Below are 57,671 nucleotides of genomic sequence, written 5' to 3'. Positions count from 1 at the left end.
GGCTCCTTATGCCTTTGAGGCCAAGGGTGACATCACCCTGCCCCAGCTCATCAAGCTGAACACATTACTGGTTAGTCTCGGCGCGCCTCAGATCAAGTCCGGCAGCCTTTTCAGCCATCTCGATGCACAGGGTGAGCTGAAACCCTGGAGATGCGAGGGCAGCGCCACCCTCACCGCCACCAAGGTGCATCCTGCTTCCCTGCCCCAGCCAGCGGACGTGACGCTGGAGGCTAGTTTTGCGGGCAAGCGCGCGGATTTAAAGTCACTGGAAGCCAAACTCGGCCTCTGGAAGCTCGCTGTGAAAGGTGTGGTGGATGACAAATCCGCCGCGCTCACCCAACTGAAAGTGTGGCAGAAAGACACGCTGCTCGTGGAAGGTCAGGCCAGCGCTCCCTTTGACATCACCCAGCCCGGCAGCGCCGAAAGCCTGCCTGCGGACGTGATGCTCAAAGCCAAGGACCTGCGTGTGAATGAAGTGCTGGCCGCCGCTGGCATTCAAAACATCCCGGAGGGCATTCTGAATGCAGACATCTCCTTGAAGGGCAGATTGAAGACTCTTGTCGGCAATGTGAAAGTGAATCTGCGCGAGGTCAAAGCTCCGAAGGCACCCAAGGCCTTCACACCGGCCACGGTCGATCTCACGGCCACCTTGAATGGCAACCAGGTGAAGGCGAACCTGAAAGCGGTGCAGCCGCCGCTGCAGCCACTGACCGTGGAGGCGCAACTGCCTCTCGATGTGAGCGCGGTGATCGCGAAGCCTTCCCTGGCCAGCAGCACACCGGTCAAGGTGACCGTGCGCATGGAGGAGAGTGATCTCAGCTTCATCCGCGACTACGCCCCGGACACCATCCGCAGCATTCCTGCGAAGCTGAAGATCAACGCGGATGTCAGCGGCACGGTCAGCAAGCCGCTGATCAATGCCAATGTGGACCTGCATGTGCAGGAAGTGTCCTGGGCCAAGGCCAACATGCCTTCCGTGCGTGATGTGAAGGTCCATGTGAGTGCCAGGGACCGCATCCTGACCATTGATGACATCTCAGCAGTCGTGGCGGGTGGTCATGTGAAGCTCGGCGGCCGCGTGGATGCCACGGACATGGCCAACCCCGCGCTGAACGTGAGCATCAAGGCTGGTGAAGCGCTTGTGTTTCGTGATCCCACCAGTTCGCTGCGGGCCAATGCGGACCTCAGCTGTGTGGGCACTCTGAAGCAGGCGCGCGTGGCTGGCTCGGTCCAGACAGTGCGCGGTCGTATCTTCAAGGAGATCGATCTTCTGCCCTTGCTGAAATTGCCCGCTGACGTGCCTCCGATTCCTGAGAACACACAACGCAGCACAGCCAAGCTCGAGCTGCCACCGCTGCTCAAAGACTGGACCTTTGATGTGCGGGTGACCTCTCGTGATCCGGTGCTCATCTCGGGCAATCTCGCCAATGGCGCGGTCTCTGTGGATGCCTCGCTCCGCGGCACGGGAGCGGCCCCGCTGCTGAATGGTGGAGCGAATATTGACCGCCTGATTTTGAAGCTGCCTTTCAGCATCGTCAGAATCACCCGCGGTGTGGTGACGCTGAATCCGCAGAAGCCTTTCGACCCCGAGCTGGACATCCGTGGCGAGTCACGCGTCGGCAGCAATGAGATCACGCTCTACATCTACGGCGACTCCACCAATCCGAAGACCCGCTTCACCAGCACGCCGCCCATGAGCGAGCCGGACATCGTGACTCTGCTCAGCACTGGCACGACTTTGAACGGTGACGCCAGCGAGCTCGCCGCTGAAGCCGCCAGCCGCGCGGCCTTCCTCTTCATCAGCGAGGTGTATCGCAAAGCCTTCAAGAAGAAGAAAGTCATCCGTGAAGATCCTCCGAAGCTGCACGTGACCTTCAATCCTTCCGGCGCTGACCGCAGCAATGACAGCGTGCAAGCCGCCTATGACCTCACGGATCACTGGCGCCTGAGCGCACGCTTCACGCAGACCGGCCGCATGAAGGCGCTGCTCGGTTATGTGCTGCGTTTCGGCAAGGCTGCGCAGGCCACGGACGAGCCTGTCCGTGAGACCGTGAAGCCCGTAGGTCAGACGGTGGAGAGCCTCCAGCCGCCCCGCATGGCGCGGTGATTCATCAGCGCGTTGGCCTCCGCATCTGAACCAAAGTTCTCCGCTGCTGGATCCCAGGTGAGCTTGCGCTTCGCCTTCAGACAAGCCGCCGCGAGCTGTGGCAGCGCATCACTGCGTACGGCGGTCTCGATGTCACAAACCGTCTTCGCCTTGCCCTGGATCGCATCGATGAAGTTGCGCGTATGCTCCAGGCTTTCGTGAAGCTTGATCGGCATGGTGCCGACCTTGTTCTGCGGGTCACGCAGAATGGCATCATCGCTCGCGCTGATCTTGCCGCGCAGCACGTGCACCCAACCCTTCTCGCCGATGAAGCGCGCACCATGACCGATCTCATCACCTTGATTGGCAAAGACGATCGGCGCGGCATTCGCATACTCAAAGCGCAGCTTCCAGCTCTCCACCGCATCACAGCCGCCGTCCTTCGGATACTCGCCGTGGCCTTCCACGCTCACCGGGCCCGTGGCATCCGTGCCATTGCCCCACTGGGCGATATCGAGATGATGAATGCCCCAGCAGGAGATCATGCCTAACGAGAAGTTGGTGATGTTCTCATGGTTGTCACGCTTCAGCTTCTCCTCGTTGAAGGGTGTCATCGGTGCCGGGCCGACCCAGCGGTCCCAGTCCACATCCGCAGGCACGGGTTGCTCGGCGAAGGCTGGCATCGTCTTGCCTCCCGGCACGCCCACCTGGATCTCCTTCAGTTTCCCGAGCCTGCCATTCTGGGCCAGCTCCGCCGCCCAGCGGAATTTCATGTCCGAGCGCTGCTGCGTGCCGAACTGAAACACCACACCCTTTTTCCTCACGGCTTCGCGGACCACTTTTGCTTCCTGGATGGACATGGCCATCGGCTTCTCATGGTAGATGTGCTTGCCATTCAGCACCGCATCCTCGGAGGGAATGCTATGCCAGTGCACCGGCAGCGCCATGAGCACCGCATCAATGCCGGCATCACGATTCAGTTCGCGGAAATCACTGTGCACTTTCACATCCGCACTGCCATAGGCTTCCTTGATGTGGAACTTGGCTGCATCGATACGACGGCGGTTCACATCACAGATCGACACCACACGCACGTCATCGTGATTCAGGAACGCGCGCATGTCGACCACGCCCTGTGATCCGCAGCCGATCACGCCGAGGGTGATCTTGTTCGACGGCGCTGTCTGCGAACGCAGCAGGCGGGCAGGCACAAACAGGGGCGCGATACCCGTGGCTAGAATGGTCTTGAGCGAGGAGCGGCGGTTCATGGTGGTGGTGTCCATACAACACGCCTAACGCAGATTTCGTTCGGACATGTTTTAGGACGAATCCGCCACGCCTGACGCTACTTCGTCTGGAAGGTGTCGCTCAGCACGATGTCTGTCACCAGGCTGCGCAGGCCCAGCTTTGCATTCTTCTTCATGATCCCGGCGATGGCCTGACGATCCGCATAGGTCGGAGCGGCGCCGGTGCCATAAGTCAGCAGCTTCTCCGTGAGGCAGCGGTGCAGCGCCTCGGGATGTTCCATGAGATGCTTCTTGAACTCATGAATGTCCTTGAAGGCCGTGCCATCCGCAAACTGACCTGTCGGATCCACCGGCAGTGAGAGCTTGTACTGCCAGATGCCGCGGTTCTCAAACTTCACGCCCGCCGCATGATCACCCTTCTCCTTGTTGCGGTAGCGATCACGGAAGCCGCCGATGACATCAAAGCTTTCCAGGGCGAAGCCCGGCGGATCGATCTTTGCATGACAACCCGCGCAGGTCTCCGAGTCACGGTGCTTTGCCAGCAGTTCACGAATGGTGCTGGCACCACGCGTGTCAGGCTCCACGCCAGAAATGCCTGGAGGCGGAGGTGGCGGAGGTTCGCCGAGCAAACGCTTCATGACCCAGGCGCCGCGCAGCACGGGCGAGGAGGTGGTGCCATTCGCGGTGACTTTCAGAATGCTGGCCTGCGTAAGCACTCCACCACGCACACTGCCCGCAGGCAGGCTCACGCGAACAAATTGTTCGTCCTTGGCCACATCCTGCCCGATTCCGTAATGCTGGGAGATGCGGTTGTTCAACGTTAGGAAGTCTGACTGGATGAAGTTCGTCACCGGCAGGTCGTTCTGCAGCATCTCGCGAAAGAAACTCTCTGTTTCACCCACCATCGCCATCTTCAGCATCTCATCGAACTCCGGATACAGGCTGGGGTCGGGCGAGGTGGAATCGATCGAGCGCAGGTCCAGCCACTGGCCGGTGAAATTCTTCACGAGTCCGGTGCTGCGCTTGTCCGCGATCATGCGCTGCACCTGGGCATGCAGGACCTTCGGATCATGCAGCTTCTTCTCCGCCGCCAGACGCATGAGTTCCTCATCAGGCATGGTGGACCACAGGAAATAAGAGAGTCTCGAGGCCAGCGCATGATCACTGAGCTTCGCTCCTGGCGCTTCATCAAAGAGCAGGAACTGCGGTGAGGTGAGCACTCCTCGCAGGCCGATCTTCACCGCGGCGAGGAAGTCCGCTCCGCCTTTCAAGGCATCCAGGCTCAGTTGCGCGTAGCGTTCCGCCTCACCGGCTTCCAGCGGACGGCGGAAGGCCCGCGCCGCAAAACTCTCCACGACCCGCTTCGCATCCGCCGCCGGATCCGCTGGCTTCAATTCATAGCCGATGAGCCGTTCCGCATCCCATGGGTTCTTGGCCTGCTTGCCCGGAATCTCCTGCACGGGCACTCCAGGGAAAAGCTGTGTCAATGAGGCCGCTGGCCAGTGATTGGCCTCAAGAGGTCCCTCAATCTCCACCCATTGCACGGCGAGTCCGCGCCCTTTGAAATCCTTCGTCGTGTCCGCATCATTGAGACGCTTGCCCTCCGCGTCATAACCAATTTTGAAAGGAAGCACCATCAGGTGCTCACCACGGTTGATCGGCGCCACAACCTCGACCTCACGCGCCTTGTCCGCAGGCATGTCCCACGCGCCGAGGTAACGTTTGCCGATCTGGTAGTTGTTCGCGTAGAGGCGCAGCGTCACGGTCTCGCCATTGCTCTGATAGCCGCTGGCCGAGATGCGGATGCGATAGGTGCCGCTGCGATGCATCTTGAACTGGTCCAGACCGAGCAGGTAGTCCGCGTCCGTGAACATCACGAGCGAGTCCGGCAGCATGCGGAACATCTGGCGCTGACGGCTGTACTTCTTCTTCGGATCCGTCGGCGGATCATCTGGCAGCTGCAGGTTTTTCAGGATGTTCTTCTCCTCACGGTAGCTGTAGCGTGCCTTGCTGAGCTGCGGCTTCACCCGCAGGTCGGCAGCAGCATTCAGCGCCTCGTCAGCCGCCTCGAGATACTTCTCGATCTGAAGCTGCGAGAAGCGCAGCCCCTCTGCCACGGTGTCAAAGCCATGCATCGGTGTGTCTTCCGGCAGCAGCGCCGCGAGCGGAATGTCCATTCCCAGCAAGTCATGCAGAGTGTTCTCGTATTCGATGCGGTTCAGACGGCGCGCCAAGGTGCGCCCCTGCTTCTGCTGCAGAGCCGCGCTGGCGGCATGCAGCGGCTCATTCAAGCTGAGAAGAGCCTTCCCGAGTTCCGCCTTGTCAGGGCGCGGCTTCTTCGCAGGCGGCATCTCGCCTTTCTGCATGCGATCATGCACATTCACCCAGAGGTCAAAGATCGCCCGATCATCGAGCTGCCACTTGGCCTCCGTGAGATCGAGCCCTGCCTTTTTGACATCCGAGTCATGGCACTCCGTGCAGTGCTTGTCCAAAAACGTCGTCAGCGCGGCAGGCACCGCGGCGAAGGATGGAGCGGTGAGAAAAAGAGAAGCAAAGAGAACGCGCATGAAGGAGGTGGCCCGGGCCGCAGATCATCCTCACAGAAGCCCGGCTGTCGAGCGGTGACTGCTCAAACGGCGGGCAATTTGACAGTGAAAGTGCTACCCCGCCCCACCGTGCTCTCCACCTCCACCATGCCGCCATGCGCCTCCACCAGGGCCTTCACGATGGACAAGCCCAGACCGCTGCCGCCATGGGAGCGAGAACGTGCCTTGTCCACCCGGTAAAAGCGCTCAAAGAGATGCCCGAGATGCTCCGGTGCAATGCCGCCGCCGGTGTCACTCACCTGGATCTCAATCCACGGCGGTGTCTTGGCGACCACGACCGTCACGTGCTCTCCCACCGGGGAGTAGCGCAGCGCATTCTCCACCAGATTGAAAATGACACGATCAAGCGCCACGGGGTCTCCACTCACACTCAGCGGCTCTGTCGTTGCATCCGCATGCTGAAGAGTGATCTGGCGCTCGGCCGCAAGCGATTGCAGCCGCGAGGTCACGCCCGCACACAGCTCGCTCACATTCACCAGCTCACGCTGGGTGACGGCATCTCCCACATCCACATGCGCCAGTGCGAGCATGTTTTCGGTTAGGCGGGAGAGGCGCTCAATCTCCTCCTTGTTGCTCACCAGCACCTCACGATACTCCTCTGCTGTTCTCGGCTTGCGCAGAGCCACCTCGATCTCCCCACGCAACACGGTGAGAGGTGTGCGCAGCTCATGTGAGGCATCAGCCGTGAAGCGCTGCTGCGTGGTGTGCGCTGACTCAAGACGGTCCAGAAGATGATTGAAGGACGCTGCGAGAGCGGCCAGCTCCGCATCATCCGAAGGCACAAACAGGCGTCGCTTGCCGAGCTCGGAATTGCTGAGGCCGCGCGCCGCCTCCTCCAGCGTGGAGACCGAGCGCAGCCAGAGCTTGCTCAAGACTGCCGCTGAAACCGCGCCTGCCAGGAGCATGACCACGCCACCTGCGATCAACCAACCTAACAAACGATTTTCCCGCGTTGCAAAGGCATCCAGAGGCATCGCCGCCTGGGCATAGAACACGACGGGCTCGCCCCAGCGCTCGCGCCGGGGGTGCGTGGCGATCCGCCACTCACGGCCATTCAGCGTGATCGTTTCCAGCTCCACACCACCGGCAGGATGCTCGGAGTGCCTGCCTTTCTCTGTCAGCGGGATGTCACTCCGCAGGTTGCTAGATCTTCCACCGAAGGTGCCGCTGGCGGTGAACATCTGCACGACCACCGCATTCTCCTGAAGCTGCAATTCCTGCTCCATCCACGGCTCGATGATGAGACGGCTCGCAGGCAGCGGCACAGGTGGGACCAGACGGCCCAGCAGAAGTGCTTTCCCACGCAGAAAGTCATCCATGTCACGGCTCATCGTATCGCGCGCCACCAGCCACACGATCACCGCAAACACCATCAGCGCCGCCGCCAGCAGCGCGGTGAAGCCAATCAATAGGCGTGAGCGGAGAGACTTCATGGCTTTTGCATCAAGTAACCTGAGCCTCGCACGGTCTGGATCAAGGCAGGTGCGAAGCCACGGTCAATCTTCTCACGCAGATGATACACCGTGACTTCGATAACATTGCTGGGTGTGTTTTGCAGATCCTCCCACACCTGCTCTGCCAGCTCGCTCCTTGAGACGACATGACCCGCGCGCCGCAGCAGGTAGGCCAGCACTCCAAACTCTTTCGCCGAAAGCGTAACCAACTGTCCGCTGCGCGTCACGCGCCGTCCACGCAGATCCACCTGCAGATCCGCGACATGCAGCAACCCGGGTTCTTCCGAAACTCCGCGCCTCAACAGCGCACGCACGCGCGCCAGCAGCTCCGCAAAAGCAAAGGGCTTCACCAGATAATCATCCGCGCCTAGGTCCAGCCCATGCACACGATCTCCCACGCCATCACGTGCTGTCAGCATGAGCACGCGTGAGGTCACCCCAGCGCCGCGCAATTCGCGCAGCACGGAGAAGCCATCCTTCACTGGCAGCATCACATCCAGGATCAGCAGATCAAACGCACCCGACAAAGCCTTCGTCAGCCCCGCGCCGCCATCCAGTGCCGTCTCGACCGTGAAGCCCTCCTCACGCAGCCCCTGCTCAATGAAGCGGGCCACCTTGATTTCGTCTTCGATCACGAGGATACGCATAGTGTCAGCGTTGGGTGGTTCTCTTCCGCTTGGCGAGCGCCGTCTTGACGGCGGATACCAGTGGACTGGAGGTCACACTTTCAACTCTGCCAGTCCACAAGATATGCCCTACCGATTCAACACCCATTGGGTGTTGAATCATTAAAAGATCAGCCAACTGAAAATCGAAGTCTGTCATGTTCTAGGATGAGTTGACAGCATCGCTGTTCTAGATCTCTACATCCCAACCCAATGTGTTAACGAAAAGGTCAACCGGTGGTTGACCTTTTGAGCCGAGATCCCCAATCGCGGGCGGCGATTCCTTCGCGTGTTGCCAATGATGAACGGCGCTTGTTGGATTTCATGGTCGCGGCATCTTCCGCAGCGGTGGGAACAATGGCAAGCGCCGGCTATTTCTTCTCCAGCACCATGAGGAACTGGCCTGCCTGGGTGTTGGTTTCCAGTTTGCTGGGACGGCTGGAGTTGGGGTTGTCATTCGCGGAGCACCAGCGCAGCGTCTTGCCATCGAGCTCGAAGATGCCTTCATACTTCTTGCCAGCAAACTGCCCGTCGGTGCCGGTGGCATCGATCCTGCGGCCGGTGAGCTTGTAGGTGCCGGAGCCCATCTCGCGGTTTCCTTGAGGATTGGAAGCGGTGATTTTTTCTTCGGTGATCTCGAGGCGGATGTCACCGTGACGTGAGCCATCACTATCCGCCATGTAGCCGTCCCAGGTGCCGAGCAGTTGCTTCTTCACGTCATCCTTCTCGCCGCTCTTCGGCGCTTCCCTGGCCACGGGCTTGGTCTCGGTTTGAGTTTTGACAAAGGCTTGGTCAGCCTCAGTGAGGCGCGCGAGCGGAAGCTGCAGGGTGGAGCCATTGGCGAGTCGCACGACCACGGCTTCGCCCATCATCTTCACATACTCACCCTCCAACTTGCGGCCGGAGGAGGCCTCGGTCCAGGTGCGGCCATGCAGCGCGCCCAAGGTCAGAACAAGGAAACCGACGGACCAGAACAGGTTGAAGGTCGTTTTCATAGGGTTGGTTAAACTACTTGGTTAGGCTTGAGTTGCTCAGAGTTCTTCAAACCGCACGCGGAAGAAGCGTTCGGGACTGCTCAGAGGCGCGGTGACAGTGCGTGGCGTGTTCACGGCTGGATAGGCAGGCTGGTTGCCGGGCACGTTCCAGGTGTGCCAGGTGCTCAGATCACTGCTGACCTCGATGATGGCCGCGCGATTGGCTGGATGCGTGAACTGAAACTGCGCCACGCCGCCGCTCGATTGCATGGCGCCGTAGGTCCAGCCGCTGGAGGCGGCGTTTGGATTCGTGCCGGTGAGATACTCCAGCTCATTGCTACGACCATCGCCATCCGGGTCATCGCCTGCGGCGCCCACTGCTGGAACCTGCGCGGACAGCCATTGCGTGAGGTTTTGCCGTGAAGCCAGAGAGGCAATCCAATCACTCACAAGCTGCTCATTGACCAGGTCACGCTCCAGCGTGCCGAGCGGCGGCATGCGCTGGACGCCGTTTCCCTGCTGGCGCCTCAGCAGCATGGAGTGCAGTGCATCTCCAGGCACGACGAAGCGATTGTCAGAGTCGCCTGCATTATTCACCAGCAGGCCATGAATGAGGTTCGCCACATCGGTCTTGGTCGTGCTGCGCGCATCCCACAGGCCCTGGGCCGCGCCGCCGGGTTGGTGGCATTGGATGCAATTCACCGCCAGATAGGAGCGCACCCGCCACTCGAGCGATTGAGCGGTGTCCGTCGCCGCCGCGAAGGCGGGCAGACCATGCGTGCCAGTCACGGGAGAACTAAAGTAACCGGCATCACTCAGCGCCTGGATCTGATTCTGCGCGCCAGCACCGTAGTCACGCGAACGGTTAAGCTGAGGCGTGTTGAAGCTCAGCGCATGACCACCGACCTGGGTGTGGCAGGTGACGCATTCACCTCGGCTAGGATAACGCCACGTCTGCACGGGCGAGCTCCCTGAAATGGATTCGGTTAGGCCGGACTCGGCCACGAGATCCGCGTTCGTCTGATCTGCCCGCCATTTGTAGCTCAGGCCATAGACATCCGTGGCTGTCTTGACCAGGAAGCGTGTCTCCAGTTTGCGCCGGGTGGCGGGAACTCCGCGGGTGGTCTCGATGTCAAAGTGCTTGATCCAGACGGTGCCGGAGGGAAACGACCAGTTACCGCTGCTGCTGAAGGTCATGGTGTTGACCATGTTGGGGATCGAGAACCAGCGGGACTTGATGGCGTAGTCACTCCAGAAGTTCACATTCGGATCATAGGCCACAATGCCTGCATTCGGCGTGAGGGACGTGAGATTTGAAAAGGCGCCTGTCGCCGAGAGTGTGGAAGGCGGCGCTGTGCCGGTGGTGCCGCTGCGCTGGAGACGGAAGATGGTGCCATTCAGGCTGCACAGCAGGGGCTCGCCATTGCGCGGATCAATGCCGAAGTCGACAACCTGCGGCCGGGTGGCGAGCGCCTGCGCCGCCCACAATCCGGGGCTTGTTTCTGTGAGCGCTGCGATGATGCCGCCGCCACCGAAGAGATCCCCGAAGATGTATTTGCCCTGCAGCTCGGTGAGCTGGTTGCCACGATACACCATGCCACCACAGACGGAGGCACCGTAGATGATGCCGCCAGCGGCGTTGTCGCTGACATACTCATAGATAGGCTCGATGGGGCTGAAGGCGACAGGAGGAACGTTGGTGTTGCCCGCGGAGTTGTCAGGGAAGCGCGGAGGCACGGTGGCGGACTGAGAGAAGGCATGCTTCCCTTCCCGCCAGCTCCAGCCGTAGTCACCACCCTTCACCACGATGTCCACTTCCTCCCAGTCCTGCTGGCCGACATCGCCCAGGAAGATGCGGCCGGTGGGCGCATCGATGGTGAAGCGCCATGGATTGCGGAAGCCCGTGGCATAGATCTCTGTGCGAACAGTCGTCGCGGCAAAGTTGATGCCGTGCCAGGTGGTGGCACCGATGAAGGGATTGTCCGCAGGCACCTTGTAGGTTCCTGCATGAACGGCGGAGGACAGAGGGCCGGGTTGCGAATGTGGATTGGGCGCGAGGTTTTCCGGCTTGTTATCCACATCGATGCGGATCATCTGGCCCCAGAAGTCTTTGTTGATGAAGCGTGCGTTGTTGTAGAAGTCGCCGCCTCCGCCTTCGTCTCCGAGGGAGAGATAAAGATAACCATCCGCACCAAAGGCGAGATCACCGCCATTGTGATTGATCGCCTCATCATAGATTGTCAGCAGCGGCTGCATCGTCGCCGGATTCGCGGTGGTGGCCGAGTTGTAGTTCGCGGTGTTCGGATTCGAGTCGGGATCCGTGGCCTGAAAGCGGGCCAGCCGCTGATGAAGCTGGCCGCTGATCGTGATGCTGAAGTAGATGTAGAAGTAACCGTTCTGGTTGTAGTTCGGATGGAAGACAAAGCTCAGCATGCCATTCTCCGTGCTGGCCTGCGCGGCGAGCGGTGTATTCACTGGCGCCGACTCCAGATAGGTCTCCAGGTCCATGAAGGTGAGCTGTGTCGGTGTGCCGGACAAGTTATTCACCACCTGGATGCGCCCAGTCATGTCATAGGGCGTCGTGTCCGGGTTCAATCCATCCGTGCCGCGCTCCAGCACATAGAGGCGGTTCGTCTCACCTGCCGGGAAGGCGGTGCAGATGGGATTCGAGAAGGTCAGGTTTCCCAGTGCATTCGCCGTGGTGTAGCCCGTGGCCACGGGCAGCTCGGCGGGAAGGTTCAGCGTGGTGTTCGCCTGCCGCACCAGCTGGGCATGCGAAAGGAGCGGGAGCAGGAGGCTCGCGACCAAGCAGGTTTTTGAAACGGAGATCATGGCGTTGGGGGTTGCCCAACGCTCTTTCACCCCACCTGAAACGATAATTAAAATCGATTCATGTTACTTGCCCTTCTTCGCCACAGGCGGAGGCGTGACGGTGATGCCCGCCGCGCTCATGACGAGCTTCTGGAAGACATCCTTGGGCTTGCCGCTATCAGGCACGAGGACGTTTTGCACGAGGTAAACCGTGACAATCTGGTGCTCGGGATCAATCCAGCCATTGGTGGCGAAGGCACCGCCATGACCGAAGCTGTTCACCGGCATCGCGGAGCATGGGCGCTGCGTTTCGGAGTTGCGCTGCCAGCCTGCGGCATAGCTTGGAAACTTGCTGCCGGAGGTCACGGGCTTGATCATGTCTTCCACGGACTTTTCCGTGAGAATGCGCACACCATCCAACTCGCCGTGATTGGCGATCATGGCATAAAAGCGGCCCATGTCGGCAGCCGTGGAAAAGAGACCACCGGCTGGCTCGACCATGTGAGTCACATCCGCAGAGCTGGTGACAAAGGGATTGTAACCTGGGACGAGTTCACGCGTGTCCTCATCCATCTTGTAGGTGCGGGCAATGCGGGCACGATGCACTTCATCGGGATTGAACTGCGTGTCCTTCATGCCCAGAGGCGCGAACAAACGTTTCTGCAAAAATTCGTCATACTTCATGCCGCTGACGATCTCCAGAATGCGCCCTGCCACGGTGGGTCCGAAGCCATACTCGTAGCTGCTGCCTGGCTGGAAGGCGAGCGGGGCCTTCACCAACGAGGAGACATAAGACTTCAGTGAAATGGCGCCATTCGAAGGACTGCGCGGAGGGAAAGCGATGCCGGCGGTGTGACTGAGCAGCATGCGCAGAGTGATGGGCTTCTCAGGTGCGCTGCCATCTTTGAGCGTCATCTGACCGAGCTCGGGCATCCATTTGGAGGCAGGCTCGTCCAGAGAGAGCTTGCCCTCATCGACGAGGATCATGATGGCGGTGCCATTGATGGACTTCGTCATCGAGGCGATCCAGAACAAGGCATCCTTCTCCATTTTTCGACCTTTGCCGATGTCCGAGAGACCTGCGGCCTCGTGATGCACGACTTTGCCCTTCTCCATGACGAGCGTCACGATGCCTGCGGCTTGTTTCGCAGCCACAGCCTGCTCCATGGCGGGCTTGATGGCGGCGAGTTTATCGGCATCCAGGCCGAAGACGGAAGCTGCAAGGAAGAGAGAGGCGAGAGAAGTACGCAAAAGCATCTCCGAACAACGCAGGACAGCACGTTGCTATTGCATACTCTCTTATACCATGAAATCCGCCGTCCCTGCTCTGCTGCTTGCTGCTCTATCTCCTCTGCTTCAGGCAGCGAAACCGATGCCGGAGAGCTTGCAGGCCATCTCCAAGCCTCCGGCAGAATGGGAGGGCAAGATGGGGGACTACAAGTCGCCGCTCATTTTCAAAGATGGCCGTCAGGTGAAGACGGCGGACGACTGGCAGCAAAGGCGCGCGGAGATTTTGAATGACTGGCAAACCTTGATGGGGGCCTGGCCGGCGGTGCTTGAGAAGCCGAAGGTGGAGGTGCTTGAGTCCAAGCCGCGCGAGAATTTTACGCAGCAAAAGGTGCGCGTGCAGATCGCGCCGGATCAGCAGGTTGATGGCTACATTCTGCTGCCGGAGGGAAAGGGGCCGTTCCCGGCAGTTTTCGTGCCTTTCTATGAGCCTGAGACGAGCACTGGCCTCGGAGGCAAGCCTTTGCGCGACTTTGCTTATCAACTCACGAAGCGAGGCTTTGTGAGCCTGAGCATCGGCTCGCCGGGGGGTGATGCGCGCAAGCCGGTGCTGAGCGCTGAGGCGAAGTGCCAGCCGCTAAGTTATCTCGGCTATATCTCCGCGAATGCCTGGCAGGTGCTGGCGAATCTGCCGCAGGTGGACGCGAAGAGGATCGGCATCGTGGGGCATTCGTATGGCGGGAAGTGGTCCATGTTCGGCGCTTGCTTGTGGGACAAGTATGCCTGCGCGGTGTGGTCGGACCCAGGCATCGCGTTTGATGAGACACGGCAGAGCATCAACTACCAGGAGCCTTGGTATCTCGGGCTGGATCCGAAGGTGACACGCAAGCCTGGACTGGTGACAGCGGATAATCCGCGCACGGGAGTGTACAAGACACTGATCGAGCGCGGGCATGATCTGGTGGAGTTTCAGGCGCTGATGGCTCCGAGGCCGTTTCTGGTTTCAGGAGGTGCGGAAGATCCGCCGAAGCGCTGGACGGTGCTGAATCAGGTGCGCGCGGTGTATCATCTTCTCGGGCATGATGATCGTGTGGCGATGACGAACAGGGAGAAGCATGATCCGAACGAGGAATCGAATGCGGCGATCTATGCGTTTTTCGAGCATTGGCTGAAGTAGGAGGCGAGGGGTGGGCACATTACCTCTCGCGCCCTTCCAGGGCGCGGGCTGGGAAAGTTGCGCGCCACGTTTCATATCCGGTGGTTCTCGCTCGCTTGCTTCACCACCGGCTCATTTCTCTCGAGCCTCCGGCTCGCCAAACCGTGGTGATGCAGAGGCAAAAGAATCTGCTTGGCAGGCGGGTGCATGCCTGGAAGATCGTCCGCGATGCTCAACCCGATCCTCACGCCCGACCATTTCCTTCTACTCGAAGGCGTGGCCGAGTCGGCGGAGGAGCGGAAGCTGGTTTCGACTCAGGATGCGGCGTCGCTGCTGACATTGCTGGCGACGGATTTTTTGGGCAGCGATCTGGAGCAGCCTTGGCGGTGGTTTCGGGAGATTGGACGGGCTTTCTTTGTGCGGCTTTGCCAAACCAAAGATGCGACCACGGTTCCGGGGCTGTCGGTTGAGGAGAAGAATACTTTCATCAGCAGTGCGCCACCTTTCACCGGGGCTGAGCATCTTCAGGAGGAGGTGGTCGAAGGCTGGTGGAATGCGCTGCGTGAGCATGTGGCGACGCTTTCTCGTCCGCACGGGAATGTGGAGACCTGGCTGCGTGAGGAATGCCCGGAATGGCATGTGGTCGGGCGGGTGACTTTTCACCTGGCAGAGAACAAGACGGATCCGCAGCGGCCCTTTGCTTTTCTGGCGACCTTCACGGAGAAGCTTGGAGCAGGCGGACAGCCGCAGCATCTGCCGTTGGCACGGGCCTTGCAGCTTTATGCGGCGCAGAAGGATCAGACGGCGATCAATGCTTTGCTAGAGCCGGTGCGGCTGGCGGCGGAGAAGTCGTCGCTGTTGAATCAGTGGCTGCAGACGAAGCGTCTGTTTCAGCCGATGGCGATGTCGCCGCAAGAGGCTTACAAAGTGCTGCGGGAGACGGGCAAGTTTCAGGAGAGCGGCATTGTGATGAAGCTGCCGGACTGGTGGCGCGCTGGCAAGACCACGCGACCTACGGTGAGTGTCACCATTGATGCACCGAAGAAGACGGCGCTGCATGCGAATGCGCTGTTGAGCTTTAAGATCGAGCAAAGCCTGGAAGGCACACCGCTCACGAAAGAGGAGCTGGAGAAACTGCTGAGTGCTGACACGGGTCTCGTGTCACTGCGCGGGAAGTGGGTGGAGGTGGATCGTGAGCGGCTGCGTCAGGTCATGGAGCACTGGCAGCGGGTGGAGTCTGCGGCGGGTGAAAGCGGCATCGGCTTTCTGCAAGGCATGCGCTGGCTCGCAGGCTTTCAGGCCACGAGAGAGGAGGCCCAGGCCAGTGAACTGGCACAGGTGCAAGACTGGAGCGAGGTCATCGCGGGCAAACAACTCGAGGAGGTTTTGAAAAATCTGCGCGAGCCTTCAGAGCTAACCCCGCCTAACAACCTGCATGCCACGCTGAGGCCTTATCAGCTCAAGGGATACTCGTGGCTGCACTTCATGACACGTCTGGGACTCGGCGCATGTCTGGCGGATGACATGGGGCTTGGGAAGACTGTGCAGGTCATCGCGCTGTTGTTGAAGCGGCAGAAGGAATCACCCTCGACGGCTCTGCTGGTGGTGCCTGCTTCGTTGATTGGAAATTGGAAGGCTGAGGTGATGAAATTTGCGCCGGATTTGAAGCTGTTCATCGCGCATCCTTCGCAGACGAGTCGTGAAGATCTGAAGCTTGCGGTTCAGCATCCGGGGGAGGTTCTGCGCGGGATGGATATGATGATCACCACTTATCAGTTCCTTCAGCGCACGGAGTCATGGCAGGCGCATCCGTGGGGTCTTGTGATTCTGGATGAGGCGCAGGCGATCAAGAATCACAGCAGCGGCGCTGCGAAGGCGGTGAAGGCGCTGCAATCGCCTGCACGCATCGCGCTCACAGGAACACCGGTGGAGAACCGGCCTGGAGATCTTTGGAGCCTCTTTGATTTTCTCAACCCAGGTCTGCTCGGAGGTGCCACGGCTTTTGCGGAAGCGGTGAAGCGCTGCGCGAAGTCGAGCGAGGGTTTCGCGCCGCTGCGCAAGCTGGTGAAACCTTATCTTTTGCGGCGCATGAAGACGGATCGCAGCATCATCCGGGATCTGCCGGACAAGATCGAGCTCAAGGCCTACTGTGGTCTAACTAAACGTCAGGCCACGATCTATGCGAAGCTGGTGGATCAACTGGCGAAGATGCTGGCGGACAAGGACATGGAGCCGGTCAAGCGACAGGGCTTGGTGCTGGGCTTTCTGCTGAAGTTCAAGCAGGTGTGCAATCATCCCAGCCACTGGAATGGTGATGGCGCGTGGGCTCCGGCGGACAGTGGCAAGTTTGCACGACTGGCGGAGATTTGCATAGAGCTGGCGGAGAAGCGGGAGAAGGCGCTGATCTTCACGCAGTTTCAGGAGACTTGTGCTCCGCTAGCGCATTATTTGAGTTCGATCTTTGGGCGTGAGGGTCTCATTTTGCATGGTGGCACTTCGGTGAAGAAACGGCCGGAGATTGTGGAGGCGTTTCAACAGCCTGGAGGGCCGCCCTTCATGGTGATCAGTGTGAAGGCGGGTGGCGCGGGGCTGAATCTCACGGCAGCGAGCCAGGTGATTCACTTTGATCGCTGGTGGAATCCGGCGGTGGAGAATCAGGCAACGGACCGGGCGTTCCGTATCGGGCAGAAGAAGAATGTGATCGTGCACAAGTTTGTCTGCCAGGGCACGATCGAGGAGAGGATCGATGCGATGATCGAGGAGAAGATGGGCGTGGCGCAGGAGTTGGTTGGGGAGGGTGGTGGCGCGGAGAAGCTGATGATGGAAATGAACGGGGAGGAGTTGCTGGAGTTGGTTAGGCTGGATGTGGGACGGGCGGTGGGGGTGTAGAGTGCCGTTCGATGTTGGGACGCTTCGCGATTTCGGTGTGAGTATGGCGAATGCTACTCGTGAGAGATCGATACGAGAGAAAGTCGGCCCCGACGCAGCGGGGCCCTACCACGGCTTCGCCTTTTGTATCAGCGGCTGAGCATCATGCGGAGACGCTGGGCGTCGGCATTACTGGGGTCGATGCGGAGGGAGCGGTCGAGGGCTTCCAGGGCTTCGGGCTTCTGGCCGGCCTGCGCGTGGATGGTGGCGCGGGCGTAGGGGATGGAGGGGTCGCCAGGTTCGGCGGCTTCACCCTGCTTCAGGGCGGTGATGGCTTCGGGGACCTGGCCCTGCTGGTTGAGGGCGAGGCCGAGGTTATACCAGGCGCGGGCAAAGCGCGGCTGCACGCGCACGCATTCACGCAGGGCGGCGATGGTTCCAACGAGGTCACCGGATTCACTTAAGGCGAGGCCTAACTCATAATGATACTGCGCTTCATTCGGGGCGAGCTTGATGGCGTCCCGCAGTTTTTGGATGGTCTGCGCGGTGCTGCCGGCGGTGCTATGCAGAAGGGCGAGATCGTGGTGGAAGGGTGGTGAGTTTGGGTCCCACTGGATGGCGGTTTCCATGGCCTTGATGGCGGAGGGCAGATCACGGCGCGCGTAGTGCCACTGGCCGAGCTGCATCTGGCCGCTGGGCTGATCGGCATTCAGCTGCAGCATGTGCTCTGTGTCTTTGGCAGCTGCGGAGGAAGCATCGATGGATTCACGCAAGGCCCAGGCGGCGGTGACGCGGACATTGCGTGCGGGATCGAGCAGAAGCTTTTCCATGTCAGAGCGCACGCCGGGAGCTTGCAGAGCAGGTTCGAGGGTTCGTGCGGCGGACTGACGAACGAGCGGATGGGTGTGCTGCAGTTGCTTTTGCAAAGCGGCGATGACGGGCGGATCGCTGGCCCAGCGGTCTAACAAAAGGCTGGCGCTGGCCTTCCAGTGCGGGATCTCATCACTCCCGAGCAAGGCGATGAGCCCATCACGCGCGGAAGGGTTTCCCTGGCGTGCCTGGGCGATGAGGGTGGCACGGGTACGGGTCTTCCGGTTCATCTTCTCACCCCACCACTTGTCTGTGGCGGTGAGGGACCACTCGGTGTCCTTGTCCTGATGGCATTTGTTACAGGCATTCGGCACGCCGAACTGCTTTGTCAGCAGAGGGTCAGGGATGGTGAAGCCGTGATCATGACGCGGATGCCGCTGCATGTAGGTGGTCTGCGGCATGTGGCAGTTGATGCACTGGCTGCCGGCGCTGTCCGTCTTGTGAAAGGTGTGCATCTCCGGCAGGATGACCGGCGCATTCGGAAAGCCACCGGCGGTGTGGCAGCGCATGCATAATTGGTTACCCGGGAGGATGGGCTTCATGCTGTGCATGTCATGGCAGTCCATGCAGCGCACTCCGGCGTGATACATGCGGCTGCTGAGGAAGCTGGAGAACTCGTAGTTCTCATCACGGATCTGGCCATCGGGATAGTAGACGTCCGTGCCGTCGGTGATGGTAAGAAGGTGGTGATCCCAGAAGGAATCTCCCGGCACGAAGTCACCGGTGATCTCACCACGACGAGCATGACAACCCGCACAGTTATCAATGTGCTGGTCACGGCTCCACTTCACAACTGTGGGGTCTTTTTTACCCTGGCCTTGGTATTGCTGCTGCCAGTCGCTGTGAGACTTCATGGGACCGTGGCAGGACTCGCAGCTCACGGTCATCTCGGCCATGCTGGTGTGGTAGGTGTCCGTGGGCACGTCGTAGTTTTTGCGCACGCGGGTGTTGTGGCAGGTGGCGCACATCTGGTTCCACACCATGCCGCGGCCAGTCCAGTGGCCCCACTCACCGGGCTTGCGGTCTTCATTGCCGTAGACGTTGAACCAGTCGCCCTTGTGCGGATCAAAGCAGGCCTCCATGGCATGCAGCGCGCCGCGTTGACCTTCGACCAGGAACTGCCGCAGCGGGTCGTGACCGATGACACGCTTCACGGGATAGGCCTCGCGTTTGCCATCGAAGCCGAGGGAGACGATCTCAAAAACATTCGCGCCTTTGCGGGCCTCGGTGGTTTGAGTGCCGTGTTGAAAGGCCTTCGGGGGTTCAAAGGCGGCGAGGTCGAGCTCATTGTTCGGCGCACGTTCGGCGAGGCCGTGATGCGAGCCTTTCCATTTATCAAACTCCGCCGCATGACAGGCGCGGCAGGACTCGGAACCCGCATACTGCGCAAAGGCGGTCTTCTCATCCGGCATCACGTAGGGCTCAACGGGCTTCGGGGCAGCCAACGGCACGGGCGTGTAGTTCGGCGCGGGCCAGAGAGCCCAGGCGACGAGGGCGATCAAGCCTGCGAGCCCACCACCAAGCACCAGCGCTGCCTTCGCATTCGAGGCAGGAGCTGGTTCGGGTGCTGGTGCGGGCTTTTTCTTCATGAGACAGTCTAGCTCTTCCTTACGCAGGAATGAGGGAAAGCGTCAACGCAGGGCACGAGACCGGCTCTCAAAAATTCTGTCATTTGCTCGGGCGGCGGAGCGGCCTCACTGGCTGCGTCAGGTGCTTGCCTGCTATTTCCTAATAGCAGACGGCGCACCTTCCTTGCCATTGAGGCCGCTGCGCTCGCCGATTCAAAAAGACATTCTTTTCGAGAACCAGTCTGGCATTTCATGCGATGATCTCACCGCGCGCTTAGGCCGCCTTCAAACCGGCGCCAGTAGATGACGGCCACAGGCAGGATGCTGACGCAGTTCATGGCGGCGGCGAGCACGCTCTGCCAGTCGCTGTCCCTGACGGCGGTGAGAATGAGGCTGATGGCGATGACCACGGCCGAACCGATGAGGAAAATGGCCGCAGGCGCGATGGTCTGGCGCGAGTGCGGATGCTGATCCTCCACCACATCCCAAAACTGCCAGGCGAGCATGGCGAGGACGAGCATGGGGAGATACCCGCTGAGGCCGGTGATGGCAGGAGCATTGTAGTCATAGACCGCGTGTGCGGTCACGACGGTGGCAAAGGTGATGATGAAGTGCTGGGCATGACCAAAGCGTGAACGCAGCATCTCATAGAGCGCTTGTGTGGTGAGGCCGGTGCAGGCCACGTGCATGAAGTTCGCGGAGAGGAAACGCGTGAGCGCCACGCCGCTGCCGTAGTCCTGGTAGTAGTCCACGTTTTCCTCCAGAGCGAAGCCGAGGCCGACGAAGGCGCCTGTCATCAAGGCAAGGCTCTGCAAGCGGCGATGCAGCAGCCAGGGCATGAAAAGCGCGGCCAGCGCCAGCTTGCAGATCTCCTCACGAAACCCGACGCCGATGATGAGATGCCAGAGGTCATAGGGGAAGGTCACTAGTTCTTCATTGATGCCGAGCGTGTCCTCCTGCCAGGCGATCATGGACACGGTGGGCCAGATGCTGGCGATGCCGGCGACGATGGGCGCAACAGGCCAGGACCAGCGCCAGGGCATTTTAGGCGCATGCTGCACCAGCAGCACATACCACAGGCCTGCGGCGATGATGGTCATCATGAGCGCGGAGAAGGGCAGTGACTCCATGCGATGCTTGAAAAGGCCTGTCCACTGCATGCCCAGATCTCCGAGGATCACACCGGCCTCATGCTCCAAGATCGGCGGTGTGGTGGCGAGCCAGCCCTGCTCATGCATGGTGCGGAGCGCATCGGCATCCTTGAGATTCAAGGCCAGGCGCAGGGCTGTCTCACGCACTTTGGCGGTGCCTTCAAAGAGCTGGCCCTCACGCAGCATGGCAGCCATCCCTTCCTGATCGTGATCAACGCGCAGCAGCAGGCTGGCGTGGAGTTCGTTCGCGTAAGGAGGTGGCTTCTCCTGGCCCGCGAGAGCGGCCACTCGTGCTGCAGCATCCCTGCCGATCTGATCTTTCTCCGCAAGGCAGGCGGCGAGGTAGTCTTCCGCCAGTTTTTGGGCAGCGGGATCTGGCAGATGCGTGGCCAGCAAAGGGCGGACCTCATAAGCGAGCACCTTGCCGGTTTTCTGATATTCGTCCCAAGTCGGAGCGTCCGCTGTCTCCAGCGCCTCGGTGAGCAGAGGCAGGCTGGGCATGAGCTTGCGCAGCCAGTGTGTGAGATCACGTGGAGCGGGCTCGGTGGCATGGAGCAGGCGCTGCCACTCATTGCGGATGGATTGCTCGATGGGGTCCACCATCGTGAGCGGGCCCGCCTGCTGTGGCTGAACCCGCACGATGATCCAGGAGAGGAAGAAGGCTCCCAGCACGATGCCGATGGAGAGTTTCTTGAGCACGTCACGGCGACGTGACCAGTAGTGCAATGTAGCGCGCCAGCCTTTGATCATGAGAGGTGAACCATGGGACAAGGCGGCTACTTTTTCCACCAATCCTGCTCACGTTCCCAAGGTGCGCGCTCGGGTTCGGGCTCAGCAGCAGCAGATGATGATGGGGCGGTGGATTCGGCGGTGCTCTCCTGCTTCCGGGCCTCTTCATCCTCGTCATCCAGCTCCATGATGAGCTGGATGTGGGGCGGGGGCCTGGTGGTGCGGCGCCAGATGAGCCAGGCCCAGCAGGCAAAGAAGCCGAGCATGAACATGAGGAAGGCCAGATTGATCATGACAAACAAGTCCATGGCCACTGTGTGCTCCCCGCTGGCACCCACGCCTGTGGCGGCACCGGTCCCGGACTGCTGCACGTAGACCGGGAAGGCGAGGATGCTGTTCATAACAACAGGTGTGTCAATGTTTGCCGCTGAAGACCAGGCGCATGGGGATCATGCTGGAGAAGCCGAAGCCGTGCGCGGCGAAGAAAGCCTGGGATTCCGCACTGATCCGGTCTGTGAGGAGGGTGATACGCTTGAAGTTTTTTTCCCGGGCGAATTCGACCGAGTATTCCAGCAGACGGCCTCCGTAACCCTGGCGGCGATGCTGAGGATGCACGATGACGTCCTCCATAAGGACCACGGGGCCACCCTCTGCCGTGCTGATGGTGAAAAGCAGGTTCACCATGCCGATGACGGTGTGGTCTGTGCGGAGGACAAAGATGCGGCCCAGCTTTGGCTGCTCCAGGATCATGCGCAGGCCCTGCGCCTGCTTTACCTTGTCTGGCCGGAAGTCTGCCTCCTCGCTAAACAGGGCCACCAGCAGCTCCACGAGCTGCGGCAGGTCTTCGATGGTCGCCGGCTCAATGCGCGGCTGGGTGACGGGAGGTGACATGGAGTGAGTATGGAGTCAGGCGCTCTGGATGGCAACGCGCTTCCTGTGCCGGTGCAGACCCCGTGCCAGGGTATCCCTGAGGTCCTGTGTAGTGGAAAACGCTATTTTGGACAAAGGCGGAACAAAACCACCTTTCCATGCATCCAATAGGCTTCAGGACCCCGAAAATCGCAGGAACAAATGAAACAAAGTTAGTCAAATCTTTGACAAAACCGGGTCCCTCGCTCTTTTTGTCTCAAATTCAGAGTCAACTTGTCGAACTTTTACCCCTAAATGCTATGAACGAGACAGACCCCCTCATCGAAGCCCAGATCCAGGAAGACATCCGTTTGATCCGCCGGATCGCCGAGCGTGACTCCCTGGCTTATCAGACCTTTTATCAGAAGTATTCAGGCCTGATCTTTGCCTCCATCTCCAACGTGCTGAATGATCACCACGACACGGAGGATGTGATGCAGGAGGTGCTGGTGCAGCTCTGGAACAAGGCCCACCTTTATGAGCCCACCAAAGGCAAGCCGCTGACCTGGCTCACCACCATGGCCCGCAACCGTGCGATCGACCGCATCCGATCCAAGCAGCGCCGGTCTCGTCTCAACGACGACTTTGAGCAGGAGAGCAAGGGCGTGCAGCCTGAGTTCGATGACTCCGGTCATGAGCTGCTGGTCAGCAAGGAGCGTGACTCCATCCTCCTGCGCGCGGTTTCGAAGCTGAATCCTGACCAGCGTCAGGCGATCGAGCTGGCCTACTTCAGCGGACTGACCCAGGCGGAGGTGGCTGAAAAGCTGCACGAGCCTCTCGGCACGGTGAAGGCGCGCATCCGCCGCGGTGTGAACCGCCTGGAGACACTGGTGAAGGCCAAGCTGGCCTCATAACCTGATCTCAAACCTTGTTAGTTGAAAATGTATCTTGAGAAGGCGGACCGCAGGGTCCGCCTTTTTTTGGTTCTGTGAGTGCGTTATGCACGACTCAGGGCGTGTCAGGGTTCATTGAGCACGCTGAAGCGTGAACAACGTACTTTTGACCCGTGACTCGTGGGAGAATCAACAGGGTGTCATGGGTGACCTCAAGCAAGGTCATGAATGGCAGGTGCGTAGGTGGGTGAATGTCTTTTCCGCTGCCGTTTTCACGCCGTGAGCTGCTGACCCGCATGGGTGGCGGGCTGGGAGCGCTCGGGCTGACCTCGGCTCTGCAAGCGGGCGGAGGTGTCTCCACGCACTTTGCGCCGAAGGCGAAGCGGGTGATTCATCTGTTCATGAACGGCGGGCCGTTCGGACCGGACTTTTTTGATCCGAAGCCTGCGCTGACGAAGTTTAATGGACAACGCCCTCCAGGTGCGGATCTGCGCACGGAGAGGCCCACGGGCGGCCTGCTCGCATCACCCTATGCGTATTCGAAGCATGGGCAGAGCGGTCTCGAGATCAGCGAGCTGCTGCCTAACATCTCACGCTATGCGGATGATCTCTGTGTGCTGAGGTCCTGCCATACGGACAATCCGAACCACGGCCCTGCCCTGCTGCTGATGAACAACGGCACGATGACAGAGCGTGTGCCGAGCATGGGTGCCTGGCTGAGCTACGGCCTGGGCAATGACAATGCGAACCTGCCTTCCTACGTGGTGCTGTGCCCCGGACGGCCCGTGCGGTTTTCGATCCTGTGGACGAGTGCTTTTCTTCCGGCGCAGCATCAGGGCATCTACATCAATCATTCGAACCTGGATCCGAAGCAGATGATCCCGTGGTTGAGCAACAATCGGTTAGGCATGAGCGAGCAGCGCAGGCAGCTGGATCTTCTGCAGGAGCTGAACGCGGAGCACCTGAAAGCGCGCGGTGACAGTGACGTGGCGCTGGGTGGTCGCATTCAGGCGATGGAGACGGCGTATCGTATGCAGTCCGCGGCCACGGATGCCTTTGATGTGAACCTGGAGCCTGAGAAGGTGCGTGAGATGTATGGGAAGAGCCATTTCTCCAACGGCTGTCTCATGGCGCGCCGGCTGGTGGAGCGCGGTGTGCGCTTTGTGCAGGTCTACTATGGCAATGGCCAGCCCTGGGACACGCATTCGAATCATGATGCCTCCACGCGCAAGCTGGCGGCGGACATCGACCGGCCGATCGCGGCGTTGCTAGGTGATTTGAAGCAGCGCGGACTTCTTGAGGACACGCTTGTGGTTTGGGGCGGTGAGTTCGGCCGCACGCCGGTGAGCGAGAACGGCAATGGCCGCGATCACAATCCGCACGGCTTCTGCATGTTCTTCGCCGGTGGCGGCGCGCGCGGTGGCACGGCCTATGGACAGAGTGATGACTTCGGTTTCAAAGCGGCCGTGGACAAGATGCACATCCATGACATCCACGCGACGCTGCTTCATTTGTTAGGCATTGATCACGAGCGGCTGACTTATCGGTATGCGGGGAGGGATTATCGTCTTACGGATGTGCATGGACGAGTGCCTCGGGCGATTGTGGGGTAGGTGGTGAAGCCGGAGGCTTGGATTCAGCGGAGCGCGAAACGAGCCCCAAAACAAAACATCCGGAGCCTGAAAGCAGGCCCCGGATGTTGTTGGATCTTTAGTTAGGCGCGAATGAAGACATCCGCGTCCGGGTGAAATTATTTATTGTTGTCCTCAGGCTCGATGAGGCCGTAGTCACCGTCTTTGCGGCGGAACATGATGGCCAGCTTGTGAGTCTTCGAGTTGTGGAAGATGATGAAGGGACGGTTGCTGAGCTCGAGGTCCATGATGGCCTCATCCGTGAAGAGAGGACGGACTTTGTATTTCTCCGCGTGAACGTAGGCGGGCTCGACATGGTCGTCCTCCGTGTGAAGCACCTCGGCATGGAAGACCTGCTCTTCGATGTGGCGGATGCTGCCGTCCTTGCGCGGACGATGGCTGCGCAGAAGACGGGTCTTGTACTTGCGCATGCGGCGGGCGATCTTGGCGATCGACTCGTCAATGGAAGCATAGATGTCCTCAGTGGTGCTCTTGACTTCGATGACGATGTGGTCGGCACAGAACAAAATGATTTCCGCCATCTGGCGGTGCTGCTGCACATCGAGAACCACCTTGGCTTCGATGATGCGCGGGTAGTCGAGATGGAGGCTCTCGATCTTCTTGTGAGCGTAGTCGCGGATCGCCTCGGTGATGTCGACATGACGTCCGGTGACGATGATTGGCAGGTTAACGTTGTGCTTTTGCATGGTGTTGTCCTCCTTGGTTTAGGGGTGATTGGTTGGGAAATGGGGCGGCCTCACATGGTGAAGTCTTCGCCGAGATAAAGACGACGTGCCTCGGGATCGTTGACGAGGAAGTCTTTGGTTCCATGACGCCTTACCTGACCTTCATAGATGAGATATGCGCGGTCCACAATATTCAGCGTTTCACGTACATTATGATCGGTGATTAGAATGGCAAGCCCGGCGCGACGTAGCATACGAATAATGTCCTGAATCTCACTGACAGCGATGGGGTCCACTCCGCTGAAAGGTTCATCCAACATCAGCAACTTTGGCTCAGTGACGAGGCTGCGGGCGATGGTGAGGCGGCGTTTTTCACCACCGGAAAGGGTGAGCGCCAGATTGTCCGCCACGTGATCGATGCCGAACTTCTCCATGAGCTGCTGGCACTGGTCCTCACGCTCCTTTTTGGTGAAGGGCTGGGTCTCCATGACCGCGAGGATGTTATCCCTGACGGTGAGGCGGCGGAAGATGGACTCTTCCTGGGGAAGATACCCCATGCCGAGACGGGCGCGCTTGAACATGGGATGGTCGGTGGCATCCGCGCCATCGAAAAAGACCTTGCCGCCGTTTGGACGGACGAGGCCGACGATCATGTAGAAGGTGGTGGTCTTCCCTGCCCCGTTGGGGCCGAGGAGTCCGACGATCTCACCTTCCTTGACCTCAATGTCGACGCCGTTCACCACGGCGCGACCATCATACACTTTTCTGAGGCCTTCGGTATGCAGCAGCCGGGCGCCCGGTGCTGCGATGGGGGTGCCGGGGTCTTCGAGAGAGCCGGCATAGATAGGTTGTGAGCCAGTCACGGTCTGAGGCTGGGAAAAGTCTTGGGCGCCGACATCCAGGCCGAGGGAGGGGGTGGATGTGTCGCTGCGATGACGCTGCTTGGATAAACGTGCCACGCGGGGAATCAGTTCGAAGGAGGGGTGGCGCCAGGCTGCTTGTCATCACTCAGGATGATGGTGCGCGAGGGGCGATTGGTGGAGAGGCGGCCTTCCCGATCAAAAACCATGACGGTGTCCGCCGTGGTGGCGCTGTGAAGGATGTTTCCTTTTTGCACCTGGGGAAAGTCACTGAGGCTGATGTTACCGGTGGCACCATCATATTCGAGACGCTTGCAGCGGCCCTGCTGGACATCACCAGTGGGATCACGCTTTTCAATGATGACCATGGGTCCGCGGGCATAGGCCTTTTTGATGGGCGGGGCTTTATCCTTGTCTTTTTTGGCCGCTTTAGGGGCGGTGGGATCGGCCTTGGCGGGGGCAGGCAGGGCCTTGCCCTTTCCTTTGCCTTTGGCGGGCTCCTCTTCCTTGATCATGTGAAGCTCAAGCTCCTCACACTCAATGTAGAAGTCCGGATGACGGGCGCGGACATGACCGGTGTAGATGATGATGCCGGTGTTGTTATCAAAGCTGACCTTGTCTGCCTCAATGACGCCGGTGGGCGTGCCTTTGGCAGGGGTGGATGCGCCGCCCAGTGGCAGCAGTGCTCCGGGCGCAGGGCCGGAGGGAGCGGCCGGTGGCTGGTCCTGCACGACTGGCACGGCGGCAGGTGCTGCAGCATCAGCCGGGACGGCGACCGCAGGTGTCTGGCCACTGATCATGCCGGGGACCTGGGAAAGGCTTGAGGGGAGGTTTCCACCTGCGGCGGCCTTGGCGGCATCAATGGCCTGCTGTCTGGCCTCAGGGGACTGCACGGCGGCTCTGGCGGCATCCGTGACGCCGGGAGGGAGGCTTTTGATGAGGTCCTTGGCGGTGTTCTTAGCGCGGTCGAGCTCGCCGTTTTTCTGGGCTTCACGCAGACGATCCGCAGCTTGCTGAAGCTGCTTTTTAGCATCTCCATTCGAGCTGGGGGTGGACAGGCGGCTGGCCCCCTGACCGTGGACAGAAACGACCCAGCCGAAGGGCAGCAGGAAAAGGAGTCGGAGGGATTTCATGTCAGTTCTCGGCCTTGGGCGCAGGTTGAATGGGTGGGGTGGTCTCGTTCGAGACGGCGCTGGTGTCAAAGATCAATGTGCGGACGCGCCCCGTCATGCTGCCGATGGAGGTGCGGGAGTCAAAGACGAGGGTGTCTCCAGAGGTTTCAAGGTCACTACGGGTGACGGTGCCGCGCTCGCCGCTGCGCAGGATGCGGTCATTCAGATTAAAAAGTGCGCTGGGCAGATCCACGCGCACATTTTGGGTGGGGTCATCTGCAAGGAGATCAATGATCACCTTCGTGGCCTGGAGGTGCTCCTCATCAATGCGGGTGAGAGTGGCGGCCTGGAGTTCGGAGGTCTTTTTTCCCGTTTCATCAAAGGAGGGAATGATGACGTCCTTGTTCACAAAACCTGCGGGGATCATTTTACCCACGGCTGACATGCTGTCCTCTTTCTCTTCGACGACGGTCTGGGAGAGCAATGCGGTGGCAAGCAGGACCAGGAACCCTGACACCAGGCGCGGGTGATGAAACGAGGACTTGGACATGACTGGCGGGCTCACTGACCTTCCTGCACGACTGCATGGATCTTACGAAGCTGGCCCAGCACTTGGGCGAGTTCAGAAAGAGGAATTTGATTGGGGCCGTCCGAAAGCGCTTTGGCCGGGTTCGGGTGCGTCTCCATGAACACCCCATCACAACCTGCGGCGATGGCGGAGCGGGCGAGCACGGGGGCGAGCTTGCCATCACCACCTGTGGCGGTGCCGAGACCGCCGGGGCGCTGGACGGAATGGGTGGCATCAAAGATGGCGCGGTAACCGAGCTCACGCATCCAGTAGAGGGAGCGCATGTCCGCGACGAGATTCTGGTAGCCGAAGGTGGTGCCGCGCTCGGTCATGAGGAAGTTCTCACAGCGCACGGACTGGAGCTTTTCAGCGATGTTCTTCACGTCCCACGGAGCCATGAACTGGCCTTTTTTGACATTCACGGCGCGACCAGTCTGACCTGCGGCGAGGATGAGATCTGTCTGGCGGCAGAGGAAGGCGGGGATCTGCAGGAGGTCGATGTAGTCGGCTGCGATCTTGATCTCCTCTTCCGTATGGACGTCCGTGGTCACGGGGACGCCGAGCTTCTGGCCGATGCTCTGGAGGATCTCACAGCCCTTTTGCACGCCGACGCCGCGGAAAGAACTGCCGGCGCTGCGGTTGGCCTTGTCATAGGAGGCCTTGAAGATCCACTTCAGCCGGAGGCTGTGAGCCAGGGCACCGAGCCGCTCTGCGACATCCCAGATGAACTCCTCACTCTCAATGACGCAGGGGCCGAGAATAAAAAGAGGCTCGGAGCCATCCACAAGGACGGAACCGACTTTGACCACCGGTAGGGAGAACATGCGAAAAAAGCGGGGAAGAAGCCGCGCGCTTCATGCCCGCGGGGATGGAGACTAGCGAGTCAGCCGGGCGCTGACAACTCCAAGAAAAACGCCGGTCTGCTTTTTACAGCAGACCGGCGCTGGAGTGGCTGAGGCGGCTGAAGCTTACGGAGCTTCCACGCCCGTGGGCTTCAGGATGACCAGACCCGACAGGCGAGGCGCATTTTTGGTGTCCGTCGTCGGAGTTGGCAGCTGGTCAATCAGGAAGTAGCCGGCACCATAGGTCGTGGTGGTGTCATCATCATTGCGGGCACGGACGACCAAGCCCTGGTAAGTCACCGCACGTTTCACCGGATCCGGCTTCCCGCCGATCACTGGGTTCGGGTCATCCAGGGCGAAGGTGCCGCTGAAGGCGCCCGTGGTCGGAGTGGCCTTCAGAGCGGTGTTCGCAGGATTCACTGCGCCGACTTTCTTCGGCACGGTGATGGCGCTCTTCGCTCCGATGCTGACCATGATGCTCGGATTGTCACTGGTGGCGACCGGGGTGTCATCAGCTTCCTCAGAGAAGGCCAGTTCAGCATTGTAGGTGGTGGTGGTGGCTGCAGGAGCGACTCCCAGGAGGACGGTCGTGGCACCGACCGTGGTTGGAGGCGCGATGTAGCGACCGCCCACCACACGCAGATTAACCGGAGTTGTGACAGCGGAGGCAGGCACACCTGGGGACACCAGTGTGGTGCCGAAGCCGGAGCGGTAGACGCGTGCTACGGTGGCCGCAGCAGGGTTAGGCGGACGAACCTGGGAGATGGTGCCGGTTACATCGTTGTCTGCCGCGTCGGCTTCCGTCATGGCCACGGTGCCACGGGTGTCGATCTGCAGGGTTTCGATGGCTGGTGTGGTGGAATCATCACTCAGGAGGGAACCCTTGATCGCGGTGGTATAGAGCGTCTGGAAGACGAACATCTGACCGTCCGGACCGACGAAGCTGCTGCAGGTGATCTTCTCGCCATCCGTGGTGAAGCCTGCCACGGCATAGGTGCCGGCGAGAGCCACGGTGATGGAGGCATAACCCGCGCCCTGCGGCACGTTTTTGGAGCCGAGCAGCTGACTGTTGTCTGGCAGCAACATGCCGATGTTGTAGACGGCAGGCGCCAGCTTGCCCGCTACCACGCCCAGGTAGGCGCTAGGCACTGCGGCGGAGTTGGCCACAGCCTTGGCGGCCCAGTTGTTACGCCAGGCGGTGAAGGCCACGGTGTTGTTGCCATCGCCAATGGTGGCGTTGGTGAGATAGACCGCAGGCGGAGGCGTCAGAGCTGGCGGAGTGGCTGGTGTGACAGCACCGATGCTGAGGGTGAAGGTGATGGTGAACTCAGGCTCCGTCTTCGTGGCCGGAATCTTGATCGTGGCCGTGGGTGAACCCACCACCTGACCGCTGGCATTCTGGTTGATGACGAAGTTACCCTTGAAGGATTTGGCGGCCAGACTGCCCAGGGTAAGCTTGCCGGAGATGGCGCCCAGAGCGGTCACCGTCATTTCATAGCGGCCACCCAGATTGCCGTTCAGGCTTTCGCTGCGAGCGACCGGGCCGGCAAAGGTGCCAGCAATGCCGTTCGGCAGAGCGAAGATCTTGATGAGGGAGACCTTCTTGTTGGAGGTGCCTTTGCCGTTCGTGATGGTGGTCTCGACGAGGAAGTCACCCGTCTTGGTTGGATAACCACTGATGATGCCGGTGTTCTTGTCGATGACCACGCCAGGAGGCAGCTTGAGGGCAGCATAGGTCACGGGAGCGCGGAGACGAGCGCCCGCCTCATCAAGGTCGTCACCGTCGTCATCCGGATCTGGGCCGATTACATTGGCAATCACCCTGTCCTGATAGTAACCGCCAATGATGCCGGGCTTCAGAGGAGTCGGAGTGTTGTTGATCGGAGCGGTGTTGTAAACCTGGACGTCGTAGGTGGAGCCCCTGACCTTGACAAGGTCCGGACCGTTGATGTCGCAAACGTAGAGGCCATCATCCGTGGGGAGCGCACCGGTGATCTTGAGCACGTTGGCAGCGGTGCCTGTGTAGGTGGCACCGGAGATGCGGCCGCCATTGGCCAGCGGTGTGTCATCAATCTGTTCCACCGTGTACTCATCTCCTGTTTCTTCAGGATTAGGATCCATCACGACCTCCGTGATGACGCGCTTATACCACTGGTAGGACACCACAGTCTTGGGTCCGCGGCCGACGCTGGCGGCCAGGGAGAAGGTGGCGCCTGGCTTGGTTCCGACTGGACCGAGCACTGGCACCACGCGTGTGGCGTTGTCCACAACAACGACTTCAGCAAACGTCCCCGTGGTGGCAGGAAGGGTGAACTTGGTGGTGGTGGTGTTTGTCACCTCCACATTGTAACTGCCGCCATTGGCCACAGTCAGCGGGTTCGGGCTATAGGTTGGGAGGGTGGCGCCCGGGATGGCAGTGCCGTTCTTCTTCCACTGGTAGCGGAGGGTCGGACGACCGATGGCGTTGACCGTCATGCTGAAGGGCTGACCAGCAAGGATGGTCTTGCTGGCCACCGTGCTCGGCACGTTAGGATTCTGCCTCGGGGCCGCATCAAGAACAGGAACCGAGAGGGCATTGCTGTCCACGGTATGCACAGCATTCGTGAGGCGGGCGAAGTAGACATCAGGAGTAGCGGTCGCAGCGCCGTTGACGATGACCATCGTGGCGGCGTTCTGGCCCGCGATCGGCAAGCCATTCTTGTACCACTGGATGCCTTTCGGATCGTGTGTGCTATCGAAGACTGGCTCGCCACTGTAGGTGACATTGAAGGTCAATGTCTCTCCCTGATAGGTGGCTTCTGGGTCGCGAGTGCGGGTGGCCACCACGTTCGTGAGGGCATCGAGCACGGTCAGCGTGGCCGTATCGCTGGAATCAGTGAGAGTGTTGACCACGGTGGAGGTGAAGGTGACGAAGTAGGTTCCCTGGTCGGCCTCGGTGACGCCGTTGATGGTGAACGAGCTGGTGAAGCGATTGGAGATCTCGCCATGCGGCGCGGCGTTTTCGGTGAAAACCGGAGTATCCACACTGTTCACACGCTTGCTCCAGACTGCGGTGTAGGGGCCAGGGCCGCTGACTTCGCTGTTGAAGACGACGGTGGTGGGCTGGCCAGGCAGGCTTGGTTTGACGATCTGGCTTTCGGGCTGCACCGCAACGACCGGATCATCAGCCACACCCACGAAGACAGTGCCAGAGGTCTGGGCACCAAAGACGTTCTGCGCACGAACGGAGAAGTTACCTTCGGTGTTGGTGCTGGCGGTGACGACGTACTTAATCGTGACACCGTTCGTGCCGACTGGGATGCCATCAGGAGGAGTCATTTCCACGGACACAATGTCAGAAGCGGCCACTGGAGTGCCGTTGTTGATCAGGGTGAAGGAAATCGGCTGAGGGCTGCTGGAGTCTGCCTTGACGAAGATTTCGAAGGTGTGGCCAGGTTGAATGATGCCGTCAGCAGGTGTGCGAGTCGGGCCGACGAGGATCTGCGGAGGGGAACCTGCGCTGGTGCCGTTCAGGGTGACGACCACCAGGATACCGAGGGAGTTCAGCAGGCTGGTGTCCCAGCGGAAGTTACCGCCCAGTTCAAAGAGGTTCAGGTCTGTTCCCGTTTCCCCACCCGTGCGCAGGAAGCTGCTACCGACATCCAGGTTGCCGATGATGCCGTTGGTGCCGGTGGAGCCAGCCTTGATCAAATGGAAGATGTCACCGGCTTTGGGAGTGTAACCTTCATTGATGAGGGTGATGTGGGCATCATCCTGGAGGGTGATGGTGCCGCCACCGTTGGTGCTCACCACGTTGATCATGTCATGCTGCTGGGTGGTGACGAGGTCACGCAGGGCAGTGGCGAACTCATCCGAGGCAAGGTTGGTGATCCACTCGACATAGCTGGCATCGCTGGCGTCCACAGCGCCTGGGGCATTGTAGGTGGGCAGCTTGACCTGCAGGAGAGCTTCCGAGCCGGCCTGGAAGATGGCGTTGCCGCTGATGTTGATGGTGCCGATCTCACGGCCAGCGAGGTCACCAGGAGAAATGGTGCCGCCAGCGTTGAGGCGGAGGGCGGTGAGGGCACCGCCGCCCATGACCCAGCCGGTGCCAGCCAGGGTGCCGCCATTGTTGACGGTGGTGCCCAGGGCATTGATGGCGCCGGTGTCACCCACGCCATTCAGACCCACTTGGAGGATGCCTCCGTTCACCGTGGTGGTGCCGGTGTAGTCGTTGTCGAGGGTCAGCGTGCCCCAGCCGGAGCCCGCCTTGACGACGCTCAGGGAAGCCCCCAGCAGGTGTGTGTTGGTGCCTGGAGCGAAGAAGCGGCTGTTCAGCACACCGTCACGGATTTTTGCATCCCACAGGGTCTCCGATGTGGACGGAGTGGTCTGGGTGATGGTGAGGACACCAGGGGTGGCGGCGGCGTTTTCGATGATCTCTGTGCTGCCGCTGCTGGCGTTCAGAGTGCCTGCGTCACCATAGAAGGAGCCGGTGCCGCCGGTGGTGGCGAGTCCGCCGATGGTCACATTTTTACCGCCGACCTGAAGCATGGAGTTGAAGCCCAGCGTGACGTCATTGGCAGCCGTGAGGGCGGAGTTGTGACCGAGACGGAGGACGGCAGTCTTGTCATAGTCATTGGAGGTGTTGTTGCTGACGGTGATGTCCCCCGTCCACAGGCTGTTGTCTCCATTGAAGATGGTGTAGCCGGTCATGCGACCGTTGACGTTGTCATTGGCGCCGCCCTGAGTGGTGCCAGAGGAGTCACTGACCATGATGGTCATGTTACCGCTGGTGGTGGCACCGTCCTTGAAGCTGCCGTTGAAGTTGACCATGGTCTGCTCACCGCCGTTGGAGATACCGCCATCCTGCACAATGAGGATGAGGTTGTCATTCAGGGTGATGTCACCGTTGTAATTGGTCCGGCTGCCGTTGGAGGTGTTGTCCACACCGAGGCGCTTCGTCTGAGTGGGGTTGTAGACGACATTGATGTCGTGCTCAATGCCCAGGACCCAGTTCTGGACGCCATCAGGATTGTTCAGGATGAGCTGGGCGACACCACCGCGCTCGGCATCACCCAGGGTGATGGTCTTGCCGCTGGCATAGCCTTTGCCGAGCACGTCAGCCTGGTTGTTGGCATAAACAGTGCCCTGTTTGATGATCAGGTTACCCGTCCAATCGGGGCTGTTGGTGCGGAACTCAAGCTGGCCAAGGCCGTCTTTGACGATGTCACCGTTGCCAGTGATGTAACCGGAGGAGTTGCCGAGCCTGACGATGCTGGCCGAGCCTTCGTTAACGGTCGGAAGAAGCGGCGAGTTGGCGATGCTCAGCGTGCCGATGTCGAAGGTCACGGTGCCATCAATCTTCGTGACACCGTTGATGTTCAGCGGACGACGGTTGCCGAGGTTTGGCTGGCCATCGAGGGCGCCCGAGATGTTGGCGGCGACATCCAGCAGACCACTGTAGGTGAAGGTGTTGTTGCCTTCGAAGGTGATGAACTCCTCGATGTTCCAGTTGCCGGAGTTGTCACCATTGCCCAGGAAGAACTGGGCGTTCGTTCCCTGACGGAAGATGGTGCCGTCAGCCCAGGAGCGGTTGGTGCCGAGGATGGAGGTGGTGCCGACTGCGGTGTTACCCACGTCCAGCATGATGATGAGGGAACCCTCACGGATGTCCAGCAGACCCTGGAAGCCGCTGTTGTGCCCGGTGCCGCTGCCCATGAAGGTCAGCGCGCCAGGACCGGTCTTCACCAGGTCACCGCGGAAGATGTCTTCAGAAACGATCTGAGCCTGCGTGCCGCTGACACCGGAACCGATGACCAGGTTGCCTTCCTGGTTGGCGACTTCGATCACACCACCGCTGCCCTGCAGGGTGATGCCACGAGTGCCGAGAGAGGCCACGCCGCCGGTCCAGCGGAAGGTGCCGCCATTCAGGGTCAGGATGGAGTTGTTCACCGATGTCGGTGTGGCGCCCAGAGCGTTCACCGAATTGGTCTCAAGGACAGCACCGTTGACGAAGGTGCGGCCCGTGTAGGTGTTGGTGGCATTCAGGCGGACGGTGCCAGTGGTGTTGAATTCATTGACATTGGTCGTGGAAGGACCAGCGATCGTCAGGTCACCGTCACCCATGATGGAGGTGTCAATGTTCAGATAGCCCTGGCCATACTGATGGACGATCAACTCGTTCGTGCCGACCTGGATGGGCATGCGGTCGGTGGTGGTGAAGGTCGTCTTGCTCGACAGAGTGAGGGACGTGGCAGTCACCGCAGTCACCGTGGTGCCAGCCGGGATCATCGCAAAAGGAACGACGGCTTTCGCCGTGGCACCTGTGCCAGCGCCGCCAGAGAGAGTCACCGTGGGCTCTGTGGTAAAGCCAGCGCCGGAGGCAGTCACCGTGATGGCCGTGACCACACCTCCTGAGACCGTGGCCGTGGCCGTGGCACCAGTGGTGCTGCCACCGCCCGTGATGCTCACCGAGGGAGCGGAAGTATAACCAGTGCCGCCATTGGTGACCTTGACCGCCGTCACGTTCTGGATGCCGCGGACGTTCATGCCAGGCAGGATGCCGTAGGTGGTCGGCATGCCGCTGATCACCTTGTCGGCTGGATCCCCAGCATCACCATTGGCGAAACCAAGCATGCGGTAAGCGGTGATGGTGATGTTGGTGCCCGAAGCCGTCGCCGTGTTGCTCATCAAGACGGAGGCATTGGCAGGGTTGGCATTGGGGGTGATGCCCTGGATGGTCGTGCCAGCGGCGATGCCGGTGCCGGAGATCGGCATGCCCACCGTCAGACCCGCCGTGTTGGTGACGTTGGTGAGCGTGCGGTTGCCGCTGGTCGTGGTGGCCGAGAAGGAGAGGTTGTAACCCAGGTTGAAGTCAGGAGAGGCTGCGCTGAAGAGCAGCGGCACGCCCGTGGCACCGAAGGGCAGCGGCTTGGAAAGCACGACAAGATTGGAAGCCACGCGGGTGACAAAGGTGCCCGCTGGCACGTAGAGGGCCGGCACGACAGCCCGGGCCACCGCGCCGCTGCCACCACCGCCAGCGAAGGAGACAGTAGGCTCGCTGCTGAAGCCGCTGCCGGAAGCCGTGACGGTGACGTCAGCGATCACAAAGCGATTGGCGTTGCCAGTGGCGGTCGGATTCGAACCGGCGATCTGGATGACGCCGCCCGTGAAGGCGAGGCTCGGAGCCGTGCTGAAGTTACGACCTGGGTTGGTGACGTTAATGGCGGTGACGAGGCCATTGGTCAGAGTGGCTGTGGCCGTGGCTCCCGTGCCACCACCGCCGGTGATGGTCACCGTGGGTGCGGTGGCGTAAATGGTGGTGCCGCTGTTCAGACTGAAGCTGGCGGCCGAGACCCCCAGGGAAGCCACACCGCTGGCGGTAGTGGTGGGTGTGCCGCCTCCGGTGATGGTGACGGCAGGCACGCCCGTGAAGTTGGAACCACGGTTGGTCACCACGACGGAGGTGACATTGTTGACGCCAGCCACAGGCAGACCGACCTCGACACCCACCGTGGTAGGCATGCTGGTCACGTCCGTGCCATTGAGGGTGGTATTACCGATGAAGCGGTAAATGCTCAGGGTGGCGCCGTTGGTGGTGAGCGTCACAGGATTGCTGAGCGACACCGTGGTGCTATTGATGCGGGTCACGGTGGTGCCCACAGGGATGCCATCTCCCGTCACAATCATGCCGGGCTGCAGGGTGGCGAGGACCGTGGCAGGCTGCACGTTGAGGAGGTTGTTGCTGGCGCTGACGAGATCGGCGCTGATCGCCGAATTCTGATTCCTGTTGGAGGTAGGCTCGAAGATGTTGATGACGCCATTGGAGATGGTCTTGTTGGAAGCGCCCGTGTTCGAGCTGACCATGATGGCACCACCGAGGTCACCGCCCATGAGGGCAAGGGCCTTGCCGCCGAGGTCAAGGAAACCTTCAGCCAGGGTGTCGAAGCGCAGGGTGTTGAGCGCGAGGCCGCTGCCCAGAGCTCCAGTGAAGCCACTGCCGCCGTTTTCCGAGATGTCGAGACCAGCGCCCCACGAAGCCACATTGTTCTGGTAGGCATCGGTAGGTCGGGCATAAGCCATGACGTCGTTGGCCTGGGTGATGGGTCCCACCGAGAAGGTCTGGGTGGAGCCTGCTCCGACTGTGCCTGAGGTATTGCCCGAAAGGGTAAGAGTGTTACCAGAGATGCCGCTGATCGCAGTGGTTCCGGCAAGGACACCGGTGGTGCTGGTGACGGTCATGCCAATGTAGAGGCCTGCCATGTTGTTCACGGAGGTAACCGTGTTGGAGTTCGGATTGACCACGCCTGTGAAGCTGAGGGCCGCCGACACCGTGCGCGTGGAGTTGTTCGACACAGTAGCGAAGTCCACAGCCGTGCGAGATGCATTGCTATAAGTCGCCCATGGGATGACACGGTCACGGACAATGACGGTGGAACTGGCGTTAAAGTTCAAGGCGAGAATAGCCAGACCTGCGGTCACCTGGCTTTCCACCAAGTTCGCCGTAGCACCCGTGGTGCGGTTAAGAGTGGAGGTAGTGTTGTTGGCATTGGCGTTGCCGATGACCATGGTCAACATGCCCCGGCTGCGTGGCTCTGCGACGATTTCAGTGCCACCGAGGGCAAAGGAAACGACACGACCGACATTATTGTCCTGGGAATAGTTGACGGCTGAGGCCGCCGTGGCGCTGCTATTCACCAGGAACTTGCCGCCACGGAAGGTGAAGTTACCCGCATTACCGAAACGTTGGTTGTTCAACCCATTGAGATCGAGGATGACCGTGCCACCGCCCAGTTCAAAGGATTGGGTGTCACTGGCGCTGTTGAGGTTGGTGTTCATCAGCGTCAGGGTGCCGCGTCCAATCTTCTGGACGCCCTGGGCACCGTTCAGACGCATGTTGAGATCCACATTGCCGCCGGCCATCGAGTAGAAGCGGACACCTTTGTCGAGGCTGAGCGAGCCATTGCCCGTACCGAAGGTGACGGTGCCGCTATCATTCAGACCACCGACCCAGGAGGTGCCCCCCGAGCCCACGCGCCAGCTGGTCATGTTGAAATGCTGGCCGGGCTGGGTCATGAACAACATGGTTGTTCCCCCACCCAGGGCAAAGCCATGCTGCGTGGTGTTACCGTTGTTACTCAGGCTGCTGTTATCAAAAACACCATTCGAATCACCGTTGGCGATCTTGCTCAGGGCGGCGGCGGTCCAGAAGCCGGAACCGTCATTGCCAGGAGCGTTTGGATCATAGGTGGCGAGCAGGATGCCGTTGTTCAGGAGGAGGCGGCCAGCCGAGTTATACTGGCGCTCCATGAAGACGTTCAGCTGGTCAGTGTCCACACTGAAGCGCAGGACTTCGTTCTCATTGGTGACCTTGGTGAGACCAGCAGTGCCGCGAGGGATTTCGGAGTTCGTCGGCAGCGTGGAAACGATGTTGTCCACAGGCGAAAGCACGCCACCGGTGCCGCGATCCGCGATCTGGCCGCGCAGGAACAGGTAGCCAGCCCCGGAGCCAGCGGTGCTCAAGACGCGGGAATCGATGGACTGAACGTCACTGACGATCGCCGATGGAGCTGCGATGGAGCCGTTCGGCAGGATTCGACCGGCATAGATGTTGCCATTGACGATCAGGGTGGAGTTCCCTGCTGTCACCAGCTGCGGTGTGAAGAGGGTCTGGCCGGCGGCATCCACGTTATCGATGACGATATCGCCATAGAAATTGGTAGTGTCACCGCTGCTGCTCAGAACGGTCTGGTTCCCCTGGAGAATGCCCACCAGGATGTTTTTCGGCGCGCCTGGAGCACCGATGGTGATACCGTTGTTGGCATTCAGCGAGCCCTGTCCTTCCACCTTGATAAAGTTGGCCGCACCGCCAGCACCCAAGCTGGAGACGCCATTGCGAACCAGCAAGGTGCCTTCAGAGATGGTGGTCACGCCCGTGTAGGTGTTATAACCATCCAGCACCACCTGGGCGAAGCCAGTCTTGGTCAGGCCACCGCTGCCGACGATATCCGAGCGGACCTGAAGGTTACCGGTCTGAATGGTGCCGTCCGTGAAGCGGATGAAACCGTTCTGGTTGTTCAGGATGCCCTCAGCCGTGCCGAAGTCGAGCGTGCCGCCCGTGATCAAGGTATCGAGCTGGTTGCCAGCGTTACCCGCTGTGCTGTTACCCGTGCGGAAGAAGGCGCTGCTGATCATGCCGGAGTTGATCTTCAGCGTGCCATCCACGATGAGGGTATTGGTGAACGTGTCACTGTAGGTCGTGAGGGTCGTACCGTTGTTGACGGTGGACGAATTGCCCAGGCTGTCAGACAGCGGACCAAAGCGCAGGGAATTGATCGTCATGTTCTGACGCATCACGGTGGTGATGTCCGTGAGGTTGACGTTCTGACCCACGCCGCTGGTGAGATCAAGGATGCCATCCGCCGGGCTGAAGTATTCCGAGTCATCCAGGGGACGAAGGTAACCACCATCCATGGTCATGAAGTGGCTGCCAGTCAGGAACTGCAGGTTACGGCTCTGATTGAAGAGATCGGAAACGTTGGCGTTGTTATAACCAATCTCACGCAGGTCTTCCAGATACCCGTGAGGGATGATGCCGCCGAAGACGCCAGCGACGATGGAACGGCTGGTGGCCGAAGCGTTTGAACCATACTGGAGCAGATTGGTGCCGTTATTGCCAATCAACACCCGGACGCTGTCCGTGCCTGAAATCATGTTGCTGCCGCCAAAGTTGGAGGTGGCGTCAAGGTCACGGATGCGGAGGATGCCGCCCGCGCTGCGATTCAGCAGGCCAATGGTCAGCGTCATGGCCTGGTGGGCACCGTCCGTGGGCCAGAGATCCAGCATGTTAGTGCCGGAATTGACGTTCATGGCCGCGCCGCCAACGGTGGCGAGCGACTCAGAGTTGGCGTCGGTACCGCCGTGGATGCGCAGCCAGCCGTGGTCGAAGTTGATGCTGGCGGCGTCATTGATGCGGTTGTTGTTGTTACCGCCTGCCACACCTGAGGCTGCAACCGTGAAGCGGTTGGTGTTGTCCAGGGTGATCATGCCGCGGCGCTGAAGATTGATGGCCGAGGTGCCCGCCACGGTGCCATTGGCACCCGCGAGGGTCAGGCCATATTCCATCCATCCCTCGGCATCACCGTAGGTGTTGTAGGACACGCCGTTGACCACCACCGTATTGCTCTGCCAGGCGACGGCCGACTGACCGAAACGCAGGACGTTCAATTCGCCGGCGAAGGTGTTGTTGTTCGTCAGACGAAGTTCGCGGGCGCCTGTCTTGGTGAAACCACCGGAACCGACGATCTGGCCGCCGATGATCAGCTTGGTCTGAAGGTCACCGGTGAGGTTGGACTCTGCGGTGACGCTGTTGCTGGTCGTGGCGGAATCGTTATGAATGACGTTGCGCATGGCATCACCCGTCAAGGTCAAGGTGCCGTCCAGATAGGTGCGGGGGCTTGGGATGGTATCGGTGCCGGTGTCGATGTAGTTCACTCCCCCGTTCGTTGCCGCTTTCACGCCGTTCATGGTGATGTTCACGGTGTGGTGGACGTCCCAGTTGCGGAACAAGTTGAGACGAGCACCGACGTTTGGACCCACACCGTCAAAGATGTCCGTCTGATCGCCGAGGCTGGGTCCGGAGTAGCCGATTTCGATACCATCGGTGACGTTTGCGCTGCTGATACCACCCCACAGGCCGCTGCCGGTGATGGGAGTATCCATTTCAAGGCGCAGGATGCCTTCATTCACATAGATCTTGCGCAGCGAGCTGGAGAAGACCGGCTGGTGGAGAGTGACGGCGTCACCGGTGCGGCTGCTGGCGATGGTGAGATCAAAGTTTCCACCATCAATGGTAGGGGCGATGCGGGTGAAGTTGCCATCCAGCGAGGAACCGTTGTTTGGATTGATGTCGTAGCCGTTTAGGTCGAGGCGGGCACCATTCATGAAGCCGCCGGCGCTCAAGCTGGCGTGTCCACCCATGACCAGATGGGAAAACTGACCGGTGCCGCTGGTGTTGGTGATCGCGCCGATGGCGATGGTATTGGCAGGGGAGCCCACACCCGTCGTGCCTGCAATGGAACCAGCGCCACTGATCTGGAAGATCTTGCGCATGCTGGAGGCATCATCACCATAGTTCAGAGCCTGGCCACGAAGGTCCACAGAGCCACTGCCGCTCACGATGACTTCGTTACCGACGCCTGTGGCACCCAGAGCACGGGCATTACCGAGACGCAGGACACCCCGGTTAACCTGGATCTGGCCTCGAAGAGTGGCATCTTTGCTAGCTCCGGTCTGGCCATCGAGGGCACCTGTGAAATTGTTGCCACTGAGGGTCAGGATGCCATTACCCGTCTTGGTAAAGCCATTTTGACCGTGAACATAACCAGACCAAGTCACCTGCTGGGCGGCAGCCAAGTCAATGGTGAGGCCTGCGGAAGTGGTGTTTTCCAAGGTCATTCTGCCACTCATGGTGAGCAGGGTGTTGGTCGCGCCATTGGCCACTGCTGACAGAGTGCTTCCCTGTTTAAAGATCATATATTCCTGCATCGGTGTGATCGTGCCGGAGGTATTGGTCGTGGCACCAAACAATTCCATGATGCCAGTATTACCGATCGTGGTGGCACCCTGCAGCCTGCCGAGAATGGTGGCAATATTTACGCCGCCCACACGGATCTTACCGCCGTTCACGATAATCTCACCGATGAAGTTGTCGGACTGGTTGTCGAAGAGGACAGTCTGCGTATTGCCCGCGTCCAAGATGATGCTGCCTGCTCCCTGGAGTGTGCCCAGATCCTGGATGGCCGTGCTATTGGAAACGAAGCGCAGGACTGCGCCTTCGCTGATATTGAGCGCCACCGCACCCGTGGAGAGGTTGGCGTTGGTGGCTACGCCTGGAGCGGCGATGGTGCCACCCACCTGGATCTCACCCTGGTGAAGGTTCACGGTGCCTGTGAAGGTATTGACCGCATTCAGGAAAAGCTTGCCAGCCCCCACCTTGGTAATGCCCCCGGCTGTGCTGCCGTTGTTTGCGATGATGGTGTCAATCTGCAAAGCGTTGGTGCTGTGCTGATGGACGATCAAAGCCTCGGCACCGGTGCCGTTGTTGCGGAGAGTGCCCGTCCCAGAGATGATGACATTTCCAGAGGCCGGGGTCATGAGCAAGCCGCCTGTGGTCAAGCCAAGGATGGCATTGACGCTCAGGGTGCCTCCCGTGCCCTGATTGAACCTCAGGGTGTTGGCGGCGGTGGCCGCATTGACGGCGGTGAAGCCAACGACATCGACGTTGTTAGCAGCGGCGTACGTGTCGTTGTTGTAAGTGGCGAGGGCAGTGATGGCGGTATCAGCGGCAGTGCCAGTGATGCTGGTGGCCCAGTTGGTGCGACCGACAGTGATGCCACCGCCACCGACAATGCCGTTGCTATTGGCAGTGTCCGTATCCGCAATGCCAGCGATGTCCAAGTCCAGCGAACTACCCGCATTTCGGGTGATGCCGTTCATACGCAGTACCGCCGTGCTGGCTGGCGATGTTGACCGGCTCAGATAGCTGGCCCCCACGTTAATGGTGGTGGAGGAAACAACTTCCGTGTGCGATCCCCCGGACAGCAGGATGTTCGCTCCCGTCATGCCGGCAAAGTAGGCTTGGCTGGAGGCTTCAGAATCCGTGCCAAGAAGCTGGATGATCCCCGAGCCTTCCCAGCCCATTTGGAAGGCGGAAGCGTCCGCAAGTTTGGAGGTATTGTTGGTGCCATATTCCAACTTCACGACGCCACCTGCAGCGGAGGTGATGCCAGTGTAGGTATTGGTACCGCTCAAAATCTTAGTGCCAGTGTCAGCGAGGATCAGACGGGATGTGCCAGCTGACCCGGTGATGGCACCACTGATTTCAAGACTGGCCCCGGAGGAAGCTCCGATGCGGAAGTTGAGATTGGTGCCACTCATTGCCACACCACCCGTCCAAACATTGACTCCGGAGTCCGCCGTGAAATTTGCGTCGGTCAAAGTATTCGTCAGCAATTCTCCCGTAATGGTGCGGCCGCCACGTAGCATGAGACCTGTGCCGGAGCCCGTGAAACTGCCGGAGGCATTGGTGGTGGAACCGTTGCTGGAAAAAATACCAATGTTCACACCACCAGCAGCAGTGCCCAAAGCATTGTTGTGAGTCACGATGAGAGCCCCGCCACCGTTCGCAGAACTGGTGTTGTTGTTGGAGCCTGAGAGGATGTTCACCGATCCGGTGAAGGTGTTATCACCACCGAGTTCCCAGTTACCTGCTTCAAATTTGGTCACACTCACAACACCAGTGCCGTTGTCCGTGATCTGGGGGTTGAAGGCATTGTTCGCCGTGCTGGTGCCGCGCAGGGCGAGTCTGGCGTTGGCATTGGAGGTGGTGAAGGCGATGGGGCCGGTGCCAGTGAACTTGACCGCAGGTGAATTACCGCCCTGAGCGGGGCCGTTCGCAAAAATAGCGGCGGCGGCCACGGAGGTGGAAGCGGACGTGGTGGTGCCAATGGTCAGAAGGCGGTCCGTGGAACTATCAGACAAGCCGAGGTATTCCAGACCACCGTTCGTGCCTGTGTTGATGACGAGATTTGAAGCATCGATGGAGGCCGCGCCGATGCCACTCGCAGATCCGCCGTTTGCCAGGGAGTAAACGGAGATGCGGTTGACCTGGCTGGAGCTGCCCGTGAGGATGCTGGTGGGTCCTGTGTAGGTGTTGCGATTGGTGAAGGTGGAGATACGGGCATTGGCATCGTTGTTCGTGCGGGTGATGCCGCCGCCGCCGCTGATGATGCCGGCGAAAGTCTGATTGGCGTTTCTCACGGTCAGAATACCGGCGTCCAAGATGGCCTTGGAACCGATGGTGCCAGCAAGGCCGCCAATGGTTTCACTGCTGCGGATGCGGAGGGTGGCCGCACCTTCCGAGCTGCCATCAGACCCAGCATTGGAAACGTTCACCGTGGCGTCATCGCCAATGGAGGAGCCGCCGGCAAACTCAAGCCAGCCACGGGCCACGGTGATGGACCCATTCATGCTGTTGCTGGTGCTGTTGAGGATCCACTTGCCCGCGCCTTCTTTTAGGACAGCGGCCACACCACCCCCGGTGGTTGCGTTGTTGATGGCACCATTGACGGTATTGTCTCCCGTATTGCTACCACCGAAGACCCAGGTGTGGGTATTGGCGATGCCGGGGTTGGGGTTGGGGTTCAGTGTGCCATCAGCATTGTAGCCCTGGGCCTGGAAAGCACCGTTAATGACCACCACCTTGGAACCTTCGTTTATGATGGCACCACTGCCGTCACTACCCGTATAGCTGCGGTTAAAGGTCACGTTGCTGCCAAGGGTGAAGGTGCCGCTGCCGACGTCATTGAAGACCAGGGTGCCGCGGTTGGAGAGAACACCGCCACCGATTTGGTCGCCATTCCCGGCGAGGTCATAACGACGCCCGTCAAACGTGGTGGTGCCCATGTCGATGATACGACCGACGGTGAGATTCCCCAGAATGCCGGTGGTTGAATTGCCGCTGCCGAGGTCTCCAAGAAGCTCCAGCGTGCCGAGGTTCACCGTCACGCGACCGGAAAAGTCGTTATCTTCGTTGGTCAGCTTCCAGTAACTGAGGCCATACTGGTCGTTGTTCCCCACGTTCGGGTTGATCGTCAGGCTGATTTCACCCCTGCCCTGTTTGATTTCGCCGTTAATGACATTGCCACCGGTGTTCTGACCGTGGAGCATCAGGACTTTGTTGCCAAGGCTGACGTTGTTGATGTCTCCGTTCAGGACGAGAGGAACGACGCCATTGGTGCCGATACGGATTGTGGCCGCCTGGCTGACATCTTCAAAGGTGAGCTCATTGCCAACAAAGAGCTGTCCTGTGGTGTTCAAAGAGAGGGTGATTTCATTGGTATTGGTGTTGATACCCGTGATGGTGGTGCCTTCGGCGATGTTCGGGCCGAAGATTTCCATCCCGATCTCCAAATTACCCACGTTCGCCAGCTTGATGAAGTCCTGCGATCCTGCCGCAGCCTGGCTGACGTTGGCGGTCTGAACGGCGCCACTGGCGGAGAGATTGATCGTGCGGTCGGTGGCATGCACCGGGAAGCTTCGATCCCGGCTGACGAACTCCAGACGAGCTTCCTGAGGAGCTGTGCCAATGATGCCTGAGACACCCAGATTGATGGTGTCAGACTGACCGAGGCCGCCATTGCCAGCCAAGTCTGACACGCGAACGGTGACGATCTGGCTGTTGCTGCCGATGATGGCGCTGTTCGTGTAGGAGCTGGAGCCGAAGAGGCCATACCAGGCGGCACCACCAACGGCAGTGAATGCCACGGTGCCGTCTCCGGAAATGCCACCGTTGATCACATGGTTGGCGTTGTCATCAATGGTCAGCTGCACGCCTGTGGGCACCTCGATATTCGAACCGGTCTGGGTGTAGAAAAGCCCCACGGTCTCAGTCTGATTGAAGCGGATGGTCGCCCCTCTGAGCAGATACAAGTCGGCGTCGTCATTGATGCCGTTGGGGATCTGGGTGGGGTTGGCAGCCAAGTCCGGGTCCGAATCAAAGGTGTGATCCACGACCAGAGTGCCCTTCTGGATGTAGATGTTGTTCAGGCGGTTGGTGCCACCCATGTTGAGGAAGTTGTTGAATCCCTTCAGAGTGGTGGTGCCTGAGTTGTTGAACAGGAAGCTGGCAGTTGTGTTGTCCGCTTCGTTTGTACCCAGAATACGACCCCAGAACGTGTTGCTGGCGCTCCCCGCAAACTCAATGATGGTGTTACTGATGGGAGTGATGTTCATACGGTTGCTGGCACCGTTGATAATCGTCCCTGAGAGGGTGATCTTGTTGTTTGCCTCGTTTCGCAAGATCGCTCTCTGGGAGCCAGGAGCTGAGCCGGTATTGCCAATCGTGATAGTGCCAGCCAGATTTAGCGAAGCCAGCCCATTGCGGATAAAGTTGACGTTGCGGGGGTTCGTGCCGTCCGTTGAAGGGTTGATGTTGATGGCATTGGTGAGGGTGAGATTGCGCAGCGACTGGTAGCGCAGTGTGGAGTTGCCTCCCGTCGAAGACTGGAGGGTGATGGGCCCAGAACCCAGGCGGCCGGTGTAAGTGTCCGCACCGACGCGCATTTCAGCGTTGATGTTCACGCCATTTCCCGCATTGCCAGTGCCACCAACGATTGTTGGACCTGTGTAGGTGTTCGCACCCGTGACGTGCACGATGTTACGAGTCTGGATGAGGCTGCCCGAACCCGAGATGGGATTGGAAAGATTGAAATGGGTGTCCACAAGGTTCAGGTTGATGGAACCATTGTTCACAATGGGGCCGTGACCGAGAGAGCCTGCAAGTCCTGCCAGGCCATTAGCCCCGCCCACGTAGACCGGACTGTTGACGACCAGCGAGCTGAACACGTTGCTGGCCGAGCTGAAGACAAAGTTACCTGTGCCACTCAGCGTGAGCGTGGAGCCCGGACGAGCTAGGACAGGTGCATTGAATGTCAGGTTGGCACCGGTGGAACTGGAGATGAAGGAGCTGCTAGCACCTACAAGCGTGGAACTGAGCACCGTCCCGCCGCCTGCGATGGCCTCCAAGATGCCGCCACGGAGATAGACTGTTTCCCTGATGGTGGCACCACCGAGTTCAAGACGGCCGCCAGGAGCCACGGAGGTGAGACCGGCAGTGGATCCAAGGCCAGATCCACCCGCTGCGGTGGTGCTGGTCACCTGGACACGACCGGACACGATGTAGGTGCCGCCCGTGAAGCTGCTGTTCGCTCCCCCGAGGATCTGCACGGTGTCAGAGTCCACCAGCAGGGAGCCGGTGCCATTCATCTCGGGGTAATTGTAAGGAGCCGCGTTGCTGGTGTGCTGCAGGCTCAGCCAGCCATTGTTGTTGATGTTACCGATGACGCTGATGCTGCCGGTGGAAGTGCTGAACTGCTTGGAACCCAGCTGCAACACGCCTTCGAGGATGTTGGTGGTTCCAGTGTAGGAGTTATCCCTCATCAAGATGACCTTGCCGCCGCCTGCCTTGACCAGATTGAGGTCGGAATCCAGGTTCGCAGCCGGATTGTCAACGATGGTGGTGTCAAGGAAGAGGCTGGCACGGGTATTGTGCTGATGCAGGATCAGTTCGTTGGAGACGAGAGAACCGTTGCCGCCACCGGTGATGGAAGGGTTACCGCTGAACAGGATGTGGCTTTCGCCCATATTTTTTGTGACGAGAATGCCGCCAGACTCGATGACTCTCACTTCATTGGGGGGGCCGGAGACGTTCACGACCAGCACGCTCGGGGAAGCCAGAGGCGTGTTGAACCGGAGGGAACCCGTGTTTGAGCTCAGATTAAAGTCGCCTTTGACGTCCGCGTTGATCCCAGGAGTCGGTGAACTGGACATGTTCACGGGCACGTAGGCGCTGTCGAGCAGCGGGGTGATCAGGGCAGGGTTGCCAGAACCGCTGCCGACGGCCCAGGTTGTGATGTCGGAATTAGAGCCATAGGTGGCAAAGCCGCCAAGAATACCGAGGGTGAAGTCATTGATCGTTGTGGTGGAGGCGGAGTTTCCGTGCACCTGGAGGACGCCGCCAGGACTTCCCTGCAACTCACGGGTGATGAGGCCCAGGTTGATGTTTCCGCCCATGGTGCCGAGGGAAGAAATGCTGTTCACGCCGGCGGCGATCTGGGTGGAGCTGATGGTGTCCACCGTGGTGTTGGCGGCACCGCCCTTCAGATACAGGTTGGCACCCGCGAGGCGGAGGGTGCCTGGAATGATGTTGTTCACCGAGAGACCGCTGTAATCCAGAATCATGGTGGAGGCTCCGGAGACGGTTGTCCGGCCCGTGTAGCCCTGATTGGAAGTGACGTGCAGGCTGGCACGGTTGGCAAGCACCAGGCCACCAGCGCCGTTGGAAGAACCGGACCAGATGGCGGTGTTGATGCTGCCCCGGGGAGCTGAGGTGAGGGTGAGGTTCTGCGAGCTATCGAGGGTCAGGATGCCGGAGCCATAGAGCGAACCCACGGTGTCTGAGTTGGTCACATGGAGGGTGGCAGATGCGGATCCCAGGCTGACATGCACGGTGTCACCCAACGCGCCATTTGAGTCGTTCAGGAGAACCTTGCCAGCATTGATGTTGAAGCTGCCGCGGTGAGAATTGTTGGAGTTAAGGCTCGGAATGGCCGGCTCCACACGGATGGCCCAGCCGCTGGGCTCGGTGCCATTCACATTGATGGTGCCGAGACCATCAAAAGTTCCCGAGAACAGACCGTTTGGCACGGTGCCGTTTGGATTTTCAATGTTCAGTGTTCCGCCATTGAAAGTGAAGATTCGGGAGCCTGCGGTGTTGCGTGAGGAGAGGGAGGCCACAGTCTGGGTGGAACCCGCCAGATCAAAGATAGCGTTGGCATTCACCAAACCGGATCCACCGGCGACGATGTTCAGGCTCGTGGTCGCGGGCAGAGAGCCAAAACCACCCGAACCGGCGGGAGTTCCAACTCCTGAGGAGGCACCATAAGCCCCGATGCGGAGCACGCTGTTGGAGTTGCTGGTCACAGCACGGGTGGTCGTGGAGCCCGTGTAGGTGGCATTGCCGCGCAGTTCAAAGACGTTGTTACCCTGCTTTTCAAAGGAACCTGTGCCGGTCAAGCTGCCCCCATAGTTGAACACACCGGTGGAGGTATTCAGGAGGGTCAGTCCAAGCGGGCCGATTTCCACCTCACCGCCGTTGCCAACCAGGAAGGATCCGCCCGCCGCGCCTGCCACATTGAAGTTTGCCGTGGCACTGATAGCCGGGGCAAAGCTGAAGGCCCGGGTGGCTCCGCGACCGCCACCCGTCAGAGTGGCCACGACCTCACCCAGGGAATTGGTGGTGTTGAGCACCAGCTTGGCACCGTTGGGATTATTGGAAACCACGATATTGGAGGTCGGGGAAAGACCCTGTGTTCCACCGACACGCAGCTCACCTGCTTCAACGCGGATGGTGCCGTCCATGACGGAGGCGTCATCACTGGTCCAAGTGAGAGTTCCTGTGCCCTCCTTGACCAGCCATGAGGCCGCGTTACCGCGGATCCTGCCCGTGTAACTGGTGGTGGCATTGTTTCCACCGACCGCCAGCACGGCAGGAGAAAGCACCCCGGTAGGGCTGAAGGTGGTGAGGTTCACCAAGGCGTTGGCATTGGCTCCCTCCAGGCTGCCGATTCTCTCGAAAGGACTCAGATTCAAGCCGTTGGCAGCCAGATTCAGAGTGGCATTTCCCAAAGCCACGTGAGTCTGATTGCCGATGGTGTCCTGGATCACGTAACGACCGCCAGTATTGACCCCCCCGGCGATCACGGTGCCGCCATTGATGGTCATGGTGCCTGTGAGATCATTTTTTCCACTCAGGACGAGGTTTCCGATGTCATTCTTGATCCAGTTACCCGAACCCACAACGGCTCCGGAAATGTTATCTGCTCCATAGAAGGTGAAGTTCTTCTCGGTGCTGCCTGTCGGGTTGGTGCTGAGGAGAACAAGGTTATGGCTGAGAACCTGGACAATGTAGGTGCCCGCAATGATATCGGAGTTACCATCCGAAGACACCACCATCATGCCGGTCACCAGACCTTCTGTGCCATTGGGGATCAACATCAAACGAGTGTCCGCATCCACATTTCCAAGCCGGATGTCACCGCTGAAGACGAAGTTTTTGGTGAGCTGCGACATGGGTGGCAACTCAGGCTGGGCGCTGAGCAGCACCGTGGTGGCATTCACGATGCTGGTGATGACGGTGAGGGCCGGCACCTCAACGCCGCCATCCACGGTCGTCACGATCATTCCCGGAACAAGGCCCCCGGTGCCTCCCGTGACCACCATCTGCCTGTTTTCACTATTGATCTGACCGGCACGCGCGACGCCGCCGGCGATGGCGTGCGTGGTTGTCAGTGTGGATCCGGCACCGATGGTGACCGTGCTGTTTGCCAGGGTCGTGAGACGGCCGATCGTCTCAGAGGTCGAAACCGTCAATCTGCCGCCATTTCCTCCGACGAGCACCGAGGCACCATCAGCCAAGGTTCCGCCGTTCCGGGCCAGGATCAGTTCTCCGTCTGCCACAGTCACCAGACCATCAAAGGTGTTGTTTCCCGTCAAGGTGAGCGTGCCGTCTCCCTCCTTGGTGAAATAGCCTGAACCGCTGATGACACCCCCATAGGTGGTGCTGCCATCATTTCCGCCCACTTTGAGAGCACCCGTGCCGATGAGGACGTTACCACCGCTGGCACCACCACCAGCCAGGGAGCCGATGATCTCATGCCTGTTGTTCACGTCCAGGAAAACGCCGATGGCGTTTGCCAGAGTCAGCGCCGTGCTATCCGGCAGGAGCTCCGTATTCGCATTGGAGGCAAGCTTGATGGACCCCGCGTTGACCGTGGTGTTGCCTGTGTAGGCACTGCCGCCGGAAAGCACCCAGGCAGAGGAACCGTTCTTCACGACATGGCCGAGACCTGAACCGACGCCACCCATGGAAATGGCGGCCTGGATGTTGTTGGGGGTGTCGGGGGGGCCGTTGTCTGTGAAAGTCACAGTCGTGTCGAGCAGGCCCGCGCCCATCAAGAGGCTGGTGCCAGGGGCGGAAGCCGTAAAGCTGGTGAGGGTGTGGTTGCTGCCGTTTGGCAGTTGCATGGCACCGCCTGCGCCGGTGAGGTTGACGGTCAGGTTTTGGGGAATGTTGCTTCCCGGACTGAGATAGAATCCCCCTCTGCCTGTCACATTGAACGTGGACAGGCTCGTATTCAGCTGGGTGCGTAGCACACCGTTGGACATGGTCAGGGGGGCGTTCCAGTCGATGCTTGGCGCGATGAGCGTGCCATCAGTCAAGTTGATGAATCCATTGAAGGAATTCAAGCTGCTGGTGAAGATTAGTGGAGAATACGGACTGCTCTGGGTGATGCCGGTCACGTTCGGTCCCACGATACCGCTGATGGTGACAGCACCGTTGCCAGAACCGGCGTTGATGATCTCGCCTGTCGGGTTCAGCAAGGCTGCGGTGACGTTGATCACCTGAGCGACCCCAGCATTGTCTGCCCTGAAAGTGACGTTACCGGTGTTCACAATATTGCCGCTGATAGTGAGGGCACCCGTGCTTGTGGACGAATTGATGAAGCTGAGGTCACCCGTGTTGAAGTAGTTACCGCTCAATGTGGCCGCCGCACCAGACTGGCCGAGGTATGCGGAGAGATTGCCCGAAAGATGCCCGGAGCTGGTAGCCAGGTTGGTGGCATTCAAGGTGACCGGGGTAACGCTTGTGTTGGTGATCACACCTGGACCGTTGAGGGTGAGGGCACCGTTCACGGTCTGGTCACGACCGTTGAGATCGAAGATGCCTGCGGAGACAGTCAAAGCCGAAGCGGCAGGGAGATTGGCTGAAGGGCCGAGGCGGACGGTGCCAGCTCCGCTGAAGGTGTTGGTGCCAGTGTGACTGAAGGGGCCGTTCAACGTAAGGGTTCCCGTGCCGCTGTAGGTAAAGCTCGTCGCAGGAGTGGTGGCGGTGATCTGGTCGATGACGACATTGCCAGAACCATTGACTGTGGTGGTGGTATTGGCAGTGGCGGTGGTGTTCAAGTTCAGGTTGCCGATGTTCACCGATGCGGTAGATCCCTGAGCGCGGTTCACAGTCAGAGTCTGGCCGGTAGCGGTGACATTGAAGGTGGGGAGAATCAGGGCTGCGGTGCTCGTTGAGTCCCCGAGCAGGGTGATGGTACGGCTAGCGCTGAAGGTATTGGATCCGCCAAGGGTCAGACTCCGAGTGGCTCCAAAGGTGAAATTGCCGCCCATCGTTGTCGCGTTGGTAATCGTCACGTTGCCGCCGCTTGTATTGTCAATAGTGCCGCCATTGAGGGCGACGGTGCCCGCGCCCAGCGCGGTGGGGCTGGTGATGTTAAGAACACCGCCAGAGATGGTGGTTCCGCCGGTGAAGGTGTTGTTTCCAGTCAGCGTGAGAATGCCCGCCGTGACACTCAGGGCCAACCTGTTTTCATTTGTGCCTGCACCGCCAAGGGAACCCGAATAGATCATTGGCACGTTCGTGGTACCCGTGAAGGTGAGGACAGAGTTCGCGGTGGAAGTGGCACCCACGACAGCATTGGCAGTCCCAGTGCCGGAAGTCGTCAAACCTGCCACCACCTGGGTCTTCGCATTGGTGGCATCACCCAGGATCAGTTTGCCGGAGGTGGTGCCATTTCCCAGAACGACGATGTTGCCGTTGGCAATCGCACCCATGGTAGTTCCGGTGAGTGTGCCGAGTTGCAGGGAGCCATCCTGAATCCTAGTGAAACCACCGGAGTAGGTATTGTTCCCCAGGAGCAGGAGGTTACCCGTGCCTGTCTTGGTCAGGTTACCAGCACCGCTGACAACGCCACGAACAGTCAGGACGTTTGCTCCGGTTGTGTCAAAAGTTCCGCCATTAGCACCCAAGGCGACGGCACGGAAATTGGTGGTGGAGGTATTTTCAAGCGCGACAGAGGCATTGATGCGAAGAGTGCCGTCATTCAGGTTAAGTGTCGCACCTGTGGCCACAGGACCTAAGTTGGCATTGGACGAAATGCCCAAGGTGGCACCACCCGTCACGTAGGTCACACCTGTGTAGGTATTGGAACTGCCGAAGTTTGTCACCCCCGTGCCGCTGACGGTCACAACTGAAGTGCCAGCGTTGGGAGCGAGCACGGTGTTGATGGTCAATGCGCCAGTGCCGTAGTTGTGGATGATGAGGTCGGAGGTCGTTGCCACGCCACTGCTCAATGTGCTCGCCCCAGTCCCAGTAATGGTATAGTCATTGGCACCGACAAAAAGGAGGCCGCCACTTGTGATCCGCATGGTATTCGTGCCAAGGTTCAGGCTCTGACCCGCGCCAGTGGAGGTGATCTTGAGCGAGTTGGGAACCAAGGCTGCCGTCGCTGTCTGGCTTCCGGTGACGGTATAGTTGACCGTGTTTGTGGGGGCGGTACCCGTGAAGACCGTCTGGCCGGTAATGGGAACAATCGCGCTGCCGCTCTTGCCCGCAAAGTCAGTCACACCTGCTGCACTGGTGATGATGGTGGCACCACGCGCGCTCAGAAGCCCGCCAGTGACGGTGTTTGTGGTCGATGTGACACTAGCCCCCGTCCCGCTGAGGTTAATGTACATTGTGCCGTTGTTGACCGCAGTCGTATAGGTGCCCAAATTCAGGGTGCTAGTGCCGCTGGTGCCGCCCACGACGAAGATCCTGCTACCACCGGCATTCAAAGTCAAGTTACCCAGGGTCTGGTTGCTGCCGGCCGCCGCAGCACGATAGGTGAAAGCACCACCCGCAAAGGTGGGGGCGGTGGCTGCCAGGGTGGCGGTGCCCGCCGAAGCATTCAAAACCACGGAGCCTGAGGTAAAGGTGCTGGCACCGGTATACGTGCTGGCACCTGTGAGGGTGATGACCCCCGAGCCCGAAAAGTTCATCGCCGCTGCCGTGATGGTTGGCACGATACCGTTGGTGATGGCGAAACTACCATTTCCCGCGATTGTATGAGTGCCGGCCGTGCCTGCAAACTGCGGGTTGTAGGTACCGATCGTCAGGGTCGAGTTTGAATCCGGCAGGATGTTGACGGTGTTTGTCATCGCCGGAGTGGTTGAGTTATTGCCGACGAAGGAGCCGAAACGCAGATTGGCTCCGCTCGTTCCTGCCAGGAAGAGAGAACGGGAGGCGGTGATGGTGGCAGCACCCGTGCCGAAGTTCAGGCTGTTGGAACCACCAAAGGCGACGGTGCCATTGATCGTGACTGGATTGTTGTTGGTCAGTGTGATGGCACCGCCGCTGGTATTGTCGATCATGCCGGACGCGAGGGTCAGCGTGCTGGCGGTGGCACCGATGGCCGTGGCGCTGTTGATGTTGAGGCGACCCGCAGTGACGGTCGTGGCCCCCGTGTAGGTGTTGCTCCCCGTCAGAGTGACCGAACCGGTGCCGTTCACAGTGATGCCCATGGTGCCAGTGCCGCCGTTTTGAATGGTCGCGCCAATGGTGGTGTTGGAGGTTCCGCCAGGAGTGATCGTCAAGGCCGCGCTGGTTGTGGAAGTGTTCTGCAGGGTTACTCCAGCCGGTGCATTGATCGACAGGAGGGATGCCGCCTGGCCATTGATGTTCAGGGTCGTCCCGGACGCGAAGACGGGCACCGCAGTTGCTGATGCGCCCAGCCCCTGGGTGTTCCCCAGTGTCACTGCGCCCTGGTTCACCACCACGGAACCGCCCAATGTGTTAGCGCCGCTCAATGTCAGGGTGTTGGCATTATTCTTGATCAATCCACCACCACCGCTGATAACGCCCGAAATCGTCACTGCACCAGGAGCATCAACAGTAGTGGTATAGCCGGAGTTGTTCAGAGCTGACAACGTCAACGCCGAGTTGGCTGTCGAGGTTGTGAAAGTTGTGGCTCCGACGGTGACGGAGGTGCCGCCAAAACCCGTGGTCGCATTGCCACTGTTCACGTTGGCTCCGCGGGAGGCGGTAACCGTCCGTGTGCCGAAGGAAGTCAGCGCGCCCAGGTTATGTGCAATACCGGCACCAACTGTGGCGCGGTTGGAGATGAAAGAGGCATTTCCCAGAAGGTTCACGGGATAAGCAGTCGTCGTGGCATCCGTGGCCATCTCAAAAGCGGAGCCTTCCAGCATGGAAAGTGATGTCCCCGTGGTGCCCAGGCCTGCAACGTTCGTCTGGACCACCGGGCTTCCGGCCGTGATGTAGGTGGAACCGCCAGCACGGGTGCTGCTGCCATTCAGGAAGAGGGTTCCAGCGCCCGTTTTGAAGAAGTTAAAGTTACCTGCGATCGGTCCGAGGGTGAGGCTGGTGCCCGCACCCACATCAAAACCGCCACCGCTCGCGCTCAGAAGCAGGCTGCCCAGGGAAAGTCCCGCCGTGCCGCTCGTCACATTGGATCCCTTCTGAATGCTGATCTCATGATTGCCCAGCATGAGTGCGCTAATCGAATGAGTCAGGCCAGCGCCGGCCGACTCACGATCCAAGGCAAGCGTGCTGTTCGCATTGGAAACCAAATTGGTAGCCAAGCTCAACGGAGTGTCACTGGCGAGGCTCAGCGTGCCCCCATTCAAGACTGTCGATGCACTGAGCTGCGTGCTTCCGCTGGCTCTCAGGATCCCGCTGGAAACGGCGATGGACGCGTTAAGCGCCGAGTTATCGCCTGTGAGCAGGAGAGTGCCGGCGCCTGTTTTGTTGATGCCGCCATTTCCAACCAGGGCGGAGTTAATGGTGGCGGTGGAGCCGCCATCCACGTGCAACTGACTGTTACTGAAGGAGAAAGTGCCTCCAGAAAGCGTGTAGTTGTCCCTGAACCAGATGCTGGCAGGCCCCTGGGTGGCTGGGGCGACCTGAATGGTGCCAGGGCTGGCCAAAGCTCCTGGGTTGGGGATGGGGGTCGGCAGTACGGCGACGTCTGAAATTCCCGGAATTCCGGCACCCCAATTGCTACTGTCTGACCAGTTGAAATTGCTGGTGCTGCCAGCAGTCCAATTGATATTTGCAGCCTGCAGCGGCTGGGCGATCTGCCAGATGCCCATGAGTGCTGTCAGGCAGCAAGTCATCCAAAAACGCTGCCGGCGGAGGAGACGCAGGAGAGGTGAGGAGCGCTGGTTCATGGTCATAAAGTGTTGAATTTCAAACTTTTGTAATCTGACGACGGTTGAGGTCGGCAGAGTTGGACTATTTTTCTGAATTTGTGGTCCATTTTGGCAGGAAGTCTGTTCAATGTAAATACATTTGCCTTACATGCCCCTGCCCCGGGGAGCTCCCAAATTGCCAGATGCAGCCCTTGCTAAAAGGTGCGCTTTTCTGACAGAGAAATAGGTGGCGTGACCTTATTTTCCGTGATCTGAGCCCGAATTCCCTGGGAAGGCGAGATTAATCTTTTTTAAAAATATTCACGCTCAGTTAGGGGTCATCTGCTGAAAACCACGCTGAGAGGCTTGTCTTCCGGGTGTTTGAATTTTTTTCGCTCTTGGTCTGCATCTACAAAGTAAATCCAAGGCCTGACTCAAGGACGAGGGTGGAAGCTATTGATGTGAGTTTGCTCTCCGCCCTGCCGTACACTCGGCCAGACCACCCGCGCTCATGATTTTCTGGCCTCCACGAGCCCTTCAAGTGCTGTTGCCTTGGGCGATCCTGGCATCAGCCCAGGCGTCGGTGGACTATGAGAGAGACATCAAACCGCTCTTTAAAGAGCGCTGTGTGTCCTGCCATGGCTCGGTGAAGCAGAAGGGTGACCTGCGGCTGGATGCGGGGTCTTTGATTGGGAAGGAGGTGCACGGGGAGCTGGTCTCGCGGGTGATTTCTGAGGACGAGGATGAGCGGATGCCTCCCGAGGGCACTCGACTCACGCCGGTGCAGGTGGCGAATTTGCGGGAGTGGCTGGCGGCGGGGGCGCCCTTTCCGAAGGATGAGGCGGTGCCGAGGAAGCCCTCGGAGCATTGGTCGTTTCAGCCGGTGAAGAGGCCGAAGATTCCGGAATCAGTCCATGAGCATCCAGTGGATGCGTTTGTCTTCGGGACGCATCGCCTGCCCTCCCGGGCCACGCCGGGGGCACGGCTGAGGCGGGTTTACCTGGATCTGATCGGGCTGCCGCCGACCGTGGAGGAGCAGGAGAGTTTTGAGCGCCTCGCACCTGGGACCGATAGGGCTGATGGGACGAATGGGGCCTATGAGGGGGTGATCGACCGGTTGCTGGCCCGGCCAGAATATGGGGAGCGCTGGGCCCGGCACTGGCTGGATGTGGTGCGCTATGCGGACAGCAACGGCTACGAGCGGGATGCGGCGAAGCCCTATGTCTGGCGCTATCGGGACTACGTGATCGACTCTCTTAATAAGGACAAGCCCTTTGACCGCTTCGTGGTTGAGCAGCTCGCTGGGGATGTGAGGGAATCTGCAGATGAGGAGTTGAATGCTGAACGGGTGATCGCCACGGGTTTTCTCCGGCTGGGGCACTGGGACGATGAACCAGCGGACCCGGCCACGGATCGCTATGATCAACTGGATGACATCGTGAGCACCACGGGGCAGGCGTTTCTGGGCCTCACCATCGGCTGTGCGCGCTGCCACGACCACAAGTTCGAGCCGCTGAGCACGAAGGACTACTACAGCCTCGTAGCCGTCTTCAATCCGCTTGAGCGCCCGGCCAAGGGGCGGACGGAGCTGACGGCGCAGGTGGCCGACACGGAGATCTATGCCTGGAAGCAGAAAGAGGGAAAAGCGCCTGCCACCCATGTGCTGCTCCGGGGTTCGGCGACTCGGCCTGGGGATCGGGTGGAGCCTGCTGCGCCTGCCATCCTGGCTCAGCGGGGTGAGTTTTCGGGTCATGCGCGGCTCGACTTGGCCCGATGGATCGCCAGTCCGCAGAATCCGCTCACGGCGCGAGTGATCGTGAACCGTGTGTGGCAGCAGCACTTTGGCCAGGGGCTGGTGACGACGGCGAATGATTTTGGGCTTATGGGGGCGGCGCCATCGCATCCAGAGCTGCTCGACTGGCTGGCACACTGGTTCATGCATGAGGCAGGGTGGTCACTGAAGAAGCTGCACCGGCTAATTCTGACGAGCCGGGCCTGGCAGGCAGAGGGCGGAGAGCATCAAGGCGATGCTCCGACATCTTCACCGTATCGTTACCGTCGTCTCGAGGTCGAGGCCATTCGTGATTCGATGCTTTTTGTTAGCGGCCAGTTGAACCCCAAGCGCTTTGGCCCGGCGATGAGACCTGCCATTCCAAAGACGGCGCTGGAGGCAAACACGGACAAGGAGAAGATCTGGCAGGTCTCGTCTGAAAGCGAGGCCTCACGCCGCAGCATCTATAG

At 59.8% G+C, this 57,671-nt stretch carries 23 protein-coding genes (1 of these 23 running past the window's edge); 6 read left to right on the top strand and 17 right to left on the bottom strand.

The window, feature by feature from the left end:
* Positions 1–2,107, top strand: partial view of a translocation/assembly module TamB domain-containing protein gene (locus BGE01nite_RS20140; RefSeq protein ID WP_170266921.1) — the 3' portion only. The gene continues 1,718 nt to the left of window position 1, outside the view; the window shows 2,107 of its 3,825 coding nt (coding positions 1,719–3,825); the start codon falls outside the window, past its left edge; its stop codon occupies positions 2,105–2,107.
* On the opposite strand, the gene BGE01nite_RS20135 is transcribed toward BGE01nite_RS20140, so the two are convergent.
* The 7 genes from BGE01nite_RS20135 to BGE01nite_RS20105 all read right to left on the bottom strand — a co-directional run bounded on the left by BGE01nite_RS20135 (position 2,065) and on the right by BGE01nite_RS20105 (position 13,100).
* Positions 2,065–3,369, bottom strand: a complete 1,305-nt coding sequence (locus BGE01nite_RS20135; protein WP_146853004.1) for a Gfo/Idh/MocA family protein — start codon at positions 3,367–3,369, stop codon at positions 2,065–2,067. The two genes, BGE01nite_RS20140 and BGE01nite_RS20135, sit on opposite strands and share 43 nt — an antisense overlap.
* Positions 3,370–3,431: 62 nt before the next feature.
* The gene (locus BGE01nite_RS20130; RefSeq protein ID WP_146853002.1) at positions 3,432–5,900 is read right to left on the bottom strand and encodes a DUF1592 domain-containing protein; all 2,469 of its coding nucleotides are present in this window, start codon (positions 5,898–5,900) and stop codon (positions 3,432–3,434) included.
* A 62-nt stretch (positions 5,901–5,962) separates the two neighbouring features.
* Positions 5,963–7,372, bottom strand: a complete 1,410-nt coding sequence (locus BGE01nite_RS20125; RefSeq protein ID WP_146853000.1) for a sensor histidine kinase — start codon at positions 7,370–7,372, stop codon at positions 5,963–5,965.
* Positions 7,369–8,040 carry a response regulator gene (locus BGE01nite_RS20120; RefSeq protein ID WP_146852998.1) on the bottom strand — a complete coding sequence of 224 codons (672 nt, stop codon included), beginning with the start codon at positions 8,038–8,040 and terminating at the stop codon, positions 7,369–7,371. The genes BGE01nite_RS20125 and BGE01nite_RS20120 overlap by 4 nt, the downstream gene beginning before the upstream one ends.
* 389 nt (positions 8,041–8,429) lie before the next feature.
* On the bottom strand, positions 8,430–9,053 hold the full coding sequence (locus BGE01nite_RS20115; RefSeq protein ID WP_146852996.1) for a hypothetical protein: 624 nt from the start codon (positions 9,051–9,053) through the stop codon (positions 8,430–8,432).
* Positions 9,054–9,089: 36 nt separating this feature from the next.
* The gene (locus tag BGE01nite_RS20110; protein WP_146852994.1) at positions 9,090–11,864 is read right to left on the bottom strand and encodes a PQQ-dependent sugar dehydrogenase; all 2,775 of its coding nucleotides are present in this window, start codon (positions 11,862–11,864) and stop codon (positions 9,090–9,092) included.
* A gap of 63 nt (positions 11,865–11,927) precedes the next feature.
* Positions 11,928–13,100 carry a serine hydrolase domain-containing protein gene (locus BGE01nite_RS20105; RefSeq protein WP_146852992.1) on the bottom strand — a complete coding sequence of 391 codons (1,173 nt, stop codon included), beginning with the start codon at positions 13,098–13,100 and terminating at the stop codon, positions 11,928–11,930.
* Between the two features lie 49 nt (positions 13,101–13,149).
* Here BGE01nite_RS20105 and BGE01nite_RS20100 point away from each other — a divergent pair, with 49 nt between their 5' ends.
* On the top strand, positions 13,150–14,247 hold the full coding sequence (locus BGE01nite_RS20100) for an alpha/beta hydrolase family protein (protein WP_246145766.1): 1,098 nt from the start codon (positions 13,150–13,152) through the stop codon (positions 14,245–14,247).
* Positions 14,248–14,454: 207 nt separating this feature from the next.
* Complete coding sequence (locus BGE01nite_RS20095; RefSeq protein WP_146852990.1) at positions 14,455–17,115, top strand: DEAD/DEAH box helicase; 2,661 nt, start codon at positions 14,455–14,457, stop codon at positions 17,113–17,115.
* Between the two features lie 128 nt (positions 17,116–17,243).
* On the opposite strand, the gene BGE01nite_RS20090 is transcribed toward BGE01nite_RS20095, so the two are convergent.
* The 4 genes from BGE01nite_RS20090 to BGE01nite_RS20075 all read right to left on the bottom strand — a co-directional run bounded on the left by BGE01nite_RS20090 (position 17,244) and on the right by BGE01nite_RS20075 (position 22,303).
* On the bottom strand, positions 17,244–19,553 hold the full coding sequence (locus BGE01nite_RS20090) for a tetratricopeptide repeat protein (protein ID WP_146852988.1): 2,310 nt from the start codon (positions 19,551–19,553) through the stop codon (positions 17,244–17,246).
* Positions 19,554–19,795: 242 nt separating this feature from the next.
* Entirely contained in the window at positions 19,796–21,433 is a 1,638-nt protein-coding gene (locus BGE01nite_RS20085) for a PrsW family glutamic-type intramembrane protease (protein WP_146852986.1), read from the bottom strand.
* 26 nt (positions 21,434–21,459) lie between these two features.
* A complete protein-coding gene (locus BGE01nite_RS20080; protein WP_146852984.1) occupies positions 21,460–21,813 on the bottom strand; it encodes a hypothetical protein in 354 nt (117 codons plus the stop codon).
* Positions 21,814–21,826: 13 nt separating this feature from the next.
* Positions 21,827–22,303, bottom strand: a complete 477-nt coding sequence (locus BGE01nite_RS20075; RefSeq protein ID WP_146852982.1) for a GNAT family N-acetyltransferase — start codon at positions 22,301–22,303, stop codon at positions 21,827–21,829.
* 278 nt (positions 22,304–22,581) lie between these two features.
* On the opposite strand from BGE01nite_RS20075, the gene BGE01nite_RS20070 reads away from it, so the two are divergent.
* Complete coding sequence (locus BGE01nite_RS20070) at positions 22,582–23,175, top strand: RNA polymerase sigma factor (RefSeq protein WP_170266919.1); 594 nt, start codon at positions 22,582–22,584, stop codon at positions 23,173–23,175.
* A 230-nt stretch (positions 23,176–23,405) separates the two neighbouring features.
* Entirely contained in the window at positions 23,406–24,767 is a 1,362-nt protein-coding gene (locus tag BGE01nite_RS20065; RefSeq protein ID WP_170266918.1) for a DUF1501 domain-containing protein, read from the top strand.
* Between the two features lie 137 nt (positions 24,768–24,904).
* On the opposite strand, the gene hpf is transcribed toward BGE01nite_RS20065, so the two are convergent.
* The 6 genes from hpf to BGE01nite_RS20035 form a co-directional block, all read right to left on the bottom strand.
* Entirely contained in the window at positions 24,905–25,492 is a 588-nt protein-coding gene (hpf, locus tag BGE01nite_RS20060; protein WP_146852978.1) for a ribosome hibernation-promoting factor, HPF/YfiA family, read from the bottom strand.
* A 50-nt stretch (positions 25,493–25,542) separates the two neighbouring features.
* Positions 25,543–26,316 (bottom strand): LPS export ABC transporter ATP-binding protein, encoded by a 774-nt coding sequence (lptB, locus tag BGE01nite_RS20055; RefSeq protein ID WP_170266925.1) that lies wholly within the window; start codon positions 26,314–26,316, stop codon positions 25,543–25,545.
* Positions 26,317–26,438: 122 nt separating this feature from the next.
* The gene (locus BGE01nite_RS20050) at positions 26,439–27,464 is read right to left on the bottom strand and encodes an LptA/OstA family protein (protein ID WP_146852976.1); all 1,026 of its coding nucleotides are present in this window, start codon (positions 27,462–27,464) and stop codon (positions 26,439–26,441) included.
* Between the two features lies 1 nt (position 27,465).
* Positions 27,466–27,993 (bottom strand): hypothetical protein, encoded by a 528-nt coding sequence (locus BGE01nite_RS20045; RefSeq protein WP_146852974.1) that lies wholly within the window; start codon positions 27,991–27,993, stop codon positions 27,466–27,468.
* 11 nt (positions 27,994–28,004) lie between these two features.
* The gene (gene kdsA, locus BGE01nite_RS20040; protein ID WP_146852972.1) at positions 28,005–28,835 is read right to left on the bottom strand and encodes a 3-deoxy-8-phosphooctulonate synthase; all 831 of its coding nucleotides are present in this window, start codon (positions 28,833–28,835) and stop codon (positions 28,005–28,007) included.
* A gap of 144 nt (positions 28,836–28,979) precedes the next feature.
* Positions 28,980–55,469, bottom strand: coding sequence for an autotransporter-associated beta strand repeat-containing protein (locus BGE01nite_RS20035; protein WP_170266917.1), 26,490 nt, complete (start codon positions 55,467–55,469; stop codon positions 28,980–28,982).
* A gap of 472 nt (positions 55,470–55,941) precedes the next feature.
* Here BGE01nite_RS20035 and BGE01nite_RS20030 point away from each other — a divergent pair.
* A partial coding sequence (locus BGE01nite_RS20030) for a DUF1549 domain-containing protein (RefSeq protein WP_146852968.1) occupies positions 55,942–57,671 on the top strand: 1,730 nt, incomplete at its 3' end.

The sequence above is a fragment of the Prosthecobacter gellanilyticus genome, assembly GCF_007992435.1.
GTDB lineage: Bacteria > Verrucomicrobiota > Verrucomicrobiia > Verrucomicrobiales > Verrucomicrobiaceae > Prosthecobacter > Prosthecobacter gellanilyticus.
This window is presented reverse-complemented; position numbering and strand designations above follow the sequence as displayed.

Coding starts and splice junctions, on each gene's coding strand:
- BGE01nite_RS20070 (WP_170266919.1), top strand. CDS start 22,582: ATGAACGAGACAGACCCCCTCATCGAAGCCCAGATCCAGGAAGACATC.
- BGE01nite_RS20130 (WP_146853002.1), bottom strand. CDS start 5,900: ATGCGCGTTCTCTTTGCTTCTCTTTTTCTCACCGCTCCATCCTTCGCC.
- hpf (WP_146852978.1), bottom strand. CDS start 25,492: ATGCAAAAGCACAACGTTAACCTGCCAATCATCGTCACCGGACGTCAT.
- BGE01nite_RS20135 (WP_146853004.1), bottom strand. CDS start 3,369: ATGGACACCACCACCATGAACCGCCGCTCCTCGCTCAAGACCATTCTA.
- kdsA (WP_146852972.1), bottom strand. CDS start 28,835: ATGTTCTCCCTACCGGTGGTCAAAGTCGGTTCCGTCCTTGTGGATGGC.
- BGE01nite_RS20075 (WP_146852982.1), bottom strand. CDS start 22,303: ATGTCACCTCCCGTCACCCAGCCGCGCATTGAGCCGGCGACCATCGAA.
- BGE01nite_RS20050 (WP_146852976.1), bottom strand. CDS start 27,464: ATGAAATCCCTCCGACTCCTTTTCCTGCTGCCCTTCGGCTGGGTCGTT.
- BGE01nite_RS20125 (WP_146853000.1), bottom strand. CDS start 7,372: ATGAAGTCTCTCCGCTCACGCCTATTGATTGGCTTCACCGCGCTGCTG.
- BGE01nite_RS20085 (WP_146852986.1), bottom strand. CDS start 21,433: ATGATCAAAGGCTGGCGCGCTACATTGCACTACTGGTCACGTCGCCGT.
- BGE01nite_RS20065 (WP_170266918.1), top strand. CDS start 23,406: ATGTCTTTTCCGCTGCCGTTTTCACGCCGTGAGCTGCTGACCCGCATG.
- BGE01nite_RS20080 (WP_146852984.1), bottom strand. CDS start 21,813: ATGAACAGCATCCTCGCCTTCCCGGTCTACGTGCAGCAGTCCGGGACC.
- BGE01nite_RS20115 (WP_146852996.1), bottom strand. CDS start 9,053: ATGAAAACGACCTTCAACCTGTTCTGGTCCGTCGGTTTCCTTGTTCTG.
- BGE01nite_RS20120 (WP_146852998.1), bottom strand. CDS start 8,040: ATGCGTATCCTCGTGATCGAAGACGAAATCAAGGTGGCCCGCTTCATT.
- BGE01nite_RS20095 (WP_146852990.1), top strand. CDS start 14,455: ATGCTCAACCCGATCCTCACGCCCGACCATTTCCTTCTACTCGAAGGC.
- BGE01nite_RS20090 (WP_146852988.1), bottom strand. CDS start 19,553: ATGAAGAAAAAGCCCGCACCAGCACCCGAACCAGCTCCTGCCTCGAAT.
- BGE01nite_RS20110 (WP_146852994.1), bottom strand. CDS start 11,864: ATGATCTCCGTTTCAAAAACCTGCTTGGTCGCGAGCCTCCTGCTCCCG.
- BGE01nite_RS20105 (WP_146852992.1), bottom strand. CDS start 13,100: ATGCTTTTGCGTACTTCTCTCGCCTCTCTCTTCCTTGCAGCTTCCGTC.
- BGE01nite_RS20100 (WP_246145766.1), top strand. CDS start 13,150: ATGAAATCCGCCGTCCCTGCTCTGCTGCTTGCTGCTCTATCTCCTCTG.
- BGE01nite_RS20035 (WP_170266917.1), bottom strand. CDS start 55,469: ATGAACCAGCGCTCCTCACCTCTCCTGCGTCTCCTCCGCCGGCAGCGT.
- BGE01nite_RS20045 (WP_146852974.1), bottom strand. CDS start 27,993: ATGTCCAAGTCCTCGTTTCATCACCCGCGCCTGGTGTCAGGGTTCCTG.